General features: G+C 71.8%; 47 protein-coding genes and 1 pseudogene (2 of these 48 only partly in view). 30 read left to right on the top strand and 18 right to left on the bottom strand.

Features of this window, described 5'->3' with window-relative positions; genetic code table 11:
* Together iolB and iolC are read right to left on the bottom strand one after the other, a co-directional pair.
* On the bottom strand, window positions 1-425 hold the 5' portion of the coding sequence (gene iolB, locus OG299_RS25345) for a 5-deoxy-glucuronate isomerase (RefSeq protein WP_266633542.1). Its footprint begins 409 nt before the window's first position; the window shows 425 of its 834 coding nt (coding positions 1-425); it begins with the start codon at window positions 423-425; the stop codon falls past the left edge of the window.
* Window positions 426-445: 20 nt separating this feature from the next.
* A complete protein-coding gene (gene iolC, locus OG299_RS25340) occupies window positions 446-1,357 on the bottom strand; it encodes a 5-dehydro-2-deoxygluconokinase (RefSeq protein ID WP_327364594.1) in 912 nt (303 codons plus the stop codon).
* Between the two features lie 80 nt (window positions 1,358-1,437).
* Between iolC and OG299_RS25335 the strand changes: the two genes are divergently transcribed.
* The 3 genes from OG299_RS25335 to OG299_RS25325 all read left to right on the top strand — a co-directional run bounded on the left by OG299_RS25335 (window position 1,438) and on the right by OG299_RS25325 (window position 3,787).
* The gene (locus OG299_RS25335) at window positions 1,438-2,352 is read left to right on the top strand and encodes a sugar phosphate isomerase/epimerase family protein (RefSeq protein WP_266629129.1); all 915 of its coding nucleotides are present in this window, start codon (window positions 1,438-1,440) and stop codon (window positions 2,350-2,352) included.
* Window positions 2,353-2,372: 20 nt separating this feature from the next.
* Entirely contained in the window at window positions 2,373-3,383 is a 1,011-nt protein-coding gene (locus OG299_RS25330) for a Gfo/Idh/MocA family protein (RefSeq protein ID WP_327362721.1), read from the top strand.
* Window positions 3,384-3,586: 203 nt separating this feature from the next.
* Entirely contained in the window at window positions 3,587-3,787 is a 201-nt protein-coding gene (locus tag OG299_RS25325; RefSeq protein WP_053690400.1) for a helix-turn-helix transcriptional regulator, read from the top strand.
* A gap of 91 nt (window positions 3,788-3,878) precedes the next feature.
* Here OG299_RS25325 and OG299_RS25320 read toward each other — a convergent pair whose 3' ends face one another.
* Entirely contained in the window at window positions 3,879-6,191 is a 2,313-nt protein-coding gene (locus tag OG299_RS25320; RefSeq protein WP_327362719.1) for an MMPL family transporter, read from the bottom strand.
* A gap of 131 nt (window positions 6,192-6,322) precedes the next feature.
* Here OG299_RS25320 and OG299_RS25315 point away from each other — a divergent pair, with 131 nt between their 5' ends.
* The 3 genes from OG299_RS25315 to OG299_RS25305 all read left to right on the top strand — a co-directional run bounded on the left by OG299_RS25315 (window position 6,323) and on the right by OG299_RS25305 (window position 9,759).
* Window positions 6,323-6,991: a TetR/AcrR family transcriptional regulator gene (locus OG299_RS25315; RefSeq protein ID WP_327362718.1), complete on the top strand. Its 669-nt coding sequence runs from the start codon at window positions 6,323-6,325 to the stop codon at window positions 6,989-6,991.
* Between the two features lie 141 nt (window positions 6,992-7,132).
* Entirely contained in the window at window positions 7,133-7,369 is a 237-nt protein-coding gene (locus OG299_RS25310) for a heavy-metal-associated domain-containing protein (protein WP_053785573.1), read from the top strand.
* A gap of 89 nt (window positions 7,370-7,458) precedes the next feature.
* Window positions 7,459-9,759 (top strand): heavy metal translocating P-type ATPase, encoded by a 2,301-nt coding sequence (locus tag OG299_RS25305; RefSeq protein ID WP_327362717.1) that lies wholly within the window; start codon window positions 7,459-7,461, stop codon window positions 9,757-9,759.
* A gap of 425 nt (window positions 9,760-10,184) precedes the next feature.
* Here the strand turns inward: OG299_RS25305 and OG299_RS25300 are convergent, their stop codons facing one another.
* Together OG299_RS25300 and recD2 are read right to left on the bottom strand one after the other, a co-directional pair.
* Window positions 10,185-11,474, bottom strand: a complete 1,290-nt coding sequence (locus OG299_RS25300) for a citrate synthase (RefSeq protein ID WP_031145430.1) — start codon at window positions 11,472-11,474, stop codon at window positions 10,185-10,187.
* A 183-nt stretch (window positions 11,475-11,657) separates the two neighbouring features.
* Window positions 11,658-13,904: an SF1B family DNA helicase RecD2 gene (gene recD2 / locus OG299_RS25295; protein WP_327362716.1), complete on the bottom strand. Its 2,247-nt coding sequence runs from the start codon at window positions 13,902-13,904 to the stop codon at window positions 11,658-11,660.
* 426 nt (window positions 13,905-14,330) lie between these two features.
* On the opposite strand from recD2, the pseudogene OG299_RS25290 reads away from it, so the two are divergent.
* Window positions 14,331-14,828 (top strand): annotated as a pseudogene (locus tag OG299_RS25290) (GNAT family N-acetyltransferase); the annotation flags it as partial.
* Here OG299_RS25290 and OG299_RS25285 read toward each other — a convergent pair.
* Window positions 14,779-15,732, bottom strand: coding sequence for an EamA family transporter (locus tag OG299_RS25285; RefSeq protein WP_327362715.1), 954 nt, complete (start codon window positions 15,730-15,732; stop codon window positions 14,779-14,781). The pseudogene OG299_RS25290 and the gene OG299_RS25285 sit on opposite strands and share 50 nt — an antisense overlap.
* Before the next feature lie 111 nt (window positions 15,733-15,843).
* On the opposite strand from OG299_RS25285, the gene OG299_RS25280 reads away from it, so the two are divergent.
* Both OG299_RS25280 and OG299_RS25275 read left to right on the top strand, forming a co-directional pair.
* Window positions 15,844-16,800: a LysR family transcriptional regulator gene (locus OG299_RS25280; RefSeq protein WP_266629122.1), complete on the top strand. Its 957-nt coding sequence runs from the start codon at window positions 15,844-15,846 to the stop codon at window positions 16,798-16,800.
* Window positions 16,801-16,855: 55 nt separating this feature from the next.
* Window positions 16,856-18,739 carry a glycoside hydrolase family 3 protein gene (locus OG299_RS25275; protein WP_442817597.1) on the top strand — a complete coding sequence of 628 codons (1,884 nt, stop codon included), beginning with the start codon at window positions 16,856-16,858 and terminating at the stop codon, window positions 18,737-18,739.
* Window positions 18,740-18,792: 53 nt separating this feature from the next.
* Here OG299_RS25275 and OG299_RS25270 read toward each other — a convergent pair whose 3' ends face one another.
* The 6 genes from OG299_RS25270 to speB all read right to left on the bottom strand — a co-directional run bounded on the left by OG299_RS25270 (window position 18,793) and on the right by speB (window position 28,037).
* Window positions 18,793-20,226: a S28 family serine protease gene (locus OG299_RS25270; RefSeq protein ID WP_327362713.1), complete on the bottom strand. Its 1,434-nt coding sequence runs from the start codon at window positions 20,224-20,226 to the stop codon at window positions 18,793-18,795.
* Window positions 20,227-20,310: 84 nt separating this feature from the next.
* Window positions 20,311-20,712 (bottom strand): hypothetical protein, encoded by a 402-nt coding sequence (locus OG299_RS25265; protein ID WP_327362712.1) that lies wholly within the window; start codon window positions 20,710-20,712, stop codon window positions 20,311-20,313.
* 107 nt (window positions 20,713-20,819) lie between these two features.
* A complete protein-coding gene (locus OG299_RS25260) occupies window positions 20,820-24,650 on the bottom strand; it encodes an ABC transporter ATP-binding protein (protein WP_327364593.1) in 3,831 nt (1,276 codons plus the stop codon).
* Between the two features lie 138 nt (window positions 24,651-24,788).
* Window positions 24,789-25,271, bottom strand: coding sequence for a GntR family transcriptional regulator (locus OG299_RS25255; protein WP_327362711.1), 483 nt, complete (start codon window positions 25,269-25,271; stop codon window positions 24,789-24,791).
* Between the two features lie 88 nt (window positions 25,272-25,359).
* Window positions 25,360-27,045: a thiamine pyrophosphate-binding protein gene (locus OG299_RS25250; protein ID WP_266629114.1), complete on the bottom strand. Its 1,686-nt coding sequence runs from the start codon at window positions 27,043-27,045 to the stop codon at window positions 25,360-25,362.
* 26 nt (window positions 27,046-27,071) lie between these two features.
* Entirely contained in the window at window positions 27,072-28,037 is a 966-nt protein-coding gene (gene speB, locus OG299_RS25245) for an agmatinase (protein ID WP_266629112.1), read from the bottom strand.
* A gap of 116 nt (window positions 28,038-28,153) precedes the next feature.
* Between speB and OG299_RS25240 the strand changes: the two genes are divergently transcribed.
* The 5 genes from OG299_RS25240 (at window position 28,154) to OG299_RS25220 (ending at window position 33,290) form a co-directional block, all read left to right on the top strand.
* The gene (locus tag OG299_RS25240) at window positions 28,154-29,554 is read left to right on the top strand and encodes a PucR family transcriptional regulator (protein WP_266629110.1); all 1,401 of its coding nucleotides are present in this window, start codon (window positions 28,154-28,156) and stop codon (window positions 29,552-29,554) included.
* A gap of 130 nt (window positions 29,555-29,684) precedes the next feature.
* A complete protein-coding gene (locus OG299_RS25235) occupies window positions 29,685-30,008 on the top strand; it encodes a hypothetical protein (protein ID WP_327362710.1) in 324 nt (107 codons plus the stop codon).
* 171 nt (window positions 30,009-30,179) lie between these two features.
* Window positions 30,180-31,337, top strand: a complete 1,158-nt coding sequence (locus OG299_RS25230) for an acyl-CoA dehydrogenase family protein (RefSeq protein ID WP_266629106.1) — start codon at window positions 30,180-30,182, stop codon at window positions 31,335-31,337.
* 34 nt (window positions 31,338-31,371) lie between these two features.
* Window positions 31,372-32,250 (top strand): acyl-CoA thioesterase II, encoded by an 879-nt coding sequence (tesB, locus tag OG299_RS25225; RefSeq protein ID WP_266629104.1) that lies wholly within the window; start codon window positions 31,372-31,374, stop codon window positions 32,248-32,250.
* Between the two features lie 86 nt (window positions 32,251-32,336).
* Window positions 32,337-33,290 carry a cation diffusion facilitator family transporter gene (locus tag OG299_RS25220; RefSeq protein WP_327362709.1) on the top strand — a complete coding sequence of 318 codons (954 nt, stop codon included), beginning with the start codon at window positions 32,337-32,339 and terminating at the stop codon, window positions 33,288-33,290.
* 8 nt (window positions 33,291-33,298) lie between these two features.
* On the opposite strand, the gene OG299_RS25215 is transcribed toward OG299_RS25220, so the two are convergent.
* Window positions 33,299-33,784: a MarR family winged helix-turn-helix transcriptional regulator gene (locus OG299_RS25215; RefSeq protein WP_327362708.1), complete on the bottom strand. Its 486-nt coding sequence runs from the start codon at window positions 33,782-33,784 to the stop codon at window positions 33,299-33,301.
* 80 nt (window positions 33,785-33,864) lie between these two features.
* Between OG299_RS25215 and OG299_RS25210 the strand changes: the two genes are divergently transcribed.
* On the top strand, window positions 33,865-34,731 hold the full coding sequence (locus OG299_RS25210) for an SDR family oxidoreductase (protein WP_327362707.1): 867 nt from the start codon (window positions 33,865-33,867) through the stop codon (window positions 34,729-34,731).
* Between the two features lie 43 nt (window positions 34,732-34,774).
* Here OG299_RS25210 and OG299_RS25205 read toward each other — a convergent pair whose 3' ends face one another.
* A complete protein-coding gene (locus tag OG299_RS25205) occupies window positions 34,775-35,596 on the bottom strand; it encodes a phosphatase (RefSeq protein ID WP_266629097.1) in 822 nt (273 codons plus the stop codon).
* Between the two features lie 56 nt (window positions 35,597-35,652).
* Window positions 35,653-36,231 (bottom strand): SACE_7040 family transcriptional regulator, encoded by a 579-nt coding sequence (locus OG299_RS25200; RefSeq protein WP_266629095.1) that lies wholly within the window; start codon window positions 36,229-36,231, stop codon window positions 35,653-35,655.
* A 99-nt stretch (window positions 36,232-36,330) separates the two neighbouring features.
* Here OG299_RS25200 and OG299_RS25195 point away from each other — a divergent pair, with 99 nt between their 5' ends.
* The 10 genes from OG299_RS25195 (at window position 36,331) to OG299_RS25150 (ending at window position 49,604) form a co-directional block, all read left to right on the top strand.
* Window positions 36,331-37,947 (top strand): carboxyl transferase domain-containing protein, encoded by a 1,617-nt coding sequence (locus OG299_RS25195; protein WP_266629093.1) that lies wholly within the window; start codon window positions 36,331-36,333, stop codon window positions 37,945-37,947.
* A 23-nt stretch (window positions 37,948-37,970) separates the two neighbouring features.
* Window positions 37,971-40,049, top strand: coding sequence for an ATP-binding protein (locus OG299_RS25190; protein ID WP_327362706.1), 2,079 nt, complete (start codon window positions 37,971-37,973; stop codon window positions 40,047-40,049).
* A gap of 11 nt (window positions 40,050-40,060) precedes the next feature.
* Window positions 40,061-40,981 (top strand): hydroxymethylglutaryl-CoA lyase, encoded by a 921-nt coding sequence (locus OG299_RS25185; RefSeq protein ID WP_266633536.1) that lies wholly within the window; start codon window positions 40,061-40,063, stop codon window positions 40,979-40,981.
* Between the two features lie 7 nt (window positions 40,982-40,988).
* On the top strand, window positions 40,989-42,149 hold the full coding sequence (locus OG299_RS25180) for an acyl-CoA dehydrogenase family protein (RefSeq protein ID WP_266629089.1): 1,161 nt from the start codon (window positions 40,989-40,991) through the stop codon (window positions 42,147-42,149).
* Between the two features lie 135 nt (window positions 42,150-42,284).
* Window positions 42,285-43,331 carry an ABC transporter substrate-binding protein gene (locus tag OG299_RS25175; protein WP_327362705.1) on the top strand — a complete coding sequence of 349 codons (1,047 nt, stop codon included), beginning with the start codon at window positions 42,285-42,287 and terminating at the stop codon, window positions 43,329-43,331.
* A 53-nt stretch (window positions 43,332-43,384) separates the two neighbouring features.
* Window positions 43,385-44,314 carry a siderophore-interacting protein gene (locus tag OG299_RS25170; RefSeq protein WP_327362703.1) on the top strand — a complete coding sequence of 310 codons (930 nt, stop codon included), beginning with the start codon at window positions 43,385-43,387 and terminating at the stop codon, window positions 44,312-44,314.
* A 143-nt stretch (window positions 44,315-44,457) separates the two neighbouring features.
* On the top strand, window positions 44,458-45,948 hold the full coding sequence (locus OG299_RS25165) for a pyridoxal phosphate-dependent decarboxylase family protein (RefSeq protein WP_327362702.1): 1,491 nt from the start codon (window positions 44,458-44,460) through the stop codon (window positions 45,946-45,948).
* Window positions 45,932-47,242, top strand: coding sequence for a lysine N(6)-hydroxylase/L-ornithine N(5)-oxygenase family protein (locus OG299_RS25160; protein WP_327362701.1), 1,311 nt, complete (start codon window positions 45,932-45,934; stop codon window positions 47,240-47,242). Before OG299_RS25165 ends, OG299_RS25160 begins: the two co-directional genes overlap by 17 nt.
* Window positions 47,239-47,823, top strand: a complete 585-nt coding sequence (locus OG299_RS25155; protein ID WP_266629079.1) for a GNAT family N-acetyltransferase — start codon at window positions 47,239-47,241, stop codon at window positions 47,821-47,823. The genes OG299_RS25160 and OG299_RS25155 overlap by 4 nt, the downstream gene beginning before the upstream one ends.
* Window positions 47,820-49,604 (top strand): IucA/IucC family protein, encoded by a 1,785-nt coding sequence (locus OG299_RS25150; RefSeq protein WP_327362700.1) that lies wholly within the window; start codon window positions 47,820-47,822, stop codon window positions 49,602-49,604. The genes OG299_RS25155 and OG299_RS25150 overlap by 4 nt, the downstream gene beginning before the upstream one ends.
* 58 nt (window positions 49,605-49,662) lie before the next feature.
* On the opposite strand, the gene OG299_RS25145 is transcribed toward OG299_RS25150, so the two are convergent.
* A complete protein-coding gene (locus OG299_RS25145; RefSeq protein WP_327362699.1) occupies window positions 49,663-51,243 on the bottom strand; it encodes a beta-N-acetylhexosaminidase in 1,581 nt (526 codons plus the stop codon).
* Between the two features lie 51 nt (window positions 51,244-51,294).
* Here OG299_RS25145 and OG299_RS25140 point away from each other — a divergent pair, with 51 nt between their 5' ends.
* The 3 genes from OG299_RS25140 (at window position 51,295) to glmS (ending at window position 54,479) form a co-directional block, all read left to right on the top strand.
* Window positions 51,295-52,200, top strand: a complete 906-nt coding sequence (locus tag OG299_RS25140; protein WP_266629073.1) for a DUF4429 domain-containing protein — start codon at window positions 51,295-51,297, stop codon at window positions 52,198-52,200.
* Window positions 52,201-52,308: 108 nt separating this feature from the next.
* Entirely contained in the window at window positions 52,309-52,584 is a 276-nt protein-coding gene (locus OG299_RS25135) for a hypothetical protein (RefSeq protein ID WP_030008735.1), read from the top strand.
* A 77-nt stretch (window positions 52,585-52,661) separates the two neighbouring features.
* The gene (gene glmS / locus OG299_RS25130) at window positions 52,662-54,479 is read left to right on the top strand and encodes a glutamine--fructose-6-phosphate transaminase (isomerizing) (RefSeq protein ID WP_266629071.1); all 1,818 of its coding nucleotides are present in this window, start codon (window positions 52,662-52,664) and stop codon (window positions 54,477-54,479) included.
* A gap of 61 nt (window positions 54,480-54,540) precedes the next feature.
* Here the strand turns inward: glmS and OG299_RS25125 are convergent, their stop codons facing one another.
* Window positions 54,541-55,110, bottom strand: a complete 570-nt coding sequence (locus OG299_RS25125; protein WP_266629070.1) for a GPR1/FUN34/YaaH family transporter — start codon at window positions 55,108-55,110, stop codon at window positions 54,541-54,543.
* A 99-nt stretch (window positions 55,111-55,209) separates the two neighbouring features.
* Window positions 55,210-55,740, bottom strand: a complete 531-nt coding sequence (locus tag OG299_RS25120; RefSeq protein ID WP_266629068.1) for a universal stress protein — start codon at window positions 55,738-55,740, stop codon at window positions 55,210-55,212.
* 355 nt (window positions 55,741-56,095) lie between these two features.
* Between OG299_RS25120 and OG299_RS25115 the strand changes: the two genes are divergently transcribed.
* Entirely contained in the window at window positions 56,096-56,548 is a 453-nt protein-coding gene (locus OG299_RS25115; protein ID WP_327362698.1) for a hypothetical protein, read from the top strand.
* Window positions 56,549-56,922: 374 nt separating this feature from the next.
* A protein-coding gene (locus OG299_RS25110; RefSeq protein ID WP_266629066.1) for a helix-turn-helix domain-containing protein crosses the window boundary here: on the top strand, window positions 56,923-57,042 show its 5' end (the start). It continues 1,053 nt past the right edge of the window; 120 of the gene's 1,173 nt are visible here — the first part of the coding sequence; the start codon lies at window positions 56,923-56,925; the stop codon falls past the right edge of the window.

The following is a 57,042-nucleotide window of genomic DNA, read 5'->3' as shown; positions in this document are numbered from 1 at the left end:
AGGACCTCGACGGCGATGAGGCGGTCGCAGTCGAAGACGCCGGCGGCGGCGAAGTTGTTGACCTGGCGCGTGCAGTGGGCTGCGCCGCGGATCTCGACGGGGACACCCCGGGCAGCCCCGTACCGGGCGGGCAGCACGTTCTCGCACCGCGCCCCGACGAGCGCGAACCGCCCTCCGGCGACGGACCCGATCTCCGCTTCCCCGTCCCGGGGCAGGTACGCGAAGTCGCTCAGCCCGCTGAACACGCTCTCCCGCCCCCGGAGTTCGAACACCTGCGACCCGGTCCCTGCGGGGCCCCTCGGCTCCGCGCAGCGGACCGTGCACCCCCCGGCCAGCGGGAGGACGATCCACTCGTGGTCCCCGCACGCGTGCGCATACCTCTCGCCGGGTGCAAGCTCCAGCACCCGCAGCGCGGTGAACTCCATCTCGTGCGACGCGGTCACGGTCACGGCTCCAGCACCTCCTCCACTTCCTTCGCGTACGGCATCGCCGCCGAGCACGCCAGTCGCGAAGCCACGATCGCCCCCGCCGCGTTGGCGAAGCGGAGCACCCGCTCCAGATCCCAGCCCGCCAGCAGTCCGTGGCACAGCGCCCCGCCGAACGCGTCCCCCGCGCCCAGCCCGTTCACCACCTCCACCGGCACCGGCGCCGCCTGGGCCACCGTTCCGTCCCGCCGCATCGCCAGTACCCCGTCCGGCCCCCGTTTCACCACGGCCAGTTCGACCCCCGCCGCCAGCAGCGCCCGCGCAGCCGCATGCGGTTCGGACTCGCCCGTCGCGATGGCGCACTCCTGCGCGTTGCCGACCGCCACCGTGGCGAGGCCCAGCGCCTGCGCGTACGCGTCCTTCGGCTCGTCCTCCCACAGCATCGGCCTCCAGTCGAGGTCGAAGACCGTGATCCCGGACTTCGCGCGGGCTTCCAGCGCGGCCAGGGTGGCGGACCGGCTCGGCTGCGCGCTCAGGCCGGTCCCCGTCATCCAGAACACCCGTGCGGCCCGTACCGCCGCCAGGTCCAGCTCCGCCGGTTCGATCTCCAGGTCGGGGGCCTTCGGCAGCCGGTAGAAGTAGAGGGGGAAATCGTCCGGCGGGAAGATCTCGCAGAACGTGAGCGGGGTCGGGTAGCGCGCCTCCTCCCCCACCCACCGGTCGTCCACGCCGAACCCGCGCAGCTCGGCCCGCAGATAGGCGCCGAAGGGATCCGATCCGGTCTTGGTGATCACCGCCACCCGGCGGCCCAGCCGGGCCGCCGCGACGGCGACGTTGGTGGGCGAGCCGCCCAGGAACTTCCCGAAGGTGTCCGCCTCCGCCAGCGGTACGCCCGTTTTCAGCGGGTAGAGATCCACCCCGATGCGCCCCATCGTGATCAGGTCGAACGCGACATCGTCCGTGGTGGTCACAGACAGTCCTCCCACTCGTCTTGCACCCTAAGGTGGCCGTCATGACGTCCTCCCCGCCCGCGTTGACCCGTATCCGCATCGGTTCGGCTCCGGACTCCTGGGGTGTCTGGTTCCCCGACGATCCGCTGCAGACCCCGTGGGACCGATTCCTCGACGAGGTCGCCGACTCCGGGTACGAGTGGATCGAGCTCGGCCCGTACGGCTATCTCCCCACCGACCCCGCCCGCCTCGCCGAGGAGACCGCCGCACGGGGCCTGCGGGTCAGCGCCGGCACCGTCTTCACGGGACTCCATCACGGGCCCGCCGTCTGGGCGGACACCTGGGAGCACGTGTCGCGGATCGCGGCGCTCACCCAGGCCATGGGCGCGCGCCACCTCGTCGTCATTCCCTCGTTCTGGCGGGACGACAAGACCGGCGAGGTGCTGGAGGACCGCACCCTCACGCCCGCGCAATGGCGTGAACTGACCACGCAGACCGAGCGCCTGGGCCGGGAGGTCCAGGACCGGTACGGGCTGCGGATCGTCGTCCATCCGCATGCGGACACGCACATCGACACCCCGGACAACGTGGCCCGCTTCCTGGACTCCACCGACCCGGACCTGGTCTCCCTGTGCCTGGACACCGGGCACTACGCCTACTGCGGCGGCGACAGCGTGCAGGCCGTCGAGACCTTCGCCGAGCGGATCGGCTACCTCCACCTCAAGCAGGTCGACCCGCGGATCCTCGCCGAAGTCGTCGCGGAGCAGCTGCCCTTCGGGCCGGCCGTGGCCCGCGGGGTGATGTGCGAACCGCCGTCGGGGGTGCCCGCACTGGAGCCCGTACTCGCGGCCGCCCAGCGGCTCGGCGTGGACCTCTTCGCGATCGTGGAGCAGGACATGTACCCGTGCCCGCCCGACCGGCCGCTGCCGATCGCCCGCCGCACCCGCGCCTACCTGCGCTCCTGCGGCGCCCGCTGACCCCCTGGAGGGAGAACGACATGAGCACGCTGGGCATCGCCGTCATCGGGACGGGGAAGATGGGCGCCGACCACGTCCGCCGGATCGGGCGGACGGTGGGCGGGGCCCGGGTGGTGGCCGTGGCCGACCCGGACGGCGACCGGGTCAAGGCGGTCGCGGCGGCGCTGGACGGCGCGAGCGCGCACACGGATCCGGCGGCCGCGATAGCAGCACCGGGGGTGCAGGCCGTACTGATCGCCTCCCCGGGGCCGGCCCACGAGGAGGCGATCCTGCAGGCCCTGGAGCGGGAGTTGCCGGTGCTGTGCGAAAAGCCGCTGACCCCGGATCCGGCGGGGGCGCTGCGGGTGATGGAGGCGGAGCAGCGGCTGGGCCGGCGCCTGGTGCAGGTGGGGTTCATGCGGCGGTTCGACGCCGAGTACGAGCAGCTCAAGGAGCTGCTGGACGCGGGCGGGATCGGCCGGCCGCTGTTCCTGCACTGCCGGCACCGCAATGCCTCTTCGCCGTCGTTCTTCACCAGCGACATGCTGATCAGCGACTCCGTCGTGCACGAGGTCGACGCGGCGCGCTGGCTACTCGGGCAGGAGATCACGGCGGTGTCCGTGCTCTCTCCGACGCCCACCTCGGCGGCCCCCGAGGGGCTGCGCGATCCCCGGCTGGTCCTGCTGGAGACCTCGGGCGGGGTGATCGTGGACGTGGAGATCTTCGTCAACTGCGGCTTCGGCTACGAGGTCCGGTGCGAGGCGGTCGGCGAGGCGGGGAGCGCCCAGATCGGCGAGGGGCAGTCGATGGTCGTCCGGTCCGCGGGCCGCAGCTACGGGGAGATCGTGCAGGACTTCACCGTGCGCTTCGCCGATGCGTACGACCGCCAGCTGCGGCGCTGGGTGGCCGCGGCCGCGCAGGGCCGGGTGGCCGGGCCCGACGCCTGGGACGGCTACGCGGCGGCCGCGGTCTCGGCAGCGGGGCTCACTGCCGCGCACAGCGGCGTACGGACCCCGGTGGAGCTGGTGGAACGGCCGGCCCTGTACCGCTGAGCCGCATCTGTCACAGGCGTCGCCCTTGTGTCACGAATATCCGCATGACGCAGGGTTTCGGTCACAGCAACTCAACAGCCCCTCCCGCGCCTTCACCCGCCGTCGTTCTCCGGGCACAACCTGACTGATCGTCTGTGTCCACGCGTCGGCTCCCCCGACGGCTTCCAGGCCGGCCCCGCGGCGTGGACAAGGAGGTGTCGTGGATGAGCGACCGACAGCTGTGGTCGTACAAGGAGATCGCCGCCCACATCCGGGTCCAGCCGGACACGGTGCGCTCGTACCGCAAGCACGGGCTGCTCCCCGCTCCCGACCACGTGGAAGCCGGCAAGCCCTACTGGTACGCCGACACGATCCGCACCTGGGTGGCCCGCCGCCCCGGCAACCGGGGCCGCCGCGAGGACTGACCTCCACGCTCGCAGCTCCGGCTGCGGACGGGACCGCCTGGGCCCCGTCCGCCGGGGGAGCCGCCCCCAGCCGCGGCGGCTCCCCCACCCCCTAGCGGCTGCCCGCGGGTATCCGGTCCGGATCCGGCGCCTCCCCCGGCACCTGCGGCAGCGGTCCCGGCGCGGACTCCCCCTCGCTCAGCCCGAACCGCTCGTGCAGTCGCCGCAGCGGGCCCGGCGCCCACCAGGTGGCCTTCCCCGTCAGCTTCATGACCGCCGGAACCAGGAGGCTCCGTACGACCAGCGCGTCCATCAGCACGGCCAGCGCGATCCCGAGCCCCAGCATCTTGGTGTTGGTCACCCGGGAGCTGCCGATGGCCACCATCACCACCGCCAGGATCACGGCCGCCGCGGTGATCAGCCCGCCCGTGCGGACGAGTCCGGTGCGCACCGCCCCCTCGTGGTCCCCGGTCCGCTCGTACTCCTCCTTGATGCGGGATATGAGGAACACCCCGTAGTCCATGGAGAGTCCGAAGGCGATGCAGAACATCAGGACGGGCAGCGTGGTCTCGATGTCCCCGGTGGAGGTGAAGGAGAGCAGTCCGGACAGGTTGCCCTCCTGGAAGACCCACACCACCGCCCCGAACATCGCCGTCAGGCTCAGCGCGTTGAGCAATACCGCCTGGACGGGTATCAGCACGCTCCCGGTGAGCAGGAAGACCAGCAGCAGCGTGGCCAGGACCACCAGGGCCAGGGCCGCCGGCAGCTTCTGCGCTATCGCCTTCTGGGCATCGACGAGCACCGCCGCCTGCCCTGTCACCGAGGTGTCGAAGGGGGCGTCAACCCCCCGCACCTGGCCGACGAGGTCCTGGGCCCGCTGCCCCACTGCCTCGCCCTCGGTGACCACCGAGAAGTACGCGTACCCCGGCCGGGCCCCGGAGCTCACCGGCCCGTCCACCCGCACCCCGGGCAGGGCGGCCAGCCGGTCCCGGTAGTCGGCCAGGTCCGCGGGACCTGCCGCGCCCTCGGCCAGCACGGTCAGCCCGGCGCCGGGGCTGCCCGGGAAGCCGTCGCGGATCTGCTGCTGGACCAGGTGGGACGAGGCCGTCTTCGGCAGCTGCCGGTCGTCCACGGTGCCGAACTTGACCCCGAGGAAGGGCAGTCCGAGCAGGAGCAGCCCCGCCGTGGTGGCGATGGCGAACACGGGGGCCCGGCGCATCACCAGCGCGGTCGCCCGCGCCCAGCCCCGGCCGGCCTCGGCATCCGCGCCCGGCGCCCCTGCGGCCGCCCCGGCGCGCCCCCGCCGCCACAGCCGCCGCAGGTCGAGGGAGTTGACCCGCTCCCCGAGCAGCACCAGCGCCGCCGGCAGCAGGATCAGGGCCGCGGCCGCCGCGAGCAGGACCACCGCGACCCCGGCGTAGGCGAAGGACCGCAGGAAGTACATCGGGAAGAACAGCATCGCCGAAAGCGAGACGGCCACCGTCAGCGCCGAGAACAGCACCGTGCGCCCGGCGGTCCGCAGCGTGGCCCCCACGGCTGCCACCGGATCCCGCCCGGCGGCGAGCTCCTCGCGGAACCTCCGCACGATGAACAGGGCGTAGTCGATGGCGAGTCCGAGCCCGAGCGCGGTGGTCAGGTTCTGGGCGAAGACGGAGACGTCGGTGAACTCGGTGAGGCCGCGCAGCACGGCGTTGGTGCCGAGGATGGCGACGATGCCCACGCCCAGCGGCAGCAGCGCGGCGACGGCGCTGCCGAAGACGATGATGAGCAGGACGAGGGTCACCGGCAGGGCGATCACCTCGGCGCGCAGCAGGTCCTCCTGGATGGTGGTGGTCACCTCGCGCTGGACGGCGACCGGCCCCCCGAGGGAGACGCGCACCGGCCCGTGCTCGCCCCGGTAGCGCGGGGCGATCCGCTCCAGCACCGCGGCGCGGGTCTTCTCGTCGCCGAGCACCCGGGCGGCGATCAGGGCCTGCCTGCCGTCCTCGGAGCGCAGCGCGGGCAGGTGCGTGCGCCAGTACGAGCCGACTCCGGCCACCCCCTGCTCGGAGGCGAGTTGCGCGGTCAGCCGCTCGGCCTCGGCCGCGACGGCGGGATCGTCCACGCCGGCCGCCCCCGACGCCGACCCCGCGCCCACGCCGGCCCCGGCCCCGGCCCCGGCCCCGGTCCCGGCGTCCACCAGCAGGAGCAGGTTGGGCTGGGAGCCGGGGAACTCGCGCTCGAGGACCTTGGAGGCGTAGGTGGACCGGGCGTCCGGGTCCTCCCAGCCGCCGCTGCCCATCCGGTCGGCGACGCCGCTGCCCGCGAGGACGGCCAGTGCCGTGACCACGAGGGCGAGCAGCAGCGAGAGCCGGGGCCGGGCCGTGACGATCCGGGTCCACCGTCCGCTCTCCCCTGGCGACGGCGGTTTTTTGACTTCGGACATGACTCGGTGTCCCCTTCACCGTGATTGCCAGGCGACTTAGACTGGCAAACACGAGCAGTCGCTCGCGTTTTCCAAGAATGCGAGCGCCCTCTCGCGTTTGTCAATCACCCACGGGAAGCAAAGGACGTGACATGCCGGAGAGGCCCCAGGCCGAAACCGCCGCAAAGGCCCCGAAGGCCACGAAGAAGGCCGCCGCACCCCGGCGCCAGGCCCGCGGGGAGCGCCGGATCGCCCAGCTCCTGGCGGCGGCCGCCAGCGTGTTCTGCCGTACCGGCTACGCCGCGGCCAGCACCAACGCCATCGCCCGCGAGGCCGAGGTCTCACCGGGCACGCTCTACCAGTTCTTCCCGAACAAAGAGGCCATCGCGATCGAGCTGGGCGGCCAGCTGCTCCGGCGCGCCCACGAGATGCACGGCCAGACCTTCCTCCCCGAGAACCTGGACCGGCCCCTGCCCGAGCTGCTCGACGCCGTCCTGGACCCGGTCATCGCCTTCAACTGCGAGAACCCGGCGTTCTGGGCCCTCATGCACGGCTCCGGCATCCCCGGCATCACCCAGGAGCACGAGGAGCTGCACTCCGGGCTGCTGACCCGGGTCCAGGGCATCCTGCGCAGCTTCTGCCCGGACGGCACGCCCGACGAGATCACCCACGTCTCCAACATGATCCTGGGCATCTTCAAGGCGTCGCTCGACCTGATCCTGGCGAGCGAGGGCGCCGAGCGGGCCGCGTACGTCGCCGAGCTGAAGACCGTGCTGCTGCGCTACCTGGAGCCGATGGTCACGGCGTCCCGCCCGCACTGACGTACATCCGGAACCGGCCGGAAGTGGCGGCGAACCCTCGCATTGATACCCCCTAGGGGTATAGTCTCCAAGAGTCGGGAGGACGGTGGAGCGAAACCGCCGGCCCCGGCGACCGGACACGCCCTTGAAGAGGAGAACGACATGACCGCCGAGACGGACACCCAGACCACCACCGTCTACCGGGTGACCGGCATGACCTGCGGGCACTGCGAGGGCGCGGTGACCACCGAGATCTCCGCCCTGCCGGGCGTCAGCTCGGTCAAGGCCGTCGCCGCGACCGGCGAGGTCACCGTGGTCTCCGCCGCCGCGCTCGCCGACGAGGACGTCCGCGCCGCCGTGGACGAGGCCGGATACGAGTTCGCCGGCCGGGCCGCCTGAGCACCCTCTCCTTCGCAGTACCCCGCCGGGTCGTGCCGGCCAGCTCATACTGGTTTCCGTACGACCCGGCCCTCCCCCTGGAGCCGGACATGAGCAGCAGCACAGTGCACGACGGGCCCATAGCGGCGGCCGGAGCCGCCGAGGTAGAGCTGAGCATCGGCGGGATGACCTGCGCCTCCTGCGCCGCCCGCATCGAGAAGAAGCTGAACCGGATGGACGGGGTCACCGCCACGGTGAACTACGCCACCGAGAAGGCCCGCGTCTCGTACGGCGGCGCGGTCCAGGTCGCCGACCTGATCGCGACCGTCGTCAAGACCGGGTACACCGCCGAGGAGCCCCCGCCGCCGGAACCGGAACCGGAAGCCGAGGTCCCGGAGGCCGCGCAGGCCGGCTCCCCCCGCGACCCCGAGCTGGCCGCGCTGCGCCAGCGGCTGCTGGTCTCCGCCGTACTGGCCCTGCCCGTCGTGCTGCTCTCGATGATCCCGCCCCTCCAGTTCGACAACTGGCAGTGGCTCTCGCTGACCCTGGCCGCCCCCGTGGTGGTCTGGGGCGCCCTCCCCTTCCACAAGGCCGCCTGGACCAACGCCCGGCACGGCGCCGCCACCATGGACACCCTGGTCTCGGTCGGCACGCTCGCCGCCTTCACCTGGTCGCTGTGGGCCCTGTTCTTCGGCCACGCCGGGATGCCGGGCATGCGGCACGACTTCACCCTCTTCACGGTCGCGGGAGGCACCGTCTCGCGTACGGACGGCTCCTCCACGATCTACCTGGAGGTCGCCGCCGGCGTCGTCACCTTCATCTTGCTCGGCCGCTACCTGGAGGCCCGCTCCAAGCGGAAGGCGGGCGCCGCCCTGAAGGCCCTGCTCGAGCTGGGCGCCAAGGACGTCGCCGTCCTGCGCGGCGGCAGCGAGGTACGGATCCCCGTGGCGCAGCTCGCGGTCGGCGACCGGTTCGTCGTCCGCCCGGGCGAGAAGATCGCCACCGACGGCACGGTCGTCGAGGGCGCCTCCGCCGTGGACGCCTCGATGCTGACCGGCGAGTCGGTGCCCGTCGAGGTCGGCGTGGGCGGCTCCGTCACCGGCGCCACCGTCAACGCCTCCGGCCGCCTCGTCGTCGAGGCCACCCGGATCGGCGCCGACACCCAGCTCGCCCGCATGGCCCGGCTCGTCGAGGAGGCGCAGAACGGCAAGGCCGAGGTGCAGCGCCTCGCCGACCGGATCTCCGGGGTCTTCGTACCGGTCGTACTGGTCCTGGCGCTCGGCACCTGGGTGACCTGGCTGCTGATCACCGACGACCCCACCGCCGCCTTCACCGCCGCCGTGGCCGTCCTGATCATCGCCTGCCCCTGCGCCCTGGGCCTGGCCACCCCGACCGCGCTGATGGTCGGCACCGGGCGGGGCGCGCAGCTGGGCATCCTGATCAAGGGCCCCGAGGTGCTGGAGTCCACCCGCCGCGTCGACACGGTCGTGCTCGACAAGACCGGTACGGTCACCACCGGCCGGATGGCCCTGTCCGGCGTGCACACCGCCGCCGGTACGGACGAGCGCGAACTGCTGCGCCTCGCGGGCTCGCTGGAGCACTCCTCCGAGCACCCGATCGCCCGGGCCATCGCCACCGGCGCCGCCGAGCGGGCCGGCTCCCTGCCGGTCCCGGAGTCCTTCGAGGCCCTCGCCGGGCTGGGCGTCCAGGGCGTCGTCGACGGACACGCCGTCCTGGTGGGCCGCGAGCAGCTGCTGGCCGACTGGTCGATCACCCTGCCCGCGGGTCTCGCCGAGGCCAAGGCGGCCGCCGAGGCCGCCGGCAGCACCGCCGTCGCGGTGGCCTGGGACGGGGCGGCGCGCGGGGTCCTGACCGTGGCGGACGCGGTCAAGGAGACGAGCGCCGAGGCGGTGTCCCGGCTGCGGGCGCTGGGCCTGACCCCGGTGCTGCTGACCGGCGACAACAAGGCCGTGGCCGAGACGGTGGCCCGCGAGGTGGGCATCGACGAGGTGATCGCGGAGGTGCTCCCGCAGGACAAGGTGGACGTCGTACGCCGGCTCCAGGCGCAGGGCCGTACGGTCGCCATGGTGGGCGACGGGGTCAACGACGCGGCCGCGCTGGCCCAGGCGGACCTCGGCCTGGCCATGGGCACCGGCACCGACGCCGCCATCGAGGCGGGCGACCTGACCCTCGTACGGGGGGACCTGCGGGTGGCGGCGGACGCGATCCGGCTCTCCCGGCGGACCCTGGCCACCATCAAGGGCAACCTGTTCTGGGCGTTCGGCTACAACGTGTTGGCCTTGCCGCTCGCGGCCGCCGGCTTGCTCAACCCTATGATTGCGGGGGCGGCGATGGCGTTCTCCTCCGTTTTCGTGGTGAGCAACAGCCTCCGGTTGCGATCCTTCCGGTAGTGGATCTTCTCCTCACCGCACGCACACTTCCTTCACAGGAGACGCAGATCACAGTGATTGCAACGTAACCATCCGGCACTGCAGTGGGTCTAATGGGGCGATGCCAGGAACGTCTTGGGGGACGTTCACGGGGGTCTTGGGGGACGTCCCGGGGCATCAGCCGGCCGGGACGCGTGCCCAACGGGGTGCTTTGAGCGGCCCTCCCGACCCGTACGGGTCCCGGCAGACACCCACCGGAGCGCACCACGCGTGCGCTCCTCGCCGACACCCCGGCTCGGGTCCCGTGGGGGGAATCCGTTCCGGGGACAGGAAAGCGCCCCGACCGTCGACCCGTGGGGGGATCGACGGCGGGGCGCTTTTCGCTTGCCTGGCGGCCTCTTCGCCCGACTGAACGCGTCGGCGGAAGGCCTCGGTTGAGCCTCGGGTCAGCGGGCCTCGACCGGGACGAAGTCGCGCAGGACCTCGCCGGTGTAGATCTGGCGCGGACGGCCGATGCGGGAACCCGGCTCCTTGATCATCTCGTGCCACTGGGCGATCCAGCCGGGAAGGCGGCCGAGCGCGAAGAGCACGGTGAACATCTCGGTCGGGAAGCCCATGGCCCGGTAGATCAGGCCGGTGTAGAAGTCCACGTTCGGGTAGAGGTTGCGCGAGACGAAGTACTCGTCGGCCAGCGCGTGCTCTTCCAGCTTGAGCGCGATGTCGAGCAGCTCGTCGCTCTTGCCGAGCGCCGAGAGGACGTCGTGCGCCGCCGCCTTGATGATCTTCGCCCGGGGGTCGAAGCTCTTGTAGACGCGGTGCCCGAAGCCCATGAGGCGGACGCCGTCTTCCTTGTTCTTCACCTTGCGGATGAAGGCGTCGACGTCGCCGCCGTCGTTCTTGATGCCCTCGAGCATCTCGAGGACGGACTGGTTGGCGCCACCGTGCAGCGGGCCCCACAGGGCCGAGATGCCGGCGGAGATCGAGGCGAACATGTTCGCCTGCGAGGAGCCGACCAGGCGCACGGTGGAGGTCGAGCAGTTCTGCTCGTGGTCCGCGTGCAGGATCAGCAGCTTGTCGAGCGCCGAGACCACGACCGGGTCCAGGTCGTACTCCTGGGCCGGCACGGAGAAGGTCATGCGCAGGAAGTTCTCGACGTAGCCGAGGTCGTTGCGCGGGTAGACCACCGGGTGGCCGACCGACTTCTTGTACGCGTACGCCGCGATCGTCGGGAGCTTGGCCAGCAGCCGGATCGTCGAGAGGTTGCGCTGCTTCTCGTCGAACGGGTTGTGGCTGTCCTGGTAGAACGTCGACAGCGCGCTGACCACGGAGGACAGCATCGCCATCGGGTGCGCGTCGCGCGGGAAGCCGTCGTAGAACCGCTTGACGTCCTCGTGCAGCAGCGTGTGCTGGGTGATCTCGTTGCGGAACGACGCGAGCTGGTCGACGGTCGGCAGCTCACCGTTGATCAGCAGGTACGCGACCTCGATGAAGGTCGAACGCTCGGCCAGCTGCTCGATCGGGTAACCGCGGTAACGCAGGATTCCCTGCTCACCGTCGAGGTAGGTGATCGCGGACTTGTAGGCGGCGGTGTTGCCGTATCCGCTGTCCAAGGTGACGAGCCCGGTCTGGGCCCTCAGCTTCGAGATGTCGAAGCCCTGGTCACCGACGGTGCTTTCGACCACCGGGTAGGTGTATTCACCGTCCGCGTACCGGAGTACTACAGAGTTGTCGCTCACGTCATCCCTCACCGACGTAGTGCCTCTTCTTCAGAGGTGCCCTGACTGCCTCTACCTTCCCCCATTTGGCGCAGGAGAGTGCACTCGGGGTCGGCCTTTGGTCTTTTTGACGGCACTGAGTGCCTTCAACCTGCTCATCCTGCCCCCTCCGCGCCGGTGCCGGAACCCCAAATGATCGATCATTTAGGTGATGTTTCCCACCGGTACGCGTCCGGACAGCCTGGGCGCGACCGCCGTGTACCTCCTGCCTGCAGAAACGGTACGCACAGCCTGGCCGAGGGCCTTGCGGGACCCGACCAGCACGACGAGTTTCTTCGCCCTGGTCACCGCCGTGTAGATCAAATTGCGCTGGAGCATCATCCAAGCCCCGGTGGTGACCGGGATCACCACGGCGGGATATTCACTCCCCTGGGAGCGGTGGATGGTGACGGCGTACGCGTGGGCCAGCTCGTCCAGTTCGGCGAACTCGTAGCCGACCTCCTCGTCCTCCTCCGTCCGTACCGTCAGCCGCTGTTCGTCCACGTCGAGGGCGGTGACGACGCCGACCGTGCCGTTGAAGACGCCGTTGGCGCCCTTCTCGTAGTTGTTCCGGATCTGGGTGACCTTGTCGCCGACCCGGAAGACCCGGCCGCCGAACCGCTTCTCGGGCAGGTTCGGCCGGGCCGGCGTGATGGCCTGCTGGAGCAGGCCGTTGAGGTTTCCGGCGCCTGCCGGGCCGCGGTGCATCGGCGCGAGCACCTGGATGTCGCGGCGCGGGTCCAGTCCGAACCTGGCGGGGATCCTCCGGGCCGCCACGTCCACGGCGAGCCGCCCGGCCTCCTCGGTGTCCTCCTCCGGGAACAGGAAGAAGTCCGGCAGCCCGTCGGTGAGCGGCAGCAGGCCCGTGTTGATCCGGTGGGCGTTGCTGACCACGCCCGACTGCTGGGCCTGCCGGAAGATCCGGGTCAGCCGGACCGCGGGCACCGGACTGCCCTCGGCCAGCAGGTCCCGCAGCACCTCCCCGGCGCCGACCGAGGGCAGCTGGTCCACATCCCCGACCAGCAGCAGGTGCGCACCCGGTGCCACCGCCTTGACCAGCTTGTTCGCCAGCAGCAGGTCCAGCATCGAGGCCTCGTCGACGACCACCAGGTCCGCGTCCAGCGGGCGTTCCCGGTCGTACGCCGCATCCCCGCCCGGTTTCAGCTCCAGCAGCCGGTGCACGGTGGAGGCCTCGGCCCCGGTGAGCTCCGCGAGCCGCTTCGCGGCCCGGCCGGTCGGCGCGGCGAGCACGACCTTGGCCTTCTTGGCCCGGGCCAGCTCCACGATCGAGCGCACGGTGAAGGACTTCCCGCAGCCCGGCCCGCCGGTCAGGACGGCCACTCTGCAGGTCAGCGCCAGTCTGACGGCGTCCCGCTGCTCGGGGGCCAGCTTGGCCCCGGTGCGCCCGGCCAGCCAGCCGAGGGCCTTGTCCCAGTCCACGTCCCGGAAGCCGGGCATCCGGTCCTCCTCGGTACCCAGGAGCCGCCGGACCTGCCCCACCAGCGAGAGCTCGGCGCGGTGGAAGGGCACCAGATAGACGGCGGTCAGCGGGTCCGGCCCGCCCTGCGGATCGGGCACGGATTCCCGTACGACGCCTTCCGGATCGGCGGCGAGCTCGGCCAGGCATTCGATGACCAGCCCGGTGTCCACCTGGAGCAGCTTGACCCCGTCGGCGATCAGCCGCTCCTCGGGCAGGAAGCAGTGCCCTTGGTCGGCGGACTGGGACAGGGCGTACTGAAGTCCGGCCTTGACCCGCTCGGGGCTGTCGTGCGGAATCCCGACGGCCTGGGCGATCCGGTCGGCGGTGAGGAAGCCGATGCCCCACACGTCGGCGGCGAGCCGGTACGGCTGGTTCTTGACCACCGAGATGGAGGCGTCGGCGTACTTCTTGTAGATGCGGACCGCGATGGAGGTGGAGACGCCGACGCCCTGGAGGAAGACCATGACCTCCTTGATCGCCTTCTGCTCCTCCCACGCGGCGCCGATCATCTTGGTCCGCTTGGGGCCGAGCCCGGGCACCTCGATCAGCCGCTTCGGCTCGGCCTCGATGACGTCGAGGGTGTCGGTGCCGAAGTGCTCCACGATCCGGTCGGCGATCTTCGGGCCGATGCCCTTGATCAGGCCGGAGCCGAGGTAGCGGCGTATGCCCTGGATGGTCGCGGGGAGCACCGTGCGGTAGTTCTCCACCGTGAACTGCTTGCCGTACTGGGGGTGGGAGCCCCAGCGGCCCTCCATGCGCAGCGATTCGCCGGGCTGGGCCCCGAGCAGGGAGCCGACGACCGTGAGCAGGTCCCCGCTGCCGCGGCCGGTGTCGACCCGGGCGACCGTGTACCCGCTCTCCTCGTTGGCGTAGGTGATGCGCTCGAGCACCCCCTCGACCACTGCCGGTTGCACCGCCCCGTTGGTTGCCATGGCAAGGAAACTACCTCCCGCCGCCGACAGCCCGTCAGGCCTGTGGACAACCAGAAGGGGGTCCGGCCTCGCGGCCGGACCCCCTCACGGTTACCCCTCCCGTGTCGGACTTCCCGATCCCCCCAGATCCCTCCCCGAAAGTGCCGACGCACCATACGACCCACTACCCCGCCCGGGGGTTGCACACGGAATCGGAACTTTACGTTTCCATTACTTACGAGTACTGCGACGCCGGTCCGATGTGCCCTTGAACCACCACAGAACCAGCGTTTCCGGCATGAGTGAATCTCCGCTGCAGGGGGTGGCCACGCTCGGCGGAGGGCGGCGGACTCGGCGACCCGCTCGGCCGGATCCTGGGCGGCGGCAGGAATCAGCCCGCTACCCTGGGGCGCCATGGAGCCCCCTGCTGACAACTCCGCCGCAGCGGTACGGCTGCGGGACCCCGAGCCCGGGGAACTGGGCTGGATCGTGCAGCGGCACGGCGCGCTCTACGCCGCCGAGTACGGCTGGAACACGGACTTCGAGGGCCTGGTGGCCCGGATCGTCGCGGATTTCGCCGAGGACCACGACCCGTATCTCGAGCGGGTCTGGATCGCCGAGCTGGACGGCCGCCCGGTCGGCTCGATGATGTGCGTCCGCGAGGACGGCTCACCGGGCACGGCGCGGCTGCGGCTGCTCCTCGTCGAGCCGGAGGGGCGCGGGCACGGCATCGGGTCCCTCCTCGTCGACACCGTCGTCGCGTTCGCCCGCTCGGTCGGCTACCGCGAGCTGGTGCTGTGGACCAACGACGTGCTGGCCTCGGCCCGTTCCCTCTACGAGCGCGCCGGGTTCACCCTGGTCGCCGAGCGCCCGCACCGCTCGTACGGCGTCGCGCTCACGGGGCAGGACTGGCGGCTGCCGCTGCAGGAGGACTCCCCGCACTGACCGCCGCGGCGCCGACCTCCGCCGCGCCGCCCTTCGTACGGGTTCCCGCGCGGGCGGGGGTCAGCGAGGTCATGCCCACGCCGCCGACCAGCAGCAGGGCAGCCACCCAGCGCAGCCCCGAGATGCTCTCGCCGAGTACCAGCGCGGCCGAGGACATCCCGAACACCGGCACCAGCAGCGAGAACGGCGCGACCGAGGAGGCCGGGTAGCGCTTCAGCAGGTGGTTCCAGGCGCCGAAGCCGAACACGGTGGACACCCAGGCCACGTACGCGATGACCGCGACCCCGGACCAGTCCAGCCCGCGCAGCGCGGCCAGGTCCCGCTCGGGCCCCTCCAGCAGCAGCGAGAGCCCGAACAGCGGCAGCACGGGGACGGTGCACACCCAGACCATGAAGTTCAGCGCGTCGGGCGGGGACGCCTTCCGCGTCAGCACGTTGGACACGCCCCAGCAGGCGGCGGCCGCGACGACCAGGGTGAAGCCGAGCACCGGCCCGGAGGTGCCCCCGTCCACGGCGGCGACGGCGATCCCGACGAGCGCCACCGCCATGCCGGCCACCCGGACCCGCCCGGGCCGCTCGCGCAGGACGAGCGAGGCGAGGACGGCGGTGAAGACGGACTGGACCTGGAGCACGAGGGAGGACAGTCCGGCCGGCATCCCCGCGGCCATGCCGGTGAACAGGAGGCCGAACTTGGCGATGCCGAGGGCCACTCCGACCGCGATGATCCACTTCCAGGCGGTCTTGGGCCGGCCGACGAAGAACACGGCGGGCAGCGCGGCGACGAGGAAGCGCAGGGCGGACAGGAGCAGCGGCGGGAAGTGGCCGAGGCCGATCTCGATGACGACGAAGTTGAAACCCCAGACGGCGGCGACGAGTACGGCGAGTGCAGTGTGGACGGGACGCATGCTTCGAGCATCGGCGGCGCAACCATGTAGCACCAGCGCGGATCTCTTCCGGGATGGATGAAGCATCGCTTACGGGTGCTCCCGTGGTCCGGCGGTGCCTACGATGGCGGCATGCTCGACCTCTCCCGGCTGCGCGCCCTGCACGCCGTCTCCGTCCACGGCTCGGTCGCGGGCGCGGCGGCCGCCCTCGGATACACCCCGTCGGCCGTGTCCCAGCAGATCGCCAAGCTGGAGCGGGAGACCCGGACCACGCTGCTGGAGCGGCGCGGGCGCGGGGTCGCGCTCACCGAGGAGGCCCGGCATCTCGCCGAGACCGCCCAGGAGTTGCTGGCGATCGTGGAGCGCGCCGAGACCACCCTGGAGGAGCGCCGCGGGCAGCCGAGCGGGCTGCTGACCGTGGCCGCCTTCGCCTCGGCGGCGCGCGGGCTCATGCCGGGGGTGCTCGCCGATCTCGCGCGCCGGCATCCGGCGCTGGACGTGCGCCTCACGGAGGTCGACCCCCACCTGTCGGTGGACCTGGTGGCCCGGGGGGTCACCGATCTGGCGGTGGCCCACGACTGGGACATCGCCCCGCTGCCGGCCCCGGAGGGCGTCGAGCAGGCCGTCATCGGGGACGACCCGTGCGACCTGGTGGTGCCCCACGACCACCCGTTCACGGCGCGGGCGGTCATCCGCAGGGGCGACCTGGGCGGCCAGCGCTGGGTCTGCCAGCCACCCGGCCGGGTCTGCCACGACTGGCTGATGCGGACCCTGCGCACGGCCGGGATCGAGCCCGACATCGCGCACGTGGCCGAGGAGAACCACACCATCGTCGCGCTGGTCGCGGCCGGGCTCGGGGTGGCCGTCGTCCCGCGGCTGGGCACCGGAGCGCTGCCGGCGGGCGCGGTGGCCGTACCGCTGGAGCCCGGCCCCGTACGCAGGCTGTACGCCTTGTGGCGGACGGGGGCGGCCCGCCGGCCGGCGATCACCGAGGCCGTGCGGACCCTGCAGGAGCACTGGGCGTACGCGGCACCCCTTCCGGGGGACCTCCCGAGTGTCCGCGGCGCCGGGGGCCCGGCCCGGCAGTAGGGTCCGGCGCGTGTCGTACCACGCGTCCCGCAGGTCCCTGCTCACCGCGGCCGCCATGGCCGCCGTCACGGCCGCCGGAGTGGCCTCGTACGCCGCGGGCGGTGGCCCGGGCGGCGGGGACGGCGGGGACGGCGGACCGCACGCCGACGACCCGCGCCCCGGCGACCGCCCGCCCGCCCGGGCGCCCGACCGGGCGGCGCTGCGCCGCCTGGTGGCCGGGATGAGCCTGCCCGAGAAGGTCGGGCAGCTCTTCGTGTCCCGCGCGTACGGCCATTCGGCGACCGACCCGGACGCGGCGGACGCCGAGCAGAACCTGAAACTGTTCGGGGTGCGGACGTCCGCGGAGCTGGTCGCCCGCTACCACCTCGGCGGGATCATCTACTTCTCCTGGGCCCACAACACCCGTGGCCCGCAGCAGATCGCCGAGCTGTCGGCCGCCCTCCAGCGGGCGGCGGCCGCCGCCGGTTCCGGCATCCCGCTGATGCTCTCCACCGACCAGGAGCACGGAGCGGTGGCGCGCATCGGCAAGCCCGCGACCCTGCTGCCCGGGGCGATGGCCCTGGGGGCGCGGCACGGCGCGAGCGGCACGGCGGGTACCGGTCCCTCCGGGAACGCCTCCGCGGGCGCGGGCGCCTCCGGCCCGGGCGCCGCCGACGCCACGGCCACCGCCGAGGCCCGCCGCGCCGCGCGCATCGCGGGCGCCGAGCTGGCCGCGATGGGCATCCGGCAGGACTACGCGCCGGTGGCCGACGTGAACGTCAACCCGGCCAACCCGGTGATCGGCGTACGGTCCTTCGGCTCCGACCCGCAGGCGGTGGCGGCCCTGGTCGCCGCCCAGGTCCGCGGCTACCAGGGCGCCGGGGTCGCCGCGACCGCCAAGCACTTCCCGGGCCACGGGGACACCGAGACCGACAGCCACGTCGGGCTGCCGGTGATGCGGCACAGCCGGGCCCAGTGGGAGGAGCTCGACGAGCCGCCGTTCCGGGCGGCGGTGGAGGCGGGCGTGGACGCCGTCATGACGGCGCACATCGTCTTCCCCGCGCTCGACCCTTCGGGGGACCCGGCGACCCTCTCCCGGCCGATCGTGACCGGCATCCTGCGCGAACGCCTCGGCTTCCGGGGGGTGGTGGTCACCGACGCCCTCGACATGGCCGGGGTCCGCCAGAAGTACGGGGACGACCGGGTCCCGGTGCTGGCCCTGAAGGCGGGCTGCGACCAACTGCTGAACCCGCCGGACCTGGGGCTCGCGCACCGCAGCGTGCTCGCGGCCGTCGAGGCGGGCGAGCTGACGCAGGACCGGATCGAGGAATCGGTACTGCGGATCCTCGAACTGAAGGCCCGCCGGGGCCTGTTCGACGCGGCGCACACCGCCGCCGGGCAGATGGACGCGATGGTGGGGATCCCGGCGCACCTGACCGCCGCCGACGAGATCGCGGCGGGTACGACGACCCTGCTGGCCAATCCCGTGAAACTGCTGCCCCTGGATGCGACGGCCGGGCCCCGGGTGCTGGTCACCGGGGCCGACCCGGCCTCCCCCAGCGGTACGACAGGGCCCCCCACCGCGGTATTGGCCCGGGAGCTGACCGCGCTGGGCTGTGCTGCGACGGCCGTACCGCCCGCCCGGGCGGTGGCCGCGGCGCCCGGCAACGCGGCGGTGCTGGTGTGCACGTACAACGTCCCGGAGGGGGACGATCCGCAGCGCACGCTGGTCACGGAGCTACTGGCCACCGGGGTGCCGGTGGTCGTGGTGGCGATCCGCAATCCGTACGACCCGGCCCGGCTGCCCACGTGCGCGGCGGAGCTGGCGACGTACACCTGGACGGACGTGGAGATGCGGGCGGCGGCCCGGGTGGTCACCGGGGCGGCTCGACCCTCGGGCCGCCTCCCGGTCCCGGTGCCGGGCCGCTACCCGCTGGGCCACGGGCTGTCGTACGACTAGTAGAGGGTCCAGCCGTACCACCTCTCCCGTGGCCCCTGGGCCCTGCCCGGGAGCTACGGCCGCAGCTGCGGCTCGCGCTCCTGGTCCTTCTGGTCGAGCACCGCGTCGGGCTTCGCCAGCGGCGTCGCCCGGCCCGCGTCGGCGAGCGCGGCGGCCGGGGCGACCCCGGCCCACTGCAGGATCTTCTGCGTGGCCAGCGCCTTCTCGCCGTCCTGGAGCTTGGCGACGTTGGCCCCGTGGTTGGCGCCGGGCGCGATCATCACGTAGCTGTCGCGGACCGTGTAGCCGAGGTGGAACGGTTCAGCGCCCCACGGGTCGTTCTGCCCGTACACGAACAGCATCTGGTTCGCGTTGTTCTTCACCCAGTTGTCCACGTCCGCCATGACCCCCGGCTGGAAGGTCATCGGGATCTCGCGCGGCACGAAGTTGCGCGGCGGCTGGTAGCCGTAGCGGCTCAGGCCCCCCAGGTGCGGCTGCTTGATGTCGGGCGAACCGAGCTGCGTACCCGCCTGGTAGTAGTACGGCGCGTACGTCTCGAGGCCCTGGTCGGCGTAGGCCGAGAAGCCGGAGATCGTGTCGATCGAGTCCCAGATCTCCTGGTCGCTCGCGGTCGCGGCGGCCGGGATGGAGGCGCAGTCGGCCAGCAGGCTGTACTGCCAGAAGGCCCACACGTAGTCGAGCACGACGGCCTCGTAGGCCTTGTCGAGGCTGCCGACGGTGTTGAAGGTCCAGCCGTTCTCGGCGGCGGCGGCCGCGTACTTGGCCTCCAGCGGCTCACGGCGGACGAGCGCCTCGCGCTGCACCGCGTTCAGCTTGTCGCGGCACTCCTTGGTGCCGACCTTGGCGAAGAACCGGTCGTACGCCGAGTCCTCCTTGTTGACGACGTCGTTCGGCGCGACGTACGCGACGACACCGTCCATGTCACGCGGGTAGTAGCGCTCGTAGTACGTCGCCGTCATACCGCCCTTGCTGCCGCCCGTGGCCAGCCAGTTCTTCTTGTAGACCTTCTTCAGGGCGGTGTAGATGCGGTGCTGGTCGCTGGCGGCCTGCCAGATGTCCAGGTTCGCCCAGTTGGCCGGATCGGGCCGGGAGGGCGTGAAGAATCGATACTCCAGCGACACCTGGTTGCCGTCGACGATGGTCGTCGGCTCACTGCGGCGCGGGCTGGTGTTGACGTTGTAGCCGGAGGTGAAGAACACCGTGGGCCGGGAGACGTCCTTGTGCAGCAGGGTGAGGCGCTGCTTGAAGGTGCCCTTCGAGGGCTGCCGGTGGTCGACCGGCTGTTCGTAGTTCAGTACGAAGAAGCGGTACCCGGGGTACTCCTTCTCCTCGATCAGACTCATCCCCGCAATGGCGAGGATCTCGTCCTTGATGTCCGTCGCGGCGGACGGCCCTGCGGCGGTGGCCGCCTGAGCCGTGAAGCCGGCTGCGCCCATGGTGCCGATCAGCACCACGAGCGACAGCAGCCAGCCGAGCGTCTTGCGCATTCACCCTCCCCTGAGTTCACTTCGGTCGCCCGTGAACCTAGCGGGGTCAACGCATGGCTGACCAGACCTAGTTGGGACGCTCGTTCAGCACAGGATCCAGCCGGATTCGACGGATCCGGCCTCGATGCTCCCCTTTACATACACGCAGCGGCTGATCGCACCGACAGTGACAGGACCGGCATATCGGGTGAATCGCCCCGCATCGCCGACCGGGACCCCGCCGCGCGGCTGGATGCTCACCGCCATCGCCCGGCGCCGGCCCGGGTCGTGGGCCACCGTCACCGCGCAGGCCTGCGTACGGCTCTTGTAGATGCGTACCTCGCCCGTCGGCAGCGGCAGCGTCCTGACCAGGCCGCCCCCGCAGCCACCGGTCGCCGCGTGCGCCGGCGGCGCCGCGATCAGGCTGCCGAAGCAGAGCGCGAGCCCCGCCCCGAACACCCCTGCCGACGCGGCCCCCCGGCCGCGCCCCTTCCGCCCGTGCCCCACCCTGCCCCCCGATCAGTCGTACGCAACACGTACGCACGTACGACGCACTGACCCCCCGGAAGGTTGCATACAGCAAGATCCGGGGGGCCGGGGCGGGGCGGCGCCGCCTACGCCGCGGCGGGCTCGTCCTCGCCGACGAAGGTGCGCCACAGTTCGGCGTAGCGGCCGCCGCGGGCCACGAGTTCGGCGTGGGTGCCGTCCTCCACGACCCGGCCGCGGTCCATGACCACGACCCGGTCGGCGCGCGCGGCCGTGGTCAGCCGGTGCGCCACCACGAGGGTGGTGCGCTTGCCGGCGAGCCGGTCCGTGGCCCGGTTGACCTGGGCCTCGGTGGCCAGGTCGAGCGCGGCGGTGGCCTCGTCGAGCAGCAGCACGTCCGGGTCGACGAGTTCGGCGCGGGCCAGGGCGATCAGCTGGCGCTGGCCGGCCGAGAGGTTGCGCCCGCGCTCGGCGACGGTGTGCAGGTAGCCGCCGTCGAGGGTGGCGATCATGTCGTGGGCGCCGACCGCGCGGGCGGCCGCCTCCACCTCGGCGTCGCCCGCCTCGGGCCGCCCGTAGGCGATGGCGTCGCGGACCGTCCCCGGGAAGAGGTACGGCTCCTGGGGGACGACCCCCAGCCGGTGGCGGTACGCCGTCAGGTCGAGCTCCCGCAGATCGGCACCGTCGGCGGTGACCCGGCCGGAGGTCGGGTCGTAGAACCGGGCCACGAGCTTGACCAGCGTGGACTTGCCGGCGCCCGTCTCGCCGACGAAGGCGACGGTCTGCCCGGCGGGTATCCGCAGGCTGATCCCGGCCAGCGCCTCGCCCTTCTCGCCGCGTTCCTCGGCGGTGCCGTACGCGAACCGCACGTCCTCGAAGGCGATCTCGCCGCGCAGCTCCCTGACCTCGCGGGGCTCGGCCGGGCGCGGGGTGCTGGTGGGCTCGCGCAGCAGCCCCTGGATCCGGCCGAGGGAGACGGTGGCCTGCTGGTAGCCGTCGAAGACCTGGGAGAGCTGCTGGACGGGGGCGAAGAACAGGTCGATGTAGAGGAGGTACGCCACCAGCGCGCCGGTGGTGAGGGTGCCGGCCTCGACCCGCCCCGCGCCGACGATCAGCACGGCGGCCGCGGCCCCGGAGGACAGCAGCTGCACGAACGGGAAGTAGACGGATATCAGCCACTGGCCCCGCACCCGGGCCTCGCGGTACGAGTCGCTCCGCTCCGCGAAGCGGGCCGCGCCGGCGCGCTCGCGGCGGAACGCCTGGACGATGCGCAGCCCGGAGACGGACTCCTGGAGGTCGGCGTTGACCAGGCTGACCCGGTCGCGGGCGAGCTCGTACGCGGCGACCGACTTGCGGCGGAACACGATCGTGCCGAGGACCAGCACGGGGAGGGTCGCGAAGACGATCAGCGCGAGCTCGACGTCGAGGACGAGCAGGGCGATCAGGATGCCGAAGAAGGTGAAGACGGAGACGACGGCGGTGACGAGCCCGGTCTGCAGGAAGCTGGACAGGGCGTCCACGTCGGTGGTCATCCGGGTCATGATCTTGCCGGTCAGCTCGCGCTCGTAGTAGTCGAGGCCGAGGCGCTGCAGCTGGGCGAAGATCTTGACGCGCAGGGCGTACAGGACGCGCTCGCCGGTGCGCCCGGTCATCCGGGTCTCGGCGAACTGGGCGGCCCACTGCGCGACGACGATGCCGAGCGCGAGAACGGCGGCCACCCAGACGGCGCCGAGCGCGGCCTGCTCGACGCCCTTGTCGATGCCGTGCCGGATCAGGATCGGGAGCAGCAGCCCGGAGCCGGCGTCGACGGCGACGAGGCCGAGGCTGACGGCGAGGGGCGCCCAGAAGCCGTGGAGCAGCCGGCGCAGGTTGTAGCTCTTCTCGGCGGACACGGCCTGGGCCTCGTCCACGGCGGGCTCGTCGTCGGCGGGCGGCAGCGCGGCCACCTGTGCGAGCAGCTCGGGGGTGGCCGGCATGCCGGCGACGGCGCCGGCCATGGAGTGCCCGGCCCCAGGTGCGCCGGTCCCGGCCGCGGGGGACGCGGTGGTCTCCGATTCCTCCTGGCGGCGCCAGAGCTCGGGGGTCACCCCGTCGGCGACCCGGCGCTTGGCGTTGACCGGCTCGGAGTCGATCTCGGCCTCGAGTTCGATGTCCCGTTCGAGGTTCCCCTCGATGTCCCGCTCGAACTCGGCCATCGCGGGCGCGTCGGGGGTGCGCGGTGAGGCGGCGCCGAGCGCGTCCGGGTCGGTGAGCAGCCGCCGGTACAGGGGCGACCTGTGCTCCAGTTCCTCGTGGGTTCCGATGTCGCAGAGCCGCCCGCGGTCGAGTACGGCGATCCGGTCGGCCAGCCCGAGCGTGGAGCGGCGGTGGGCGATGAGGAGGGTGGTGCGGCCGGCCATGACGGCGCGCAGCGCCTCGTGGATCTCGTGCTCGACACGGGCGTCCACGGCGGAGGTGGCGTCGTCGAGGAGCAGCAGCCGGGGGTCGGTGAGGATGGCGCGGGCGAGCGCGATGCGCTGGCGCTGGCCGCCGGAGAGGGTGAGCCCCTGCTCGCCGACCTTGGTGTCGTACCCGGCGGGCAGGGCCTTGATGAACCCTTCGGCCTGGGCGGCGCGGGCGGCGGCCTCGATCTGCGCGTCGGCGGCTTCGGGGTGGCCGTAGGCGATGTTGGCGCGGATGGTGTCGGAGAACAGGAAGGAGTCCTCCGGCACGAGCCCGATGGCGGCGCGCAGGGAGTCGTACGTCAGCCCGCGCACGTCGTGTCCGCCGACGCGGACGGTGCCGCGGTCGGCGTCGTAGAAGCGGGGCAGGAGGAGGGAGACGGTGGACTTGCCGGAGCCGGAGGAGCCGACGACGGCGACGGTCTCGCCCTCCGCGATGGAGAGCGAGAACCCGTCCAGGACGGGCCGCTCGGGGTCGTACCCGAAGACGACCTCGTCGAACTCGACGGTGGCGGGGGCGTCGGCGGGCAGCTCGTGCGTGCCCTCTTCGATGACGGGCTCGGTGTCGATGAGCTCGAAGACGCGCTCGACGCCGGCGCGGGCCTGCTGGCCGACGGTGAGGACCATGGCGAGCATGCGGACGGGGCCGACGAGCTGGGCGAGGTAGGTGGAGAAGGCCACGAAGGTGCCGAGGGTGACCTGGCCGTTGGTGGCCATCCAGCCGCCGAGGGCCAGCATGGCGACCTGGGCGAGGGCGGGCACGGCCTGCAGGGCGGGGGTGTAGCGGGAGTTGAGGCGGATGGTCCGCATCCGCCCGGCGAACAGCCGCCGCCCGGCGGCGCGCAGCTTGCCGGTCTCCTGCTCCTCCTGGCCGAAGCCCTTGACGACGCGGACGCCGGTGACGGCCCCGTCGACGACGGTGGCGACGGCGGCGGCCTGGCCCTGGGCCCACCAGGTGGCGGGGAAGAGCTTCTTGCGGCTGCGCTTGGCGATGAACCAGAGGGCGGGGGCCATGAGCAGCGCGACGAGGGTCAGCAGCGGGGACAGCCACAGCATGACGCCGAGGGATATCCCGAACAGCAGGAAGTTCCCGATGGTCATGGGCAGCATGAAGAGCAGCCCCTGGATCAGCTGGAGGTCGCTCGTGGCCCGCCCGACGACCTGGCCGGTGGACAGCTCGTCCTGGCGGCGCCCGTCGAGGCGGGCGATGGTGTCGTACATGTCGGTGCGCAGGTCGTGCTGGACGTCGAGCGCGAGGCGGCCGCCGTAGTACCTGCGGATGTACGTCATCACGTACACGAGGGCCGCCGCGCCTATGAGCAGACCGGCCCATATCCCCATGGGCTTGCTGTGGTCGCCGATGACGTCGTCGATGATGACCTTGGTGACCAGCGGTACGAGCGCCATGACCGCCATGCCGCCCAGGGAGGACCCGAGCGCCAGCAGAACATTGAGCCGGTACCGCCAGGTGTATGCGGCGAGCCGCCGGGCCCAGCCCTGTTTCTCGCCCGCTGCCATCTCTGCCGCCGCCACGTGACGCCTCCCCGTTGATCCTGTCCTGCCGCCTCCCCCAACGCCACGACCGGCGGATTTCATCCCCCGGCAACAATCGCACCGGCGTTCTCCCCGGGCGACCGCGCTTCACCCGACCGGGGACTACGGCGCGTCGAACTCGTACTCCAGTACGTACGCGGAGGCGTCGAGGACCATCTCGGCGACCTCGACCGCCCGTCCGTCGGCGGCGAAGGCGGTACGGCGGACCAGCACCACCGGGTTCCCGGCCGCCGGGCCGAGCCGGTCGGCCTCCTCCGGGGACGGCATCCGGGAGCGGACCTCCTCGCGGAACCGGACGGGCCCGTACCCCAGCTCGGCGAGCCGGGCGTGGATCCCGCCGGGGCCGGAGTCCGGCTCGGCGATGGGCGTACCGGCGACGAGGACGGCGTCGAGGTACGAGGCGGCCAGCATCACGGGCTTCCCGTCGAGCAGGAACCTCCGGCGCCGGACACAGGCCGGCGCCCCCTCGGCGAGTCCCAGCACGGCCGAGACGGCCGCCGGTGCGGACTCGTCCCCGACGGAGAGGAACTCGACGGCGGGTTCCCCGCCCTCGGTGCGGAGCCGTCCCGCCGCGTCGTCCGGCATGTGGAGCCTCCCTGATCACCCTTGGATGGATCTGGACATCTCCGGACATCCTAGGCAGGAGATCGGAAGGGCGCCCCGAATGCGGGGGTCAGAGGTGGGTCGGGGCGAACATTTTGAGCGTGGCCGGGAGCAGCAGGAGCGTCGGGCCCGGGGTGGCGAGCGCCTTCGCGAGGTCCGCGCGCAGGGTGTCCGCAGACGTGACGTCCGCCGGGACGCCGAAGGACCGGGCGAGGGCCACGAAGTCCGGGCGGGTGAGTTCCGTGCCCGTCGTGCGGCCCTCGAAGGAGTCCGTCATGTACTCGCGCAGGATGCCGTAGCCGCCGTCGTCCACGATCAGCCAGGTCACGTCCAGGTCGTGCTGCTTCGCCGTCGCCAGGTCCGCGATCGAGTACATCGCGCCGCCGTCGCCCGAGACGGCCAGGACCGGGGTGTCCGGTTCCGCGATGCAGGCGCCGAGGGCTGCGGGGAAGGCGTAGCCGAGGCCGCCCGCGCCCTGGGCCGAGTGCATCGTGTTGGGGTGCTTGGCGTCGAACGCCGACCAGGCCCAGTAGGACAGGATCGTCATGTCCCAGAAGGACGGGGAGCGGGCGGGGAGCGCCGCGCGGATCGACGTCAGGAGCCCGCGCTCCAGCGTCACGTCCTGGCCGGCGAGTCGGGTTTCGATCTCCGACAGGACCATCCGGACGCGCTCCGGCGCCTGCGCGTCCTCGCGTTCCGGGACCGTTTCCAGGAGGGCCTGCAGGGCGAGGCGGGCGTCCGCGTGGATGCCGAGGGCCGCGTGGTTGGACTCCAGCTTGCCGAGGTCCGCCTCGATCTGGACGACCCGGCCCGTCGGGAAGAACGTATGGTAGTTCGAACTCAGTTCGCCGAGCCCGGAGCCGACGACCAGCAGGACGTCCGCGTCCTCGAGGAAGTCCGTCATGTGGCGGTCCTCCAGCCAGGACTGGAGGGACAGCGGGTGCGTCCACGGGAAGGCGCCCTTGCCGCCGAAGGTGGTGACCACGGGGGCGTTCAGCCGCTCCGCGAGCCGGCGCAGCTTGCCCGCCGCGTCCGAGCGGATCACCCCGCCGCCCGCGATGATCACCGGGCGGGAGGCCCGCCCCAGCCAGTGCGCCGCCAGCGCGGTGAGCTCGGGGCGCGGGGCGAGCTCGTGCGGAGTCGCGTCCACGCCCGTGACCTGGGGGATCACCGTTTCCGCCCGGAGGACGTCCTCCGGGATCTCCACCCAGACCGGGCCGTGCGGAGCCGTCAGCGCCGACTCCCAGGCCTCCGCGATCACGGACGGGATCTGCGACGGGGTACGGGCCGTGTGGACCGACTTCACCACGTCCCGGAACGACGCCGACTGGTCCCGCAGCTCGTGCAGGTGCCCGCGCCGGCCGCCGCCCAGGCCCGCCACCGGGACCTGCGAGGCGATGGCGAGGACCGGCGCCGACGCGGCGGCCGCCTCCGCCAGGGCCGGCAGGGCCATCAGGGCGCCCGGCCCCGTGGAGAGCAGGAGGGGGACCGCCTCGCCGGTGATGCGGCCGTACGCGTCCGCCGCGAACCCGGCGTTGTTCTCCGTCCTCAGCCCGATCAGCCGCAGGTCGGAGCGCCCCACCGCGTCGAACATGCCGAGCGCGTGCTGCCCCGGCAGCCCGAACACGGTGGTGGCGCCGAGCGAGCGCAGCGTCTCCACGACCAGGTCCCCGCCCGTCCGCCCCGGCGGCGGCGCGAGAGCGGCCGCCGTCTGGGCCTCGGTGGGACGGAGTACCAGGTCGTGGTCGTGCGTCACGTGCGCTTACTCGCCCTTCTCAGGTCCTACTTCGCCTTCTTCGCGGCAGCGATCTGGCGGCTCATGATCGTCGTCAGCTCGTACGCGGTGTGCGAGGCCGCGACCGAGGTGATCTCGGCGTGATCGTACGCCGGGGCCACCTCGACGACGTCCGCCGAGACCAGGTTGCAGGAGGACAGGCCGCGGATGATCTCCAGCAGCTCGCGGGAGGTCATGCCGCCCGCCTCCGGGGTGCCGGTGCCGGGCGCGTGCGCCGGGTCCAGCACGTCGATGTCGATCGAGATGTACAGCGGGCGGTCGCCGATGCGCTGGCGCAGCTGGTCCGCGACCTCGTCGGCGCCGCGCCGGTAGACGTCGGCCGAGGTCACGATGCCGAAGCCCATCTTGGCGTCGTCGTCCAGGTCCTGCTTGCCGTACAGCGGGCCGCGCGTGCCGACGTGCGAGAGCGCCTCGGTGTCGAGGATGCCCTCCTCCACGGCGCGGCGGAACGGCGTGCCGTGCGTGTACTCGGCGCCGAAGTAGGTGTCCCAGGTGTCCAGGTGCGCGTCGAAGTGCAGCAGCGCCACCGGGCCGTGCTTCTTGGCGACAGAGCGGAGCAGCGGGAGGGCGATGGTGTGGTCGCCGCCCAGGGTCATCAGGCGGGAGCCCGCGCCGAGGAGCTCGTCGGCGGCGGCCTCGACCTGGTCGACGGCCTCGTTGATGTTGAAGGGGTTCACGGCGATGTCACCGGCGTCCGCCACCTGGGCGAGCGCGAACGGGGAGGCGTCCTGGGCCGGGTTGTACGGACGCAGCAGGCGCGAGGCCTCGCGGATCGCGTTGCCGCCGAAGCGGGCACCGGGGCGGTAGGACACGCCGGAGTCGAAGGGCACGCCGACGACGGCGACGTCGGCGGAGCCGACCTCGTCGAGGCGGGGCAGACGGGCGAAGGTCGCCGGGCCCGCGTAGCGCGGGATACGGGAGGAGTCGACGGGGCCGCGCGGCTGCGTGCTCATGGGGGGTGCCCTTCTGATGGTCCTGCTGGTGCGGTCCTTCGAGCGTAAGGCGATGCCCCAGAGGCGCGAAGTGTACTTTTTATCCATCAGCCGCCTTTGATCTGTACGGAGTATCCATGGAGGCCTCCTCTCCCCCGACCCCGCCGGTCGCCCTCGCGGCGCTGCTGGCCGACCGGGAGCTGGGGCTGCACCGGCTGGCGGGGCCGGCCGAGGCGGAGGTGCACGGGGTGCACGCCTCCGAGATGGCCGACCCCTCGCCGTACCTGCTGGGCGGGGAGCTGCTGCTCACCGCCGGGGCAGGGCTGACGGATGCCGGGGAGTACGTGTCGCGGCTGGTCCGGGCCGGGGTGGCCGGGCTCGGCTTCGGGGTGACCCCCGTGCACGAGACGGTCCCGCCCGGCCTGGCGGAGGCCTGCGACCGCTACGGGCTGCCGCTGCTGGAGGTCCCGCCGCAGACCCCCTTCACGGCGGTCGCCCGTACGGTGTGGCGGCTGATGGCGCAGGCCCGGACCCGGGAGCTGCGCCGGGTGGCCGAAGCGCAGCAGTCCCTGGCGGCCGCCGCCGCCCGGCCCGACCCGGTGGGGGCGGTGCTGTCGCGGCTGGCGGCGAGCCTGGCCGGCTGGGCGGGGCTGCTGGAGCCGGCCGCCGGGGCCGCGTCCGGGCTCCGGGTGCTGCGGGCCGCCGGCGGGGGCGAGCCGGGGCCGGAGGTGCGCACCGCCCTGGAGGCGCTCGCGCACCGGGTGGCCCCCGGGGCGGCGGCGACGGCAACCGACACCCTGGCCGGGACGCAGCTGGCCGCGCACGCCGTGGGCGGGGGCCAGGTGCTCGCCCTCGCCACCCCGGCCCGGGTTCCCGGGGACCACACCATCGCCTCCGTGGCCGCCGTGCTGCTGGGCCTGCTCACGGCGGGCCGCCCCGCCGGAACGGAGGCGGCGGCCCTGGCCCGGCTGCTGCTGGGCGGCTCCCCCGGCGAGGCGCTGGCCGGGCCCGGGCCCTGGTACGCCGTCCACGCCCGCGGCGGCGCCGACCCGCAGGCCCTCGCCGCCGCGCTGGGCACCGTACTGCTGGACCCGGCCGGCCCGGCGGTACGGCTCCTCACCGACCGGGAACCCGCCGCGCAGCCCGGGTGGCGGCTCGGGGTGAGCGCCCCGGCCGCGCCCGACACCCTGGCCACCGCCGACACGCAGGCCCGCCGGGCGCTGGAGCGGGCGGAGGCGGCCCGCACCCCGCTGGTCCGGCACACCGGCGCGGGGCTCGGCGCCCTGGTGGACCCCGCCGAGGCCCGCGCCCACGCCGAGGCCCTGCTCGCCCCGCTGTCCCCGGCCCACCGGGAGACCCTGCGCGCCTGGCTGGCGCACCACGGCAGCTGGGACCGGACGGCCGCGGCCCTCGGCGTCCACCGCAACACCGTGCGCCAGCGGATCGCCCGTGTCGCCGCCCTGCTCCGCAGCGATCTCGACGACCCGGACACCCGGATGGAGCTGTGGTTCGCGCTGACCCGGGACAGCGAGGTCTGACGGGCACCGGTCGTGGAGGGCTGCGCCGTACGGATGGACTCGGGCCGTACGGCGGCGGGTGCGGTGCCTCGCGGTACGCGGCGGCCTACGTTCGCACTGTTCCCCTCCCCCTCCCCGAAAGGCACTCCTCGTGCGATCGATCCGCCTCGCCCTGACCGCTCTCGCCGCCGGCGGCATCATCCTGGCCGGTGCGTCCGCCGCCTCCGCCGACGACAACTTCGTCGTGTACGCGCCGATCGACAACACGTACTCGATCGTCTTCGGCGACCTGACCCAGGTGGCCGGCGACGACGTGTTCAACGCCGGCCGCGACAACACGGTCGGCTCGCACAACGGCACGGCGTCGGCCGGCGACATCGGCATGGCGGCGATGCCCGGGACCCAGATGCTGAGCAACGAGGCCCTGATGCAGGGTGCCGCCGGTCAGTGGACCGGCCACATGCTCGGCCAGTAGTCCCGAACGCCGGGTGTCCGGCGGCCCGCACGACGAGGCCGCCGGACATCACACCCGGTACCCCTCCCCGACTCTGGACAGCTCGCCCAACCCACGGGTAACTTATTGGTCTGAGCAAGCGCTTAGACACGGCGCGACAGCGCGACGGGCGACAGGATCGAGGAGGCGGCTGTGCGCCGTACCGTTTTCAACGAGGACCACGAGGCGTTCCGCGAGACCATCCGCGCGTTCATAGAGGCCGAGGTCGTCCCGGTCTACGACGAGTGGTTCGCGGCCGGCCAGGCCCCCCGCGACTTCTACTACAAGCTCGGCGAGCTGGGCGTCTTCGGCATCAACGTCCCCGAGGAGTTCGGCGGCGCAGGCCTGGACACCCACAAGTTCGAGGCCGTCCTCTACGAGGAGACCTCCCGCGCGGGCGTGAACTTCGGCGGCTCCGGCGTGCACGTGCTGCTCGCCCTCCCCTACATCAAGATGCTGGCCGACGTCGAGCAGAAGAAGCGCTACCTGCCGAAGTTCGTCTCCGGTGAGGAGATGTGGGCCCTCGCGATGACCGAGCCGGGCACCGGTTCCGACGTCGCGGGCATGAAGACCACCGCCAAGCTCTCCGAGGACGGCACGCACTACGTCCTCAACGGCTCCAAGACCTTCATCACCGGCGGCGTGCACGCCGACCGCGTGATCGTCTGCGCCCGTACCGCCGCCCCGCGCGAGGACGACCGCCGCTTCGGCATCTCCCTGTTCGCCGTGGACACCAAGTCCGAGGGCTACTCGATCGGCCGCAAGCTCGACAAGCTCGGCCTGCGCACCTCCGACACCGCCGAGCTGGCGTTCGTCGACGTCAAGGTGCCCGTCGAGGACCTGATGGGTGAGGAGGGCAAGGGCTTCTACTACCTCGGCCACAACCTGGCCTCCGAGCGCTGGGGCATCGCGTTCGGCGCGTACGCCCAGGCCGCCGCGGCCGTCCGGTTCGCCCAGCAGTACGTCACCGACCGCACCGTCTTCGGCAAGCCGGTCGCGCACTTCCAGAACACCAAGTTCGAGCTGGCCGCCTGCCAGGCCGAGGTGGACGCCGCCCAGGCCGTCGCGGACCGCGCCCTGGAGGCCCTGGACGCCGGCGAGCTGACCCCCGCCGAGGCCGCCTCCGCGAAGCTGTTCTGCACCGAGGTCGCGCACCGTGTGATCGACCGCTGCCTCCAGCTGCACGGCGGCTACGGCTACATGAACGAGTACCCGATCGCCCGCCTGTACGCCGACAACCGCGTCAACCGCATCTACGGCGGCACCAGCGAGATCATGAAGTCCATCATCGCCAAGTCGATGGGCCTGTAAGGGCCCTTCGGGACAAGGGACTTACCCTTCCCCCATGAACGAGGCACTGACGACGCTCCTCGATTTGCTCGACCTCGAGCAGATCGAGGAGAACATCTTCCGCGGTACCAGCCGTTCGGCGCTGGTACCGCGCGTCTTCGGCGGCCAGGTCGCGGCCCAGGCCCTGGTCGCGGCCGGCCGGACCGTTCCCGAGGACCGCACCGCGCACTCGCTGCACTCGTACTTCCTGCGCGCCGGGGACCCGGGCGCGCCGATCGTGTACGCGGTCGACCGGATCCGCGACGGGCGCTCCTTCACCACCCGCCGGGTCGTCGCCGTCCAGCACGGCCAGCCGATCTTCCACCTCTCCGCGTCCTTCCAGACGTACGAGGAGGGCCTCGACCACCAGGTCGCGATGCCGGACGCGCCCGATCCGGAGACCCTGCCGACGGCCGCCGAGTCCCTGCCCGCGTACCGGGAGATCTTCCGCGACCCGGGCACGGTGGAGCGGCTGATCGAGGCGCGCGGCGCGGTGGACCTGCGGTACGCGACCGTCCCGCCCTGGGGCAGCGTCGGCGAGCCGGTCGAGCCGCGCTCGCAGGTGTGGTTCCGTACGGCCGGCAAGCTGGAGAGCGACGACGCGCTCCTGCACACCTGCCTGGCCACGTACGTCTCGGACATGACCCTGCTCGACTCGGTGCTGCTCGCGCACGGCCGGGGCGGCTGGGCGGTCGGCGACGTGGTCGGCGCCTCGCTGGACCACGCGATGTGGTTCCACCGGCCGTTCCGCGCCGACGAGTGGCTGCTGTACGACCAGGAGTCCCCGTCGGCGGCCGCCGGGCGCGGCCTCGGGCAGGCCCGCATCTGGACGCAGGACGGACGGCTCGCCGTGACCGTCATCCAGGAGGGCGTGGTGCGCGTCCCGCGCGCCTGACCCCGGAGCACCCCTGGGGGGCCGGACGGCGGTCCCGTCGGGTGTCGCTGACCCCTCGGGCTGAGCATCGGCCCTACCGTCACCTCATGCCCGAGGAATCCGAGAGCGTCGGTACGGTCGTCGTCGCCGTGGTCACCAATCTGGGGATCGCAGCGGCCAAGGCGTTCGGCGGCATCGTCAGCGGGTCGAGCGCGATGCTGTCGGAGGCCGCGCACTCGGTGGCCGACACGGTGACGGAGGTCCTGCTGCTGACCGCGCTGAAGCGGAGCGCACGGCCCGCGGACGAGGCCCACCCGCTGGGCTACGGGCCGGAGCGGTACATCTGGGCGCTGCTCGCGTCGATCGCGACGTTCGCCGGCGGCGCGGTGTTCGCCGTGTACGACGGGATCCACACGCTGGTGCAAGGCGAGGAGCCGGGCGACCCCGCGCTCTCGTACGCGATCCTCGCCGTGGCCTTCGTACTGGAGGGCTACTCGCTGCTGGTGGCCTGGCGGCAGATGCGGGGCGAGGCGGCCCGGATGCGGGCCCCGCTGGCCGTGTACGTGAAGCACACCCCGGACACGGCGGTGAAGGCGGTGCTGCTGGAGAACGTGGCCGCACTGATCGGGCTCGTCCTGGCGGCGGGCGGCCTGCTGGGGGCGCAGCTCACCGGGTCGGGGGTGTCCGACGGGATCGCGTCGCTGCTGATCGGGCTGCTGCTGGTGATGGTGGCGTGGGAGCTGGGCCGCTCGAACGCCCAGTACCTGATCGGGCGGCCGCTGCCTGCGGCGATGCGGGCCGAGGTGCGGGAGGAGCTGCTGACCGTGCCGCACATCGAGGGCGTGCTGGAGCTGACGACCCTGGTTCAGGGGCCGTCGGAGGTGCTGATCGCGGCGAAGATCGACTTCCACGACCTGGCGTCGGCCCGGCAGGTGGAGGCGGCGTGCGAGGACGCGGAGGACCAGCTGCGGGAGCGGTGGCCGGCCATCCGCCGGGTGTACCTGGACCCGACACCCGCCCCCGGCCCGGACGCCGAGGTCCTGCCCGGCATCCGGCCTTAGTCCTGCGCCTAGGCCTGGGCCTGGGCCTGCCGTTCGTTCTCGGGGCGGGCCTTGAGCTTGGCCCAGATCGCCTCCAGCGCGGCTATGTCCGCGTCGTCGAGGCGGTCGTCGAAGACCTCGGCGAGGGCCTCGCGGCGGGTGGCGTCGGCCTCCGCGAAGGCGCGGCGGCCCGCCTCGGTGAGGGCGATCCCCACGGACCGGGCGTCCGTCGGGGACGGGACCCGTTCGACCAGGCCGCGGGCCCGGAGCGAATCGGCTACGCGGGAGACCTGGCTGCGGCTGAGCAGGGTCCTGGCGCCCAGCTCCGAGGGCGCAACCGGCTCCTGCTGGACGCTCAGCCACAGCATGACCTCGAACCACGACAGCGGCAGGTCGTGGCGGCGCGTGAGCACCTGGTCGACCCGGGCGGTGAGGGTGGTTCCGGCCCAGACCAGGCCGTAGAAGGCGTGGTCGCGGGGGGTGAGACCGTCCAAGTTGAGATTCGTGTGCGCCATGGGGGAAGGATACCGGGTTGCGTGCACACGCACACAACGTTAATGTGTGTGTGCACGCACAAATCTAGGGAGACCCTTTCATGAGCGCCAAGACCACTGCCAAGACCGTTCTGATCACCGGCACCTCTTCGGGCATCGGCCTGGCCGCCGCGGTCGCCGCCGCCCGGGCGGGCTGGCTCGCCGTCGCCACGATGCGGGACACCACCCGCGCCGGCGCCCTGCAGAAGGCCGCCGCAGAAGCCGGTGTCGCCGACCTCGTGCAGGTCAAGCAGCTGGACGTGACCGACGCGGACTCCGTGGCCACGTGCGTGGCCGAGGTCGTCGCCGAACACGGACACCTCGACGCGGTCGTGAACAACGCGGGGGCCGGCTTCGTCGGCACCATCGAGCAGCACGGCATGGAGAAGCTGCGGTCCGTCATGGAGGTCAACTTCTTCGGCGTCGCCGAGCTCACCCGGGCCGCGCTGCCCCACCTGCGCGCCTCGGGGGGCCGGGTCATCACCGTGACGAGCGTCGGCGGCGTGGTCGGCCAGCCGTTCAACGAGTCCTACTGCGCCGCCAAGTTCGCCGTCGAGGGCTTCATGGAGTCCCTGGCCCCGGTCGCCGCGGCCATGGGCGTCCAGGTGTCCGTCGTCGAACCGGGCGCCGTCGCCAGCGAGTTCGTGAACAACGTCGGGCTCGACATCCCGGCGCTGCTCGCCCAGGCGGGTCCGTACGCCCCGGCGCTGCAGGGCTACATCAACCACGCCCTGCAGTCCTTCGGCAGCGACACCGCCCAGACCCCGGAGCAGGCGGCGGCGCCGGTCATCGACGCGCTGACCGCCGAGAAGATGCCGTTCCGGATCCAGACCTCCGACTGGGCCCGCACCTTCGTGGGCATGAAGCTCGCCGACCTCGACGGTTCGGCCGTCCAGACCGAGATGACCAACTGGCTGGGCCAGTCGTGACCGCACACGCCGGCGGGGCCGGAACGAAGCCCCGCCGGGCGGGCTAGCGCAGGCCCGCCGCCGACAGCAGGTACGCCACCATCGGGTCGTAGAAGCGCGGGTCGCGGACGTGGTCGTCGAGCGGGACCGCCACCTGCAGGGTGCCCTCCGCCTCGCCGATGAACAGCGCCGGGTCGTTGCAGTCCGCGTAGCCCACCGCGTCCAGCCCGCGCTGCGCCGCACACCCCGCCCAGCCGTGGTCGGCGACGACCAGGTCCGGCTGGGGGCGGTTCGCCGCCGTCAGGCCGTCCAGGATCGCGGCCATCGGCTCCGGGGAGTGGGTGTGCCACAGCGTGGCCCCGCGCTCCAGCACCGCGACGTCCGCGAACTGCCACACCGAGCCCTCGTCCGCGACCAGGCCGGGCGGGATCACCACGATCTCGCAGCCCGCGGCGCGCAGCGCCGCCGCCGTCGCGCGGTGGACGTCCAGCAGGCCGCCCGGGTGCCCCGTGGCCAGCAGCACGCTCTGCCGGTCCAGGGCCGCCTTGCGCAGTCGCGCCGCCATCCGGTCCAGGCCGGACACCGTCAGCTCCGGGTCGATCGTGTCCTGGCCGAACCGGTACGCGGCGTCGTCGACGACCCCGCACCGCTCCGCCATCACGGCCAGCACGTCCTGCTCGTCCGCCCAACGGTCGCCCAGCTCCAGGCCCAGCCAGTAGTGCCGGTCGCCGTTGGCGAGCTTGCGGTAGTGCGACAGGTTGTTCTCGCGGGGCGTGGCGACCTGGCCCGAGATCCGGGTGCGGACCAGGTGGTCGACGAGTTCGGTGCGGCTCGGCGGTTCAACTGACAGGGCGGGCGTCTCTATCGGCTTCGGCATGCGGCCCATTCTGCCGCCGCCGGGCCCGAGTCGCCGGTTCCATTCCGACCAGCGGACGCGTCGTTTCACCCCGACAGCGCCCCGAACGCGCCGTGCGCCAGTCGCCGCAGCAGCGATTCCGTCGCCTCCCGGCCGAGCGCCGCCAGGTGCGGGGTGGAGTTGAGCAGGCCGAAGACGGCATGGACGGACACCCGTACCTCCGCCTCGCCGACCTCCGGGTGCAGTTCCCGTACGACCTCCACCCACAGCTCCACGTACTTGCGCTGGAGCTGCCGCACGAGCTTGCGGTCGGCCTCGCGCAGCCGGTCCAGCTCGCGGTCGTGCAGGGTGATCAGCGCCCGGTCGTCGAGGGCGAAGTCGATGTGGCCGTCGATGAGGGAGGCCAGTACGCCGACCGGGTCGCCCGCGGCTGCGGCCACCCGGTGGCGGCCGCCGGTCAGCAGCCGCTCGCTGATCCCGACCAGCAGCTCGGCGAGCATGGCGTCCTTGCCCGCGAAATGGCGGTACAGGCCGGGGCCGCTGATGCCCACCGCGGCCCCTATCTCGTCCACACCGACACCGTGGAACCCGCGCGCGGCGAAGAGGCGGGCGGCCTCACTGAGGATCTGCTCGCGACGGGTCGGGGCGGCCGCTCTGGTGCTCATGGGAATCCATTCTAGACAGGGCCGTTAGCGCTCGTTAACCTAGGCGGTACATGCGTTAACGCTCATTAACAGCGTGCACCGAGCAAGGGAGCTCGACCGATGCAGCAGGCACCAGTGCTGACGAGCGCCGCGGACCCGGCGTCCGAGGCCTGGCGGACCAACGAGGCCGCCCACCGCGAGCTCGCCGAGGGGCTGCGGGCGCGACTCGACGCGGCCCGGCTCGGCGGCGGCGAGAAGGCCCGCGCCCGCCACACCGCCCGCGGGAAGCTGCTCCCCCGCGACCGCGTGGACACCCTCCTGGACCCCGGGTCCCCCTTCCTGGAGCTGGCCCCGCTGGCCGCCGAGGGCATGTACGGGGGCGCGGCCCCGGCCGCCGGGGTCATCGCGGGCATCGGCCGGGTCAGCGGCCGCGAGTGCGTGATCGTCGCGAACGACGCCACCGTCAAGGGCGGCACGTACTACCCGATGACCGTCAAGAAGCACCTGCGCGCCCAGGAAGTGGCCCTGGAGAATCGTCTCCCCTGCCTCTACCTGGTCGACTCGGGCGGCGCCTTCCTCCCCATGCAGGACGAGGTCTTCCCCGACCGGGAGCACTTCGGCCGCATCTTCTACAACCAGGCGCGCATGTCCGGCGCCGGCATCCCGCAGATCGCCGCCGTCCTCGGCTCCTGCACGGCGGGCGGCGCGTACGTCCCGGCGATGAGCGACGAGGCCGTCATCGTCCGCGGGCAGGGCACGATCTTCCTCGGCGGCCCGCCGCTGGTGAAGGCCGCCACCGGCGAGGTGGTCACGGCCGAGGAGCTCGGCGGCGGCGAGGTCCACTCCCGGGTCTCGGGCGTCACCGACCACCTCGCGGAGGACGACGCGCACGCGCTGCGGATCGTACGGAACATCGTGGCGACCCTGCCCGAGCGCGGGGCCCTGCCCTGGTCGGTCGAGGCGCCGGAAGAGCCGAAGGTGGACCCGTACGGGCTGTACGGCGCGGTCCCGGTCGACTCGCGCACCCCCTACGACGCCCGCGAGGTCATCGCCCGCATCGTGGACGGGTCCCGCTTCCAGGAGTTCAAGTCGGAGTTCGGCCAGACGCTGGTCACCGGGTTCGCCCGGATCCACGGCCACCCGGTCGGCATCGTCGCCAACAACGGCATCCTGTTCTCCGAATCCGCCCAGAAGGGCGCGCACTTCATCGAGCTGTGCGACCAGCGCGGGATCCCGCTCCTCTTCCTCCAGAACATCTCGGGCTTCATGGTCGGCCGCGACTACGAGGCCGGCGGCATCGCCAAGCACGGCGCCAAGATGGTCACGGCCGTGGCCTGCACCCGGGTCCCGAAGCTGACGGTGGTGGTCGGCGGCTCGTACGGCGCGGGCAACTACTCGATGTGCGGCCGGGCGTACTCGCCGCGGTTCCTGTGGATGTGGCCCAACGCCAAGATCTCCGTGATGGGCGGCGAACAGGCCGCGTCCGTGCTCGCCACGGTCAAGCGGGACCAGATCGAGGGCGCGGGCCAGGAGTGGCCGCTCGAGGACGAGGAGGCCTTCAAGGCCCCGGTCCGCGCGCAGTACGAGGAGCAGGGCAACGCCTACTACGCCACCGCGCGGCTGTGGGACGACGGGGTCATCGACCCGATGGAGACCCGGCAGGTGCTGGGACTGGCCCTGACCGCGTGCGCGAACGCCCCGCTGGGCGACGCGGGCTTCGGCATCTTCCGAATGTGACGTGTGACGTGAGGACTTCTTCGATGTTCAGCACTGTTCTGGTCGCGAACCGGGGCGAGATCGCGGTCCGGGTCATCCGCACGCTGCGGGAGCTCGGGGTGCGGTCCGTGGCCGTCTTCAGCGACGCGGACGCGGACGCACGGCACGTACGGGAGGCCGACACGGCCGTCCGGATCGGCCCGGCGGCGGCCGCCGAGAGCTACCTGTCGGTGGAGCGGCTGCTCGACGCGGCGCGGCGCACGGGGGCCGAGGCCGTTCACCCGGGCTACGGCTTCCTCGCGGAGAACGCGGCCTTCGCGGCCGCCTGCGCGGAGGCGGGCCTGGCCTTCATCGGGCCGCCCGCCTCGGCGATCTCCCTGATGGGCGACAAGATCCGCGCCAAGCAGACCGTGAAGGCGGCCGGGGTCCCGGTCGTGCCCGGCTCCTCGGCCAGCGGCCTTTCGGACGCCGAACTGGTCGCGGCCGCCGAAGAGATCGGCATGCCGGTGCTGCTGAAGCCCTCGGCGGGCGGCGGCGGCAAGGGCATGCGGCTCGTCCGCGACGCCGGCCTGCTGGGCGAGGAGATCGCGGCGGCGCGCCGCGAAGCACGGTCGTCGTTCGGCGACGACACGCTGCTCGTGGAGCGCTGGGTGGACCGGCCGCGGCACATCGAGATCCAGGTGCTGGCGGACGCGCACGGGAACGTGGTGCACCTGGGCGAGCGCGAGTGCTCCCTGCAGCGGCGCCACCAGAAGGTGATCGAGGAGGCCCCGTCGGTCCTGCTCACACCGGAACTGCGGGCCTCGATGGGCGCGGCGGCGGTGGAGGCGGCGCGCTCGTGCGGGTACGTCGGCGCGGGCACGGTGGAGTTCATCGTGCCGGGCGGGGACCCGTCCTCGTACTACTTCATGGAGATGAACACCCGCCTCCAGGTGGAGCACCCGGTGACGGAGCTGATCACCGGGCTGGACCTGGTGGAACAGCAGCTGCGGGTTGCGGCGGGCGCTCCGCTGGCCTTCTCCCAGTCCGATGTCACCCTCACGGGGCACGCGATCGAGGCGCGCGTCTGCGCCGAGGACCCGGCGCGGGGGTTCCTGCCGTCCGGCGGTACGGTCCTCGCGCTGTCCGAGCCGTCGGGGGGCTCCGTCCGTACGGACTCCGGCCTGACGGCGGGGGTGGACACCGGGTCGACGTACGACCCGATGCTGTCGAAGGTGATCGCGTACGGTCCGGACCGAGCCGCTGCCCTCCGGGTGCTGCGGGGCGCCCTGGCCGACACCGTGATCCTGGGCGTCCAGACCAACACCGGTTTCCTGCGGCGGCTGTTGGCGCACCCGGATGTGGTGTCCGGGGACCTGGACACGGGCCTGGTGGAGCGGGACCTGGCCGGCATGCTGCCGGAGGGCGTCCCGCCGGAGGTGTACGCCACGGCTGCGCTGCTGGCCCAGGACGGTGCGGCAGCGGCCGCGGACGGGTGGGTCGACCCGTTCGGGGCGGCCAGCGGCTGGCGCCTCGGCGGCACCCCCGCCTGGACGGTCCACCACTTCCGCCTCCCGGGCCAGGACCCGGTCACCGTCCGCACCCGCCCGTCGGGCACCGAGACCGAGCTCCTGCTCACCGACACCGGGGACGATCCGGCCCCGTCGGCGATCGAGGCGCAGGGCCCGGGGCAGAGCCCCGGCGCACCGGCCCGCGGCCGGATCGTGGCCCGCACCGCCGAGTACCTGACGGTCGAACTCGACGGTGTCACCCACCGGTTCAGCCAGGCGGCCTCCCCTGAGGGGACCTGGCTCGGCCGCGACGGCGACTCCTGGCACGTGCAGGACCACGACCCCGTCACCGCCGCCCTCAGCGGCGCCGGCCACGCCGGCGCCGATACCCTCGCCGCCCCCATGCCCGGCACCGTCACCGTGGTCAAGGTCGCCGTCGGCGACCGCGTCGTCGCCGGGCAGAGCCTGCTCGTCGTCGAGGCGATGAAGATGGAGCACGTCATCTCCGCCCCGCACTCCGGCACGGTCACCGAGCTGGACGTCTCCCCCGGCACGACCGTCGCCATGGACCAGGTCCTGGCCGTCGTCACCCCGGACGAGGAAGAGGACAAGGAAGAAGGGGAGGCCAAGTGAACGGGCTGCCCATGACCGTCCCGGCCCCCGAGCTGCCGGCCCGCGTCCGCATCCACGAGGTCGGCGCCCGCGACGGCCTGCAGAACGAGAAGTCGGCCGTACCCACCCACGTCAAGGCCGAGTTCATCCACCGGCTCGCCGCGGCCGGGCTCACCACCATCGAGGCGACCAGCTTCGTGCACCCCAAGTGGGTGCCCCAACTGGCGGACGCCGAGGAGCTGTTCCCGCAGCTCCAGGACCTGGCCGGGGTCCACCTCCCCGTCCTCGTCCCCAACGAGCGCGGGCTCGACCGCGCCCTGGCCCTCGGCGCGGGCCGCATCGCGGTCTTCGGCTCGGCGACCGAGACCTTCGCCTCGCGCAACCTCAACCGGACCGTCGCCGAGTCCCTCGCCATGTTCGAGCCCGTCGTGGCCCGCGCCAAGGAGGGCAAGGCGCACGTCCGCGGCTACCTCTCCATGTGCTTCGGGGACCCCTGGGAGGGCCCCGTCCCGGTCCACCAGGTGGTCCGCGTGGCCAAGGCCCTGCTCGACCTCGGCTGCGACGAGCTCAGCCTCGGCGACACCATCGGCGTCGCCACCCCGGGCCATGTCCAGACCCTCCTCAGCGAGCTCAACGAGGAGGGCGTCACGACCGACCGGATCGGCGTGCACTTCCACGACACCTACGGCCAGGCCCTGTCCAACACCCTCGCCGCGCTCCAGCACGGAGTGACCACCGTCGACGCCTCCGCAGGCGGCCTCGGCGGCTGCCCGTACGCGAAGAGCGCCACCGGCAACCTCGCCACCGAGGACCTCGTGTGGATGCTCGACGGCCTCGGTATCGAGACCGGCGTCGACCTGGCCGCCCTCACCGCCACGAGCGTGTGGATGGCCGAACAGCTGGGACGCCCCAGCCCCTCCCGTACCGTCCGCGCCCTCTCCCACAAGGAGTAATGAAGACATGCCCCTCGACCACCGGCTCACCCCCGAGCACGAGGAACTCCGCCGTACCGTCGAGGCCTTCGCGCACGACGTCGTCGCCCCCAAGATCGGCGACCTGTACGAGCGGCACGAGTTCCCGTACGAGATCGTCCGCGAGATGGGCCGCATGGGCCTGTTCGGCCTGCCCTTCCCGGAGGAGTACGGCGGCATGGGCGGCGACTACCTCGCCCTCGGCATCGCCCTGGAGGAGCTGGCCCGCGTCGACTCCTCGGTCGCCATCACCCTGGAGGCGGGCGTCTCGCTGGGCGCCATGCCCCTCTACCTCTTCGGCACCGAGGAGCAGAAGCAGCAGTGGCTGCCGAAGATGTGCGCCGGCGAGGTGCTCGGCGCCTTCGGCCTGACCGAGCCGGACGGCGGCTCCGACGCCGGCGGCACCCGCACCACCGCCGTCAAGGACGGCGACGAGTGGGTGATCAACGGCTCGAAGTGCTTCATCACCAACTCCGGTACGGACATCACCGGTCTGGTCACCGTCACCGCGGTGACGGGACGCAAGGCGGACGGCCGCCCGGAGATCTCCTCGATCATCGTCCCGTCCGGCACCCCGGGCTTCACGGTGGCCGCCCCGTACTCCAAGGTCGGCTGGAACTCCTCGGACACCCGCGAGCTGGCGTTCGACAACGTACGGGTGCCGCTGGCCAACCTGGTCGGCCAGGAGGGGCGCGGCTACGCCCAGTTCCTGCGGATCCTCGACGAGGGCCGCATCGCGATCTCGGCGCTCGCCACGGGTCTTGCGCAGGGCTGCGTGGACGAGTCGGTGAAGTACGCCAAGGAGCGCAAGGCCTTCGGCCGGGCCATCGGCGACAACCAGGCCATCCAGTTCAAGCTGGCGGACATGGAGATGCGCGCCCACATGGCGCGGATCGGCTGGCGTGACGCGGCCTCCCGCCTCGTGGCCGGGGAGCCGTTCAAGAAGGAGGCGGCGATCGCGAAGCTGTACTCCTCGACGGTCGCCGTCGACAACGCGCGCGAGGCCACCCAGATCCACGGCGGCTACGGGTTCATGAACGAGTACCCCGTGGCGCGCATGTGGCGGGACTCCAAGATCCTGGAGATCGGCGAGGGCACCAGCGAGGTGCAGCGCATGCTCATCGCCCGTGAGCTGGGCTTCGCCGGCTAGACACCGCAGATCGCAGTACCGCGAGGGGGCCCTGAGGAAACTTAGGGCCCCCTTACCGCTTTCGGCAAAGGTTAGGCTAACCTTCCCTCCGAACGGCCCCGTGGCCGCCCGGCACGCACGAAAGCGGACATCGACATGCCCAAGTCCCGTACCTCCTACCTCTCCCGTCGCGGCCTCATCGCCGCCGGCGGCGCCCTCGGCCTCGTCGCGGCCCTCACCGCATGCGGCGGCTCCGACTCGGCGAAGAGCGAGGCGGGCGACAAGGGCAAGGGCGCTGCGGCCTCGGGCGCCTGGACCTTCAAGGACGACCTCGGCAAGGACATCAGCCTCAAGGCCAAGCCGAAGAACATCGTGGCCTACACCGGCACCGCCGCCGCGCTCTACGACTACGGCATCCAGGTCAAGGGCGTCTTCGGCCCGACCAAGACCGCCGACGGCAAGCCCGACACGATGGCCGGCTCGATGGACATCTCCAAGGTCGAGATCCTCGGCAACGTCTACGACGAGTTCAACGTCGAGAAGTACGCGGCCCTCCAGCCGGAGCTGCTGGTCACCAACACCTGGGACGGCAGCTACTGGTTCGTCCCGGAGGCCTCCAAGGACAAGATCCTGAAGCTGGCCCCGGCCGCCGCGATCGGCGTCGGCGGCGACGCCTCCCTCGACAAGGCGCTGGAGCGCACGGCCGACCTCGCCAAGTCCCTGGGCGCCGACCTGAACACCAAGAAGACCGCCGACGCCAAGGCCCGCTTCGAGTCGGCCGCCACCAAGGTCCGCGAGGCCACCAAGGCCAACCCGGGCATCAAGGTGCTCGTCGGCTCCGGCTCCGCCGACCTGTTCTACGTCTCCACCCCGAAGACCTCGGCCGACCTGAAGTACTTCGAGACCCTCGGCGTCGAGTTCGTCGCCCCGGAGCAGGGCAAGCTGGACGCGGGCGGCTTCTTCGAGAGCCTCAGCTGGGAGAACGCCGGCAAGTACAAGGCCGACCTGGTCCTGCTCGACAACCGCACCGGCACCCTGCAGCCGGAGGAGCTGAAGGCCAAGCCGACCTGGGCCGAGCTGCCCGCCGTCAAGGCCGGCCAGATCGCCCCGCGCGTGACCGAGCCGATCTACTCGTACGAGAAGTGCGCCCAGATCCTCGAGGACCTCGCGAAGGCCATCCAGAACGCCAAGAAGGTCGGCTGACCCTCGGCGCCCCGACCAGGCGCCGTTTCCACCGACGAGGGGGGACTCTCCGCATGACCGCCACCGCATCCGACACCGCCCCGGCCGCCGCCCACTTCCGGTTCTTCGAGCTCGAAGTGCTCCGCACGCGCCGGCTCGGGCACTCGTTCCTGCGGGTCACGTTCGGCGGGGAGTCCCTCTCGGGCTTCCGCTCGGGCGGCTACGACCAGAGCCTCTCGCTCTTCCTGCCGCCCGCCCACCAGGAGCACACCGTGCTCCCGTCCACGGACGAGGACACCTGGTTCGCGTCCTGGCGCGGAATGCCGGACGAGGAGCGGCCGGTGATGCGCTCGTACACCGTGCGCGCGCAGCGCCGCACGCCCGAGGGCGCCGACGAGGTCGACATCGACTTCGTGCTCCACGGCACTGCGACATCAGCCGCTGACGCGGCGGGGTCCCCGGCGGCGTACTGGGCGGGGCGGGCGGTGACCGGCCGCCGGATCATGGCGATCGGCCCGGCCGTCGCGGAGAACAAGTCCGTACGGTTCCAGCCGCCGGCCGGCACCGACGCGCTGCTCATGTACGCGGACGAGACCGCGCTCCCCGCCGCAGCCGCGATCCTGGACCGGCTCCCCGCCGGGATCCGGGTCGCCGCGTGGTTCGAGGTCCCGCACGCCGACGACCGGCTCGTCCTGCCGACGCTCGCCGACGCGGACATCACCTGGATCGTGCGGGAGAGCGGCGCGGGCAAGGAGCGCACCGAGCGCGTGCTGGAGGCGGTCCGGGCGGCCGAACTGCCGGTCGCCGAAGCTCCGTACGCCTGGCTCGCGGGCGAGGCCGGCACGATTCGGGCCGTCCGTCGGCATGTCGTGCAGGAACGTTCCATCGACCGGCGTGCGGTGCGTTTCACCGGTTACTGGCGCCTGGGTGCGAGCGAGGAGGAGCTCCTCGCCGAGGCGTACGCGGGCCAGGCGGCCAGCGAGGAACCCACGTCCGCGCTGTAACAACTCCCGCTTCCCCCACTCCTCTTCGGCGATGGGCCCCGGCGTTCGACCGGGGCCCATCGCTATTTGGCCTGAAAGTTAGGTTAGGCTAACCTAATAATCACCTTCCCCACCCGCTTCTTTCCCCGCCCGGAGGAACGTTGATGCGCTCGCATCTGCTGAATGAGACGACCGCGGACCTGTACCGGCGTGCCGTCACCGAAGGCGTCGAGCGCGTCGCTGCCAAACTCGCGACCACCGAGCGGCCGCACACCGGCATATCCGTCGACGAACTCGCCCCGGTCATCAACGGGATCGACCTGGACCGGCCCCTCGAGGACCCGGCCGCCGTCCTCGACGAGCTGGAAGAGGTCTACCTGCGCGACGCGGTGTACTTCCACCATCCGCGCTACCTGGGCCACCTCAACTGCCCCGTCGTCATCCCCGCCGTGCTCGGCGAGGCCGTCCTCTCGGCCGTCAACTCCTCCCTGGACACCTGGGACCAGTCCATCGGCGGCACGCTCATCGAGCGCCGCCTGATCGACTGGACCGCGCAGCGCATCGGCCTCGGCCCGGACGCGGACGGCATCTTCACCTCCGGCGGCAGCCAGTCCAACTTCCACGCGCTGCTGCTGGCCCGCGACGAGGCCTGCCGCAAGGTCATGCAGAGCAGCGAGCGGGCGCTCCCGAAGTCCGACGTCCTGCCCAGGCTGCGCATCTTCACCTCCGAGGCCAGCCACTTCAGCGTCAAGAAGTCGGCCGCCATGCTCGGGCTCGGCTACGAGGCCGTCATCGCCGTCCCCGTCGACCGCCACCGCCGCATGGACACCTCCGTGCTCGCCCTCGAGCTGGAGAACTGCGCCGCCGAGGGCCTGTTCCCGATGGCCGTCGTCGCCACCGCCGGAACCACCGACTTCGGGTCCATCGACCCGCTCCCCGAGATCGCCCGCCTGGCCGCCGAGCACTGCGCGTGGATGCACGTGGACGCCGCGTACGGCTGCGGACTGCTGATCTCCCCCACCCGCCGGCACCTGCTCGACGGCATCGAGCTGGCCGACTCGGTCACGGTCGACTACCACAAGTCGTTCTTCCAGCCGGTCAGTTCCAGCGCGATGCTGGTCCGCGACCGCGACACCCTGGGGCACGCCACGTACCACGCGGACTACCTCAACCCCCGCCGCATGGCGCAGGAGCGGATCCCGAACCAGGTCGACAAGTCCATCCAGACCACGCGCCGCTTCGACGCGCTCAAGCTCTGGATGACCCTGCGCACCATGGGCGCCGACGGCCTCGGATCGCTCTTCGACGAGGTCATCGACCTGGCCGCGGCCGGCTGGGACGTCATCGACGCCGACCCGCGCTTCGAGGTCGTCGTCAAGCCCCAGATCTCCACCCTGGTCTTCCGCTACGTACCCCGTGTCGAGGGCGTCGACGTCCGGGGGGACCTCGTCGACGAGGCCAACCTGCACGCCCGCAAGGCGCTGTTCGCCTCCGGCGAGGCGGTCGTCGCCGGCACCAAGGTGGACGGCGACCAGTACCTGAAGTTCACCCTCCTCAACCCGCAGACCACGACGGCCGACATCGCGGCCGTCCTCGACCTCCTCGCGTCACACGCCGAGCAGTACCTGGGAGAATCCCTTGTCCACGCCTCGTGAGCCCCGCCGGCCGTTCGACTTCATCGGTATCGGCCTCGGTCCCTTCAACCTGGGACTCGCCTGCCTGACCGCTCCGATCGACGAGCTCGACGGCCTCTTCATCGAGACGAAGCCGCACTTCGAGTGGCACGCCGGGATGTTCCTCGACGGTGCGCACCTGCAGACGCCGTTCATGTCGGACCTGGTCACGCTGGCCGACCCGACCTCGCCCTTCTCCTTCCTGAACTACCTGAAGGACAAGGACCGGCTGTACTCCTTCTACATCCGGGAGAACTTCTACCCGCTGCGGACCGAGTACAACGACTACTGCCGCTGGGCCGCCGACCGCCTCGACAACGTGCAGTACTCCACCTCCGTCACGGAGGTCACGTACGACGAGCAGGCCGGCCTGTACGAGGTCCACACCGACCGCGGCGAGACCCACCTGGCCCGCCGCCTGGTCCTGGGCACCGGCACCCCGCCGTTCGTCCCGCAGGCCTGCGCCGGGCTCGGCGGCGACTTCACGCACAACTCCGCGTACATGCAGCACAAGGCGGAGCTCCAGCAGAAGAAGTCGATCACGCTGGTCGGCTCCGGCCAGAGCGCGGCGGAGATCTACTACGACCTGCTCTCCGAGATCGACGTGTACGGGTACCAGCTCAACTGGGTGACGCGCTCCCCGCGGTTCTTCCCGCTGGAGTACACGAAGCTGACGCTGGAGATGACCTCCCCGGAGTACGTGGACTACTTCCACGCGCTGCCCGAGGAGACCCGGTACCGGCTCGAGCACCAGCAGAAGAACCTCTTCAAGGGCATCGACGGCGAGCTCATCAACGCCGTCTTCGACATGCTGTACCAGAAGAAGGTCACCTCGCCGGGCCCGGTCCCGACCACCCTGCTGACCAACACCTCGCTGAACTCGGCCGCTTACGACACGACCACGGGCGCGTACACCCTGGGGCTGCGCCAGGAGGAGCAGGAGCGCGAGTTCTCCCTCGCCACCGAGGGCCTGATCCTCGCGACGGGCTACACGTACACGCTCCCGGAGTTCCTGAACCCCGTCCGCGAGCGCCTGTCCTTCGACGGCCGCGGCCGCCCCGACGCGGCCCGCAACTACAGCATCGACGTGACCGGCCGCGGGGTCTTCCTGCAGAACGGCACGGTCCACAACCACTCCATCACCTCGCCTGACCTGGGCATGGCCGCGTACCGCAACGCGTACATCATCGGAGAGCTCCTCGGCCGCGAGTACTACAAGGTCGAGAAGTCCATCGCGTTCCAGCAGTTCGCCGCCCCGGAAGGCCCGCACGCATGAGCACCGCCGAAACCCTCTACAGCCGCGTCGAAGCGGACCTCGGGACCTTCTCCGTGAGGCCCCTGGACCCCTTCGCCGACGCGGAGCTGCTGCACGGCTGGATCACCCATCCGAAGGCCTCGTTCTGGATGATGCAGGACGCCTCGCTGCCGGACGTCGAGCGCGAGTACATGCGGATCGCCGCCCACGAGCACCACCAGGCCTTCATCGGCCTGCACGAGGGCCGCCCTGCCTTCCTGATGGAGACGTACGACCCGAGCGAGCTGGAACTGGTCGGCCTGTACGACGCCCGGCCCGGCGACGTCGGCATGCACTTCCTCGTCGCCCCGAGCGACACCCCGCTGCACGGCTTCACCCGCGCCGTCATCACCACGGTCATGGCGGCCGTCTTCGCGGATCCGGCGACCGAGCGCGTCGTGGTCGAGCCGGACGTCGCCAACACCGCCGTGCACGCCCTGAACGAGGCCGTCGGCTTCGTACCGGAACGGCGGGTCACCAAGCCGGAGAAGGAAGCCCTGCTGAGCTTCTGCACCCGCGCGCAGTTCGAGGCGGCCACCGGCCTGACGGGAGCCTCCATATGAGCCTCGCCGACGCGATCTCGCACCTCTCCCCCGAACCGTGGGCCCGCGCGAACCGCGCACTGGTCCGCAAGGCCCTGGCGGAGTTCGCGCACGAGCGCCTGCTGACCCCGAAGCCGCTCGGCGGCTCGGCGTACTCGGTCCTGAGCGACGACGGCACCGTGGAGTACCGCTTCACCGCGGCCCTCCACGCCCTGGACCACTGGGCGGTCGACGAGGCCTCCGTCACCCGCCACCGGGACGGCGCCGAGCTGCCCCTGGACGCGATCGACTTCCACATCGAGCTGAAGGACGCCCTCGGTCTCAGCGCCGAGGTCCTGCCGGTGTACCTGGAGGAGATCTCCTCCACCCTGGCGGGCTCGGGCTTCAAGTACACGAAGCCGCAGGTCCCGGCCGCCGTCCTGGCGAAGTCCTCCTTCCAGGACATCGAGACCGGCATGACCGAGGGCCACCCCTGCTTCGTCGCCAACAACGGCCGGCTCGGGTTCGGCGTGCACGAGTACCTCTCGTACGCCCCGGAGACGGCGAGCCCCGTCCACCTGGTGTGGGTGGCGGCCCGCAAGGACGTCTCTACGTTCACCGCGGGCGCCGGCCTGGACCACGACGCGTTCATGCGCGACGAGCTGGGCGAGGCCGCCATCGCGGGGTTCGCGGCCAAGCTCTCCGCCCTGGGCCTGGACCCGGCGGACTACCACTTCCTGCCGGTGCACCCCTGGCAGTGGTGGAACAAGACCACGGTCACCTTCGCGGCCGAGATCGCGAACCGCCGTCTGGTGCTGCTCGGCGAGGGCGAGGACGCGTACCTGGCCCAGCAGTCGATCCGTACGTTCTTCAACACCACGACGCCGGCGAAGCACTACGTGAAGACCGCCATCTCGGTCCTCAACATGGGCTTCATGCGCGGCCTGTCGGCGGCCTACATGGAGGCCACCCCGGCGATCAACGACTGGCTGCACCAGCTGATCGAGGGCGACGAGGTCCTGCAGTCGGTGGACTTCTCGATCATCCGCGAGCGCGCGGCCATCGGCTACCACCACCGCCAGTACGAGCGCGCCACCGACCGCTACTCGCCGTACCGCAAGATGCTGGCCGCCCTGTGGCGCGAGTCCCCGGTCAACCACCTCCGGGAGGGCGAGCGCCTGGCGACGATGGCCTCGCTGCTGCACGTCGACTCCGAGGGCAGGTCCTTCGTCGGCGCGCTGATCGAGGAGTCGGGCCTCACCCCGTCGCAGTGGCTGAAGCCGTACCTGAAGGCCTACCTCCTGCCGCTCCTGCACTGCTTCTACCAGTACGACCTGGCGTACATGCCGCACGGCGAGAACACCATCCTCGTCATCGAGAACGGCGTGGTGAAGCGGGCGATCTTCAAGGACATCGCCGAGGAGATCGTGGTCATGGACCCCGACGCGGTGCTCCCGCCGGCCGTCGAGCGCGTCAGGGCCGACATCCCGGAGGACATGAAGCTCCTGTCGATCTTCACGGACGTCTTCGACTGCTTCTTCCGCTTCCTGGGCTCGATCCTGGCCGCGGAGGGCATCTGCGAGGAGGACACCTTCTGGCGGGCGGTCGCCGACTGCGGCCACGCCTACCAGGAGTCGATGCCGCAACTCGCGGAGCGCTTCGAGCGCTACGACCTGTTCGCCGAGGAGTTCCAGCTGTCCTGCCTGAACCGGCTCCAGCTGCGCAACAACAAGCAGATGGTGGACCTCGCCGACCCGGCGGCCGCCCTCCAGCTGATCGGCACCCTCAAGAACCCCGTCGCGCCGTACGCATCGCGGCGGTGATCAAGGGGGTGGTGCGCTGCCGAATACGGTCCCTCGGCAGCGCACCTCCCCTCATCGGCTACGGCCAGGGGACGTCCGGGGCCCGGTAGTACGCGATGTCCTGGGCGTCCAGCCTCGGGCCCTGGGCCGCCACGCGCTGCCGGTACTCGGTCCAGTTCCGCGGGCCCGGGCTCCAGCCCAGTTCCGCGAGGCCCAGCACCCGCGGGAAGGCCATGAACTCCAGGTCGGTGCGGGTCGCGATGGTTTCCGTCCACAGCGGGGCCTCGACGCCGAGTACGGCGGACTGCGGGACTCCGGCCGCAGCCAAGTACGTCCCCGGGTTCCAGTCGTAGGCCCTGCGCACCGGGACGAAGCCCGCCCAGGCCAGTCCCGGCTTCGTCGTCAGGTCGTACTTCATGTCCAGGTACAGCCGGTCCGCCGGCGACAGGATCAGCGGGTGGCCCGCCTTCGCCGCCATGGCCACCGCCGCCTTCTCGGTCGCCGCGGTCCTGTCGTGGCCCCAGTACTGGAGCACCGCCCCGGGAGCCGGGCGAGCCGTCGCCAGCTGGTGCCAGGCCACCACCGTCTTGCCGTGGCGCCCCACGATCTGCTGGGCGCGGTCCATGAACGCCGCGTAGTCCGCCGCCGGCGTCGAGAGCGCCTCGTCGCCGCCGATGTGCAGGTAGCGGCCCGGGGTCAGCTCGGCCAGCTCGCCGAGCACCTCGTCGAGGAACTCGTACGTCCGCTCCTTGCCGACGCACAGCGAGCTGAAGCCGACCTTGATCCCGGTGTAGCGCTCGCGCGCCTTCCCGTCGCAGTTCAACTCCGCGTACGAGGCCTGGGCCGCGTTCACGTGCCCCGGCATGTCGATCTCCGGGACCACGTCCACGTACCGCTGCGCCGCGTACGCCACGAGGTCGCGGTACTGGTCCTTCGTCCAGTACCCGCCCGGCCCGCCGCCGACCTCGCTGCCGCCGCCGTACTCCGCAAGCCGCGGCCAGGAGTCGATCGCGATCCGCCAGCCCTGGTCGTCGGTCAGGTGCAGGTGCAGCGTGTTGACCTTGTACTGGGCCAGCTGGTCCACGTACCGCTTGACCTGCTCCGCCGTGAAGTGGTGGCGGGCGATGTCCAGCATGGCGCCCCGGTACGCGAAGCGGGGCGCGTCGGTGATCTCACCGCCGGGCACCGTGCCCGGACCGGCCACCGGCAGCAGCTGCCGCAGCGTCTGCCCCGCGTGGAAGAGCCCCGCCGGGGTCCGGGCGGTCAGCGTGGCCCCGCCCGGGCCGGACTCCAGCCGGTACCCCTCGGCGCCGACGCCCTCGGCCGCCGGGTCCAGGCGCAGCCGGATCCCGTCGCCGTCCCCGTCGACCACCGGCAGCGGGAGCCCGCTGGGGCCCCGGAGCTGCTGCGCGAGGAGTTCGCCGACCCGGCGGACCTCTTCGCCGCCGCCGGCGCCGGTACGGATGACCGTGCCCGCCCCGACGGCGTACCCGGGGCCTTCGGCGCGTGCGGAGGCGGGCGCCGGCAGGAGCTGTTCGTAGGGGGCGAGGACGGCGGGGCGCTCGTCCCCGGGTCTGGCGTCGCCGCCGGGGGACGTGGCGCAGGAGACGGCCGCGCCGAGGACGAGGAGGGTGCCGAGCGTGCGTCGCAGGACTCTCATAGGGCAGGTATAGGCCAACTGGCGTGCTGTGGCCGGTGCGAGAATCGACGGATGGCGGAAATCATCCAGAAGGACGGCACATGGACCTTCGACGGGGACGCGGTGCGGATCGTGCCCGGCCGCGACAAGGGGGTGGGGCTGCTGCGCCAGACGCTGGGCGAAGTGGTCGTGCCGCTGCGCGCGCTCGCCGGGGTCAGTTACGAACCGGGCCGCAAGACGGGCCGGTTGAGGCTGAAGCTGCGTGACGGCGCCGACCCGCTGCTCCAGGTGACGGGCGGGCGGCTGCCGGAGGCCTCCGACCCGTACCGGCTGACCGTGGAGGCGGACCGGACGGGGGTGGCGGAGTACTTCGTGGACGAGGTCCGCAATGCGCTGCTGCTGGACCAGGTGGACCCCGGCCCGGCGGACGTGTACCTGCTGCCGGGGCCGGCCGTGCCGATCACGGTGGCCGCGGGGGACGGGACGGTGGCCTTCGACGGGGACCGGGTGGCGCTGGACTGGAACTGGACGACGGAGGAGGCCAAGAGCTCCGGCGGTCCGCGCGAGTTCCGGATCACGGACCTGCGGACGGTGGAGTGGTCCCCCTCGAAGGGCCTGGACAACGGGTGGATCCGGTTCACGCTGGCGGGCGCCCCGGCGGCTCCGGCGCCCAAGTACGACCCGTACACGGTGGAGCTGTTCGGTTTCAAGAAGGACCCGCTGATGGCGCTGGTCGCGGCGGCCGTGGCGGTGCGGATGCCCCATCCCCGCGGCGCCTCGGCGCCGGCCGAGGCCGCCACGGTCCGGTCCGCGGCGCCGGTGCCGGAGCTCGCGGCCTCGGCCCCCGAGCCGACGGCCCCCGAGGACCACGACGCCCTGCTGCGCCGGCTGCGCGAGCTCGGGGATCTGCATCAGGGGGGCATCCTCACCGCCGAGGAGTTCGCCGCAGCCAAGCAGGCCGTTTTGCGTCGCTTCTGACCGCTTCATGAGTGGATTTGCGCATTCCGCTGGTCTGGACCAGATGGATCCTGCCCGATTCCGGGCAGGATCTTTGCGTTCCCGGCCGCGGCCCGTCAGTATCTACGAGTGCTCGACCGCCGCCCGTCTCATGACGATCTTGTCGACCACCTGGTGCGCAGCACCGCGCTGCAGCGCGGCGAGGCCGCCCGGGTGGTGCTCGACGTCCTCGCGTACTTCGACGAGACGACCGAGGAATTCGTGCGCCGCCGCCACCGGGAGCTCCAGTCCGGCGGCGCGGTCAACGCGGAGATCTTCGAACGGATCGCGGCCGAGCTGCCGCACCGCGCCGTGGCGCCGCCGGAGCTCTCGCTCCGGCAGCTGCGCCGCATCGTCTACGGCTGAGCGACAGGGCCCGCCGACGGCAGGGCGCGGCGACAACAGCGGCAAGGGCAACCGAACTTCAGGAGGGGCAAGACTTTATGTGCGGAATCGTGGGTTACATCGGCAAGCGTGACGTGGCACCGCTGCTGCTGGAAGGCCTGCAGCGACTGGAGTACCGCGGATACGACTCCGCGGGCATCGTCGTCAACAGCCCGAAGTCCCCCGCGCTCAAGGTGGTCAAGGCCAAGGGTCGCGTCCGCGAGCTGGAGTCCCGGGTACCCAAGCGCTTCGCCGGCACCACCGGTATCGCCCACACCCGCTGGGCCACCCACGGCGCGCCGAGCGACATCAACTCGCACCCGCACCTGGACGCCGAGAGCAAGGTCGCGGTCGTCCACAACGGCATCGTCGACAACGCCGACGAGCTCCGCGCCAAGCTGGAGTCCGAGGGCGTGGTCTTCGTCTCGGAGACCGACACCGAGGTGATCGTCCACCTGGTCGCCCGCTCCCAGGCCGACACCCTCGAGGAGAAGGTCCGCGAGGCCGTCAAGGCCATCGAGGGCACCTACGGCATCGCCGTCATGCACGCCGACTTCGCCGACCGCATCGTCGTGGCCCGCAACGGCTCGCCGGTCGTCCTCGGCATCGGCGAGAAGGAGATGTTCGTCGCCTCGGACGTCGCCGCGCTCGTCGCCCACACCCGCCAGGTCGTCACCCTCGACGACGGCGAGATGGCCACCCTCAAGGCCGACGACTTCCGCACCTACACCACCAGCGGTGCCACCACCACGGCCACGCCGGAGACCGTGGAGTGGGAGGCCGCCTCGTACGACATGGGCGGCCACGACACGTACATGCACAAGGAGATCTCCGAGCAGCCCGACGCGGTCGACCGCGTGCTGCGCGGCCGGATCGACGACCGCTTCAACACCGTGCACCTGGGCGGCCTGAACCTGGACCCGCGCGAGGCGCGCGGCATCCGCCGGGTCAAGATCCTGGGCTGCGGCACCTCGTACCACGCGGGCCTGATCGGCGCCGGCCTCATCGAGAGCATGGCCCGTATCCCCGCGGACGCCGAGCCGGCCTCCGAGTTCCGCTACCGCAACCCGGTCGTGGACCCCGACACGCTCTACATCGCCGTCTCCCAGTCCGGTGAGACGTACGACGTGCTCGCCGCCGTGCAGGAGCTCAAGCGCAAGGGCGCCCGCGTCCTCGGCGTCGTCAACGTGGTGGGCTCCGCGATCGCCCGCGAGGCCGACGGCGGCGTGTACGTGCACGCCGGTCCCGAGGTCTGCGTCGTCTCCACCAAGTGCTTCACCAACACGGTCGTGGCCTTCGCGCTGCTCGCCGTCCACCTGGGCCGGATCCGGGACCTGTCGGTCACGGACGGCAAGCGGATCATCGAGGGCCTGCGCAAGCTGCCCGCGCAGATCCAGGAGATCCTCGAGGGCGAAGAGGACATCAAGAAGCTGGCGGCCGAGTACGCCGAGGCCAAGTCGATGATGTTCATCGGCCGGGTCCGCGGCTACCCGGTGGCCCTGGAGGCCTCCCTCAAGCTGAAGGAGATCTCCTACATCCACGCCGAGGCCTACCCGGCCTCCGAGCTCAAGCACGGTCCGCTCGCGCTCATCGAGCCGGCGATGCCGACGGTCGCGATCGTCCCGGACGACGACCTGCTGGAGAAGAACCGCGCGGCGCTGGAGGAGATCAAGGCCCGCAGCGGCCGGATCCTTGCGGTCGCCCACCGCGAGCAGGAGAAGGCCGACCACACCATCCTCGTGCCCAAGAACGAGGACGAGCTGGACCCGATCCTGATGGGCATCCCGCTCCAGCTGCTGGCGTACCACACGGCCCTGGCCCTGGGCCGGGACATCGACAAGCCGCGCAACCTGGCGAAGTCGGTCACCGTCGAGTAGTCGCACCGAGCACGTGGAACGGCCCCCGGGGGATTCCCCGGGGGCCGTTCCCGTACGTCCTTCAGCCCGCGGCGACCGCGCCGCTGCCGGAGGCCTTGCCCAGTGCGGTGGGCCAGTGGGCCAGCGCCGCGGTGGCGCCGTACCAGAACAGCAGCCCGCAGACTGCGGCCACCCAGCCGGCGGCCTTGGCGAGCCCGCCGCTGTCGGCGAAGGAGCCGACCGCGAGGAGCAGCAGGGAGAGGGTGAGCAGGGCGTACGCGCCCTGACCGAACAGTCCGCTCGAGGCACTGACCGTGAGGGTCAGCGCGAGCAGGGCGAAGAGGACCAGGAACAGTCCGGCCGCGTGTGCCGAAACCTTTCCGTCAGCCCCTGCCGCCCAGGTGAACCAGAAGGCGCCGAGGCCCGCGAACGCCGTGCCGTTGAAGCCGTTTCCGCCGCGGAACTCGAGGATTCCGAGGACGAACAGGGCGAGACCGCCGACGTAGGTCGCGAGTGACACGGAGTTGGCGACGGACACTCCGCTGACGATGGCGGTGTGGCCGATACCGAATGCGAGAAGGGTGAGACCCAGGGCTATGTTCCCGAGGGTCGAAGTCGAGGCCGTGCTTCCCGCAGAGACACCATTGTCCACGGCGGGCTCCCTTCGATCTGCAGTTGTTTGCTGCGTCCCAGCAGCATTTATCTACCCTTTACATGGGGGTTCACAACCGCACAACCGACGTACAGCGGGTTACGGAATGACAACGACCGGTCGCTGTGCGCGCTTGGCCAGCCGGCCCGCCACGGACCCGAAGATCCGGCCCACGATCCCGTGCGTCGAGCCGACCACGATGGCGTCCGCCGAGTACTCCCGGCCGACCTCCTCCAGCTCGTGGCAGATGTCCCCGCCCCGCTCGACCAGGATCCACGGCACCTCGGCCAGATAGTCCGCGCAGGCGAGCTCCAGCCCCAGCACCTCGGTGCGGTGATCCGGTACGTCCACGAAGACGGGCGGCTCGCAGCCGGCCCACACGGTGGTGGGCAGCCGGTTGGCCACGTGCACGATGATCAGGCCGGATCCGGATCTGCGGGCCATCCCGATCGCGTACGCCAGGGCGCGCTCACTGGACGTGGAGCCGTCGAACCCCACCACGACCCCGTGCCGGAAGGCCGGGTCGCAGGGATGACGTGCCTGTTCCGCCGCGCGCAGGTCGCTCGACGCGTGGTCGGCGAGGGGTTTGCGCTTGCGGTCCGCGGGTTCGGGGAATTCGTGACCGGCCATGGATGTCTCGGCGAAGGGGTCCTCGGGGGAAGGGACAGGGCGACGGAGCGACAATGGGCGGAAGCGACGATTGAAAAAACGACGACTCAGGGTGACGGAGCTCTGTCCGGGAAGTATCTTCCCAAGCCCATACCCACCAGGGTACGGCGACACTCGTGTCCTGCACAGGGCATGCCGCCCTTGGAGAGCGTCCCAGGGAGCATGCCGGAGCGAGGGCTCCTTGGCAATGGCAGCTGCCCCCTACAGCCAGTGACGAGCGGCGGCACGCGCCACCCGTGCGCGCAGTGACCGAGCGCCGCCGCGCGGCGTTGGACAGGCGTCCGACCGTCCAGGAAGAGCCCGCAGGGAGCACGCCGTGCCCGGCCATCCGGTCCACCCCGTCCAGCCCGCTCAGCCGACCCAGTCCGTCCACTCCGCCCGGACCGCACGGCGCACCGACACGACCGTGCATTTCACCCCCGCCGCCGTTCACCCGTCCGTGCACCCCGCAAGACGCCCCCATGACGACCCTGCGGGTGACGTGGTGCGCTGGGCCGCCTTCAGCTGCCTGCTCGTCCCCGTGGTCCTCGTCGTCTACGGGACCTCCTTCGGCGGGGCCGCCGTCGCGACCCTCGGGCTGGTCGCCGTCACGGCCGCGTGCCGGGCGATGCTGCGCTACTCGGAGAAGGCGGAACGGGCCGCCCTGGTCCTCACGGAGGACCGGCTGCCGCCGGGCGGGCACCGTCGCCGTTCGCGCGCCGCGGCCCGCTCCGGGGGCCGTGCGCGCCGCGGCTGTCACACCTCTGGTGGACTTTCCCCTGAGGACTGACTGATTCGCACACCCACACCCGCATGTTTTCAGCCAACTTCCCGGCACAGTGGTGTTCTTGCCGGAATGCCCCGTCAACCCCCCTACCACCAGCGACTACACCGCCAGGGGGGCTCCAAGACCCTACGGGTACTGGCCATGGCCGGACGGCGAGCTTCCCACTCCGGTAGCGGAGTGGAACGCTTCCTGATCGAATGCTTTTCGCCAAGTTGCCAAGTCGACATAGCGCTGCGTGCTGAACTTGTCACGCCGACACCACGGGACGCAGTAGATTCGATCATGTATTTACGGCGGGGGATCCACGTGCAAGGCCGAGGGGAAACGTGCAGGTGCGACCAGACCAAGGAGTCGCGACACCCAAGGGGGGCTTAGCCATGAGCCAGGATTCCACCGCCGTCGTCGCGGACGCCGGCAGGAAGCTCGCGGGGCGTCGCCGCAGGGAGATCGTCGCGGTGCTGCTGTTCAGCGGCGGGCCGATTTTCGAGAGCTCCATT

The organism is Streptomyces sp. NBC_01296, assembly GCF_035984415.1.
Classification (GTDB): domain Bacteria; phylum Actinomycetota; class Actinomycetes; order Streptomycetales; family Streptomycetaceae; genus Streptomyces.
This window is presented reverse-complemented; position numbering and strand designations above follow the sequence as displayed.

What these genes read in the sequence shown, in the direction of transcription:
- iolC (WP_327364594.1), bottom strand. Translation starts at nt 1,357, where the DNA reads ATGGGGCGCATCGGGGTGGATCTCTACCCGCTGAAAACGGGCGTACCG.
- OG299_RS25335 (WP_266629129.1), top strand. Translation starts at nt 1,438, where the DNA reads ATGACGTCCTCCCCGCCCGCGTTGACCCGTATCCGCATCGGTTCGGCT.
- OG299_RS25330 (WP_327362721.1), top strand. Translation starts at nt 2,373, where the DNA reads ATGAGCACGCTGGGCATCGCCGTCATCGGGACGGGGAAGATGGGCGCC.
- OG299_RS25325 (WP_053690400.1), top strand. Translation starts at nt 3,587, where the DNA reads ATGAGCGACCGACAGCTGTGGTCGTACAAGGAGATCGCCGCCCACATC.
- OG299_RS25320 (WP_327362719.1), bottom strand. Translation starts at nt 6,191, where the DNA reads ATGTCCGAAGTCAAAAAACCGCCGTCGCCAGGGGAGAGCGGACGGTGG.
- OG299_RS25315 (WP_327362718.1), top strand. Translation starts at nt 6,323, where the DNA reads ATGCCGGAGAGGCCCCAGGCCGAAACCGCCGCAAAGGCCCCGAAGGCC.
- OG299_RS25310 (WP_053785573.1), top strand. Translation starts at nt 7,133, where the DNA reads ATGACCGCCGAGACGGACACCCAGACCACCACCGTCTACCGGGTGACC.
- OG299_RS25305 (WP_327362717.1), top strand. Translation starts at nt 7,459, where the DNA reads ATGAGCAGCAGCACAGTGCACGACGGGCCCATAGCGGCGGCCGGAGCC.
- recD2 (WP_327362716.1), bottom strand. Translation starts at nt 13,904, where the DNA reads ATGGCAACCAACGGGGCGGTGCAACCGGCAGTGGTCGAGGGGGTGCTC.
- OG299_RS25285 (WP_327362715.1), bottom strand. Translation starts at nt 15,732, where the DNA reads ATGCGTCCCGTCCACACTGCACTCGCCGTACTCGTCGCCGCCGTCTGG.
- OG299_RS25280 (WP_266629122.1), top strand. Translation starts at nt 15,844, where the DNA reads ATGCTCGACCTCTCCCGGCTGCGCGCCCTGCACGCCGTCTCCGTCCAC.
- OG299_RS25275 (WP_442817597.1), top strand. Translation starts at nt 16,856, where the DNA reads ATGGCCGCCGTCACGGCCGCCGGAGTGGCCTCGTACGCCGCGGGCGGT.
- OG299_RS25270 (WP_327362713.1), bottom strand. Translation starts at nt 20,226, where the DNA reads ATGCGCAAGACGCTCGGCTGGCTGCTGTCGCTCGTGGTGCTGATCGGC.
- OG299_RS25260 (WP_327364593.1), bottom strand. Translation starts at nt 24,650, where the DNA reads ATGGCAGCGGGCGAGAAACAGGGCTGGGCCCGGCGGCTCGCCGCATAC.
- OG299_RS25255 (WP_327362711.1), bottom strand. Translation starts at nt 25,271, where the DNA reads ATGCCGGACGACGCGGCGGGACGGCTCCGCACCGAGGGCGGGGAACCC.
- speB (WP_266629112.1), bottom strand. Translation starts at nt 28,037, where the DNA reads ATGAGCACGCAGCCGCGCGGCCCCGTCGACTCCTCCCGTATCCCGCGC.
- OG299_RS25240 (WP_266629110.1), top strand. Translation starts at nt 28,154, where the DNA reads ATGGAGGCCTCCTCTCCCCCGACCCCGCCGGTCGCCCTCGCGGCGCTG.
- tesB (WP_266629104.1), top strand. Translation starts at nt 31,372, where the DNA reads ATGAACGAGGCACTGACGACGCTCCTCGATTTGCTCGACCTCGAGCAG.
- OG299_RS25220 (WP_327362709.1), top strand. Translation starts at nt 32,337, where the DNA reads ATGCCCGAGGAATCCGAGAGCGTCGGTACGGTCGTCGTCGCCGTGGTC.
- OG299_RS25215 (WP_327362708.1), bottom strand. Translation starts at nt 33,784, where the DNA reads ATGGCGCACACGAATCTCAACTTGGACGGTCTCACCCCCCGCGACCAC.
- OG299_RS25210 (WP_327362707.1), top strand. Translation starts at nt 33,865, where the DNA reads ATGAGCGCCAAGACCACTGCCAAGACCGTTCTGATCACCGGCACCTCT.
- OG299_RS25205 (WP_266629097.1), bottom strand. Translation starts at nt 35,596, where the DNA reads ATGGGCCGCATGCCGAAGCCGATAGAGACGCCCGCCCTGTCAGTTGAA.
- OG299_RS25200 (WP_266629095.1), bottom strand. Translation starts at nt 36,231, where the DNA reads ATGAGCACCAGAGCGGCCGCCCCGACCCGTCGCGAGCAGATCCTCAGT.
- OG299_RS25195 (WP_266629093.1), top strand. Translation starts at nt 36,331, where the DNA reads ATGCAGCAGGCACCAGTGCTGACGAGCGCCGCGGACCCGGCGTCCGAG.
- OG299_RS25190 (WP_327362706.1), top strand. Translation starts at nt 37,971, where the DNA reads ATGTTCAGCACTGTTCTGGTCGCGAACCGGGGCGAGATCGCGGTCCGG.
- OG299_RS25185 (WP_266633536.1), top strand. Translation starts at nt 40,061, where the DNA reads ATGACCGTCCCGGCCCCCGAGCTGCCGGCCCGCGTCCGCATCCACGAG.
- OG299_RS25180 (WP_266629089.1), top strand. Translation starts at nt 40,989, where the DNA reads ATGCCCCTCGACCACCGGCTCACCCCCGAGCACGAGGAACTCCGCCGT.
- OG299_RS25175 (WP_327362705.1), top strand. Translation starts at nt 42,285, where the DNA reads ATGCCCAAGTCCCGTACCTCCTACCTCTCCCGTCGCGGCCTCATCGCC.
- OG299_RS25170 (WP_327362703.1), top strand. Translation starts at nt 43,385, where the DNA reads ATGACCGCCACCGCATCCGACACCGCCCCGGCCGCCGCCCACTTCCGG.
- OG299_RS25165 (WP_327362702.1), top strand. Translation starts at nt 44,458, where the DNA reads ATGCGCTCGCATCTGCTGAATGAGACGACCGCGGACCTGTACCGGCGT.
- OG299_RS25155 (WP_266629079.1), top strand. Translation starts at nt 47,239, where the DNA reads ATGAGCACCGCCGAAACCCTCTACAGCCGCGTCGAAGCGGACCTCGGG.
- OG299_RS25150 (WP_327362700.1), top strand. Translation starts at nt 47,820, where the DNA reads ATGAGCCTCGCCGACGCGATCTCGCACCTCTCCCCCGAACCGTGGGCC.
- OG299_RS25145 (WP_327362699.1), bottom strand. Translation starts at nt 51,243, where the DNA reads ATGAGAGTCCTGCGACGCACGCTCGGCACCCTCCTCGTCCTCGGCGCG.
- OG299_RS25140 (WP_266629073.1), top strand. Translation starts at nt 51,295, where the DNA reads ATGGCGGAAATCATCCAGAAGGACGGCACATGGACCTTCGACGGGGAC.
- glmS (WP_266629071.1), top strand. Translation starts at nt 52,662, where the DNA reads ATGTGCGGAATCGTGGGTTACATCGGCAAGCGTGACGTGGCACCGCTG.
- OG299_RS25120 (WP_266629068.1), bottom strand. Translation starts at nt 55,740, where the DNA reads ATGGCCGGTCACGAATTCCCCGAACCCGCGGACCGCAAGCGCAAACCC.